The sequence below is a fragment of the Psychrobacter nivimaris genome (genome assembly GCF_043419765.1).
Taxonomy (GTDB): domain Bacteria; phylum Pseudomonadota; class Gammaproteobacteria; order Pseudomonadales; family Moraxellaceae; genus Psychrobacter.
Genome location: NZ_JBHOFX010000001.1, coordinates 440,715 through 498,385 on the forward strand (window position 1 = coordinate 440,715; position 57,671 = coordinate 498,385).

Consider the following 57,671-nt stretch of genomic DNA (forward strand, 5'->3'; position numbering starts at 1 on the left):
GCTTTAACTATAGGATAGGTGCACCATAAAATAAACAAATTCGATGTGGATAAAATTCTATCGGACAGATTGGCAGTAAGTGCTTCCCAATGTGAGGTTACCAAAAACATAGCAGGTACAATAACCGCCAACCAGCAAACGAAAAAGGTCCAAGTATAAATACGCAAGGCGGTCGCAGTTTGACGACTGAACCATTGATCTGGATACCATAGAGGTATTTTGATACTTATTGGATTTAAAAAAGATTGTTTAAATGCCTGAAATTTTTGTTTACGATATCGCTTCACAATTTCAGTAGAGTCTGCTGACATCTGGGTTTGTAGCATGTCATTGCTATATAACTGCCCTAGTAAACCCACTAGATCATTCTGACTGATGACTTCTGAGCTATCATTATAAAATCGCTGATTTTGCTGCAATTGTTGCTGCTCCAGACAGCTCTCTTCCCAGATAGCCTCTAGGTCCTTTCGGCCATTCATGAGCTTAATGATCATCCACGCTTCAGGAGTTAGTCTCAAAAACTTTTGAGTGGCTTGGTCATGTAAAAATATCCATGACCTACCTCGAAGGCGTCTAGGAAAGACATCTACGGCTTCTCTTAGTTTTGGTTTTACGTGTTTGACCAGATGCCAATGTTCTGAAAATAAGGTTTGCATAAGTAAGCGGCTATCCTACCAGATTGACCAAGCTTTCAGTCGTATCCAATCTATTAATGACTTAGTCCAGCTGCTAACCAAATTGGTTTCACCCACTATAACTTTACCAACCCCTTGCATGCCTGGATTGATCTGGATAGGCGTCTTATTCAATCTTGCTTCGACTACAAAACCATTTTCTCCATCTTTAACTTCTGCAACTGCTGTCAATCTAGTAACAGTAAATTCATAAGTCTGCTCAGGTAAGCTGGTCAGTTTCATTTTCCCTGTTTGCCCTACCTTTAACTCACTCATATCTTTATCTGGTATATGCATAATTACCCGATAACTTGAGACATCTGCCACCTGAAAAAGCTCTGAACCGACTTCTACTGGTGTACCTACTTTTTGTTGCCAGTCTCCACTCACTACCACGCCTGAAATAGGAGATTTTATATTGGTTCGCGCGATTTTTTCATTAACCAAATCAAGCTTTGACTGGACTTGCTGTTTTTGGTTCACAGCAAGTCCACTAGCAGCCGCATCTAGCGCTGCCATAGATTGTCGAAACTGACCTTCAGCCTGCTCTAGCTGACTAGCCAGCTCCGCTGTTTCTATCTTGAGGTCCTTGTCTTCAAGCTTTGCTAATGTCTGACCGACTCTTACTGTATCACCAGGGCGAGCTAACACCTCAGTAATGTAGCCTTGTTGAGGCGTTGTAATGGTATAACGCTGTTCACCTTCTAAATATAATGGTGCATTGATAATTTTTTCAACAGGAATCAACGTTACTGCTAGTATCGATAGGATTAGTATAAAACCTAAAAACTTATACGCCAAATAGCCTTTTCCGACGAGCCTCTCCAAAAAACCCGAGGATGTCCGATAACTATGCGCGACTAAATTTTGCTCAGACTGTTGCCATCGTCTAAAGACCGGTTCGATAAAATCAGCATTGGCTTGTAACATCGTTTTTAGGTTGTCATTCAAGGGGTCAGCATAATCGCTTTGCTGTACCACCAATACTGCCGATACATGACCACGGTAGTGCATCGGATATGCCCACCATCGTTTATTTTGTTGTACCTGACACTCGGTAATAGCAATGGAAGCAAGTTCAAGTGCAGCTTGCATCATTGGCGATCCTTTTACTGCCCAAGATACGTTAGCAGATACCCACCATTTAGGACTATAATTCTTTACTTTAAATAGGCTAAAACCTAAGCCATCACCTCCTAAATCAGTTGCCCACTGTTTGGTAAGGTTCACCCACTCTTGAGCCGCTGACTGAGCATCTGACTGAGACAATACATCACTCGTTATTTCAAGTAACCGCTTAGCACGCTCTCCTTCACCAAATTGACTGCGTATAAAGCCAAAGAATAACCATCCTAAGCTTAGCTGTAGTGTATCTAACATATGATCGTTAAATGGTGGTGCCACCACACAACCTATACACGCTATTCCTTCTGATGATTGTGTTACCAAACAGCTTATTAATACTAACTCATCTATACGTTGTACTTTGAGAGGTTGATCATTACTAATAATCTCAATGTGAGATTTCCACGCTTGCCGTAGTGTTGAATTTAGATCATCCAACGTACTTTCTACTTTCGTATCACTGCTACTCTCTTCCTCCAAAGGTACTTTGGATTCATTCAATGATGCTAATAATGCTGATGTTCTTTTAGGACGTTGAGAGAATATTGATGCACTCATTGTCGACACATCAATGAAATCCAAACTGCCTGCTTGCGGTAGTTTATGAGTCGCTACCGCTACAATATCTAGTCCTGAGACTTGAGTACGTTTGAGCCAATTTGATAAGAGATCTGGTAAAGGTACGGCTGATTCTTGATTACTATTCATTTATTTTCTCAAGCTCGCTACTATTTTCTACAGTTTGGCGCAATATGTCATCCATTTGAGTCAATTGATCCACTGTCAGTGTACCTGCCAATTGATTCAGCTTAATATAGTTACGCCAGCTGTTAGACCATGCTACTAGTCGATCTCTATTGACTTCATATATCTTTGATTGGGCATCCAATACATCGGCATTAATACGCATACCAACTTGATAACCCAGCATGTTTGCTAGCAATGCTGTCTCTGCTGATTCACTGGCTTTGTTTAGCCCTTGGTATTCAGCAATAGACGCTAATATTTGGTAAAAAGTTTGTTGCATCTCTATATTCAAACGCTCTCGAGATGCGCGTATAGTCTCAAAACGCTGATTTTGAGTTGCTAGCACTTTAGTCGTTTGGGCATTGCTAGTGTTCGTGTTGAATAAGCCAAACTGAACCTGCACGCCTGCGCTCCAGTCCCACTTACTATTGGTGTAATCCTCTTGCCCTTCACTAGACCAAGAACCTAAGTTACGGTTGTTTTCCACAACCAACTGCACTTTTGGATAATGCTTATATTGCAATTTATTTTTTTCGAGTGTAGCGATTTGATAATCAATAACAGACTGTTTTAATAGGCTATTTTGACTACCCATAGCAGCAAGCCATAAGGTAAGATCTTCTTCGGCGACATCTGGTAGCGCCTGAATACTTGATGCATAAGTGCTGGGTTCAATTTTAGCCCCGCTCAAGGTTGTAAGCTCTGCTTGTTTTGCTTGCATTTGCCATTTCAATGCGGATAGTTGCGCAGCAATGCGATCATGCTTGGCCTCGGCTTCACGTACATCAGTAATAGACACTGTCCCTACTTCAAAGCTTAACTGTGCTTGTTTTCTTTGCTCATTGACAGCAACTTGCTGACCTTCCAAAAGAACTATCTCAGATTGTGTGGCCAAAATATCTAAAAATAGTGAGACTATACGATTGGTCAGCTCATCGTACGTTTGGTCAATAGCAAAATCAGTTGACTTTGCACTCAGATTTGCCTGATCTATACTGATGTTCAAGATGGGATCGTATAGGTTTTGGGAGATACTAAATCCAACTTTTCCAGCATCATTGATGCGTCTATTGGAGACTCTGGTATCAGAAAAGCTACCAGACCCTCTACCATAAGATTTGTCAATATTGGCAGAAACAGAGGGCAACCACTCACTTTTAGCGATGCCTACTTCCGCTCCTGCCACTTCTTGCGCAGCTCTTTGCACTGCCAGCTCAGGGTTACGCTTAATCGCTGCTTGTTGAAGCTGTGCTAGCGTGGGTGAAGATTGACCAACCGAAGCATATACTGGCGCGATCATGCTAAAAGCCACTATGAACAATATGGACTTTACATGTGATTTTCTAAAATTCATAAGTATTTGCACAGTTTTAATTAAAATCGATATTTTAAAATATATCAACGATTAGTATCTTGATTAAGCTTTCAGTGATCACCAAAATAAAAGATCAGCCGACCGCTATCAAAACCCCAGAGCTTTATTAGCCGATGCACTCAATATGGCATCCACATCTAGCGTCTCTAAATAAGTAATGAGCTTGTCAATTTCCTGCTCAAAAGTCGCTTGCGAATTCACCATCTCTTGAAATTTTATTTTATTGTAATTTAGATTTCGTTCTGATAGTTCTTGCTCATTTCTTTCCCAAGACTCTTTTTTATTCAAGTATATAGCGGTTCTATGGTCAATATAAGCTTGGCGATAATATGGTACTAGCTCGTCATAGTTAGGCTGCTTGGTTAACTTTGCCATTACTAACAGCGTATCTGGTTTAGGAATATAGTTTACATATTGGCACTCATACCCTTGCTTATAAAGGCTTAGCTCTTTACTGTCTTTGTTGGTGACCAACATCTCATATAACATCGGTAAGCTACCACACACCTTATAAAAATACAGAAACATATCTACGCAGCGATGTATTTCATTTTCATACTCTAGTAAGGTATAAACGATTGTCTCGTGTTCATCTTTATAGAAGGCTTTAGGTGTTGTACGTAATTTAAAGTTGACGAAGTCCCTTAGAGTACTGCTATCCTCATTGTCAGAACCCTGCGCTTTGTCCTTATTTATGGGATTAAAGTCATTGATAAAGATATATAGAAAATTAAGAAACTCAACTCTCACTATTCCTTCCTCTATCTTGTAAAGATGGTCTATCTCTGGAAACATAGCTAGTGTTAGCTGGATTCTACCGCAGTCCACAGCAAAAACGGTTGGCTCCGGTTTTTTTATCTTAGTAAGACCCGCTTCTTTTAGGCGGGTACGTACTATTTGGTTGATGAGTTTTTTTAGGGGAGCGCTGGTGCTGGGCAACGTGTCTCTGTTCTCGTTCTCTTGTTTGAGTGTGACAAGCTGTTGTGCCCATGCCGCTAAGGTCTCCTTAGCATAATCTATCCAGATCTCAGGGGTATTCTCGGTTAATACCGTACCATCAGGTAAAAACACCACTTCGATCTCTTGATGCAATACTACAAGATTATGCACTTGCGCTGCTTTGATAATAACCGCAGAAAACTCAATGGCAAGCTCCTCAGGAGCATGATCAATGCTTAAGACAGGGTCAGTAAAGCCGACCATCCAGTCTGTCATGTCACTATACATATTAAGGATTTCATCATCATAGTAGGCTTTGGCTTCTTTTATAAACTGCTCTACTGCTTCGGCAACTGCCAAAAAGGCGGGATTACGGCTTCTTGGAGCCTTGTGTGATACCTGCGTTTCCATGTCCTGTGCGTCACTATAGCTGGCCGGTTTGCCGTCTTTAATGTCCCACAAAAATAATCCGCTGAAGCTCATGTGTTGCCCTTTATCTATCAATTTTATTTTACGTATCGTACTATTTGACAGCTTTGTTGTCTGAGAAAACAAACCCAAAGCTGCCGTAGAATCTTTTCAGTTTTTGTTACTACCCTTGTTTAAACTAACCACCTTGTGTGCGCCTTTGACTCCATATTTGCCAACCAGTTATCCGTGGCATCGAAGTCATCAAAACGTATAGGTTGACCGGCTACAATAGTAATATCCATTTTGCTTGACCGCTTATTAGATACTGGCGCACTAGCATGAGGAGATGCCTGCTTTTTCCTTACGTTAAGTACTGGGTTATCTATTTGCATATCGACCACAGCCTCATGTTGTACGCTTGATGGGGACAGCGTACTTGTGATGTACGCGTTATTTACAATAGCAGGCTCACCTTGTAGTACCGTGACCTTAATATCATAGGTACTCATGGCGTCACTACCATTACTAATTTCACGACTTTTTGCAATCAGTGTCAGCGCTAGATCACCGCAGTAGCGTTCTGATGTTTGTAGTGTCAGCTTACTCAAGTCCATACCCGTCAAGTCCATAGTGATAGGATTACGGTATGGATTAGTAATGCTATACGTACCATCACTGATCGTCACGCCATACGGCACAACGACTTGTAATGAATACGCTTCACTACCATCTTTATCACTACTACTGATATCTATAAGCGGTAATGGTGTTGATATACCTGCCAGAGCATATAAGTGAGCACCTTGATCATCGATGCGCGCTGTCAACGTCTCTACTACTGATAGATTGTCTATCATAGCCATGCGACCTTTTGAGGACTGGTCATTAATGGCTACACCATCTAGTAGTATTTGTATTGACGTATTATTACCAGTACCAATGAAGTCATAGCTTAAGTTTGTCCAGTTTAGATTGTTAGCACTAACCCCTTGATGGCTACCCAACAACTTACCATTGGCATATATCTCAATACGGCTCAACTTATCACTCTTTAGTTCTAACATAGCTGAGTAGTCAAAGCTGATAGTATAGAGCACGTCTTTGATAGTAGTTATGTTTTTATCAATACCCAACAGCTGGCTTGATTTGTATCTACCATCGAGAGTGACACCGTCGTGTAGCATGAGCCAGTGGTTTCCAGAAGGCGACGCTGTCAGCTTAGTTTTTTTGCCGTTAGCGGTAGTGACATAGTCTTCTTTGCTAAAGAATTCAAAACCAACGAGCTTACCCCATTTAGCACTAGTTGCATTCCATACACTGCCACCCGTATTACCACTGTTAAACCAATACAACGTGTCACTGTCTTTGTTCCAATTCGTCACGTTTTCAAAATCGGTATGAACCACTTGGCGAGTCGGAATATCACGCTCCACCAGCTCAATGATTGGTTTGTCTGCTACCGCATCTACTGATATTGGTAACGTTAGTGTTTGCGAGGCTGAAACTCCGGTACTCAGCTCCGTACTGGTAGCAACCACAGTAGCAGCAATGTCACCGCTGAACCCAGATGGCGGAGTGAGCTGTAAGTTATCCAATTGCCATGCAGTGATATCAATAGGTGATTCTTCTGTCACTGACCAGCTATGGTTGCCATCGCCCAAGTGAGTGCCGATAGGCAAACCTGCTAACGTCAATGTCAGCGCCTCTGAACCATCCGTATCCATCAGAGCCGCTTGAATACTGCTTAGGGCAATAGGCTGATCTTCTTTATAAGTGTTCACTGCCTCATCTAGCCTAACATTGTCTATCATCGCGCCTCTACCGTGCGGGTGATTGACATCACTGTCTATGACAATACGTAGCATCTCGGCACGACCAGATCCAACAAAATCCACCTCAACAGTATGCCAATCTAATGCGTCTCTAGCACTCGTGGCACTATATTGCTTAAGCAGTGTCGTACCCAGATAGACACTTATCCCTGTGTAGCGCTCATCAAATCCGTTGCGACCTGCATAGTCAAAGCTAAGCTGATACTCAGCGCCCTCTACCGTTTGGATCTCACGCTCTAAGCCTAACGTTTGGCTACTGTGTTTGGTCGCGTCATTTAGCTCTAGCCAACTGGTATTACTTACTCCAGTTGCATCGCCATTGTCGCTCGCACTCACACGATGTCCGACATTCCATTTGTCAACCATGACATCGCCGTTATGCCATATCTCAAAGCCATCATTACCATAAGGCAACTTGCCTTGCTTAAATAGCTCTTTCCACTGCTGCCAGTATCTAGGGTTTTGCTTAATCAACTGCCAACCATCTAGCATGTCTTGTACCAATAAGGTGGAGCTGGTATTGTTATTAGCAATTCCCTCAAAGTCGGTGGCAAATACATTCGATGTCGACGGTTTCGGTGTGGCACTTAGTATAGGCGCATCCGTAAGCGCATCAATATCAATAGTTACCGTTCCCATTTGACTGTCTAACTGACCGTCATTCACAACGAAGCCTATAGCCGTATAGTGCTGCTGCTGATCACCGTAACCCGCTGCGGTGTAGCCTGCACCACCTGACTGATTATGTAATGGAACAAAGCGCAGTATTCCTGCATCGATGTCACGCTGGTCGAATATAGCGCCTGCTAATACTGCTGTCCAGCTTCCATCAGCCAATCGCTGCTGAATCGCACCTAAGTGTGGTAGCTCAACAATGCGTAACGTCAGACGGTCACCCTCTACATCGCTCATGGCAAAGTCTGACCAGTCAAATAGATAACTCGTGTCTTCAATACCAGTTACTAAGCTATCACTCGCTACTGGCGAATCATTCACTGGCGTAATGGCTAGTTCAATAACTTGCTCTGCTGATTGTAGCTCACCATCAGTCACGTAATAGCTGATACTGTCCGCGCCATGATAGTTCTCATGACCACGATAAATATAGCTGCCATCAGCCTGTTTAACTAAGGTGCCATGTTCGGGCTGCTTGGTAATGACAGTAGTTAAGTTATCACCATCCACATCACTGGCTGATAGTAGAGGATTAATAATTAATGCAGTATCTTCTGCTACCGTCAATGCTTGTCCGGTGAGTACTGGTGCGTCATTGACAGGCGTAATCGTTAGCTCAATCATACGCTCGGCAGATTGTAATTCACCATCGGTGACGTAGTAGCGGATACTGTCTGTGCCATGATAGTTCTCATCAGCACGGTAGATATAGCTGCCATCTGCTTGTGCACTGACACTGCCATGACTTGGCTGCGTGGTGATGACGACCGTTAGGGCGTTACCATCCACGTCGCTTGCTGTGAGTAGTGGGTTGATCACTAAGTTGGTGTCTTCAGCGATGGTCAACTGTTGACCGGTCAGCTCTGGCGCGTCATTCACAGGCGTAATCGTTAAATCAATTACCCGCTCGGCAGATTGTAGCTCGCCGTCAGTGACGTAGTAGCTAATACTGTCTGTGCCATGATAGTTCTCATCAGCACGGTAGATATAACTGCCATCAGTCTGCTGACTGAGGCTGCCATGACTTGGCTGTGCGGTGATGATGACCGTTAGGGCGTTACCATCCACGTCGCTTGCTGTGAGCAGTGGGTTGATTACTAAGTTGGTGTCTTCAGCGATGGTCAGCTGCTGACCGGTCAGCTCTGGTGCATCATTGACTGGGGTGATCGTTAGCTCAATCATACGCTCGGCTGATTGCAACTCACCGTCAGTCACATAGTAGCTCAGGCTATCACTACCATGGTAATTAGCGTTCGCTTGATAGAGATAAGTACCATCTGCTTGTTGAACTAAGCTACCATTCTTAGGTTGAGCTGTAATGACAGTCATTAAGTTATCGCTATCGATATCACTAGCTGTCGCTAGAGGATTAATGATTAGTGCAGTATCTTCTGCTACCGTCAATGCTTGTCCGGTGAGTACTGGTGCGTCATTGACAGGCGTAATCGTTAGCTCAATCATACGCTCGGCAGATTGCAACTCGCCATCAGTGACGTAGTAGCGAATGCTGTCTGTACCATGATAGTTTTCATCAGCACGGTAGACATAGCTACCGTCATCTTGTTTATTAAGCGTACCATGGCTTGGTTGAGTGGTGATGACGACCGTTAGGGCGTTACCATCCACGTCGCTTGCTGTGAGTAGTGGGTTGATCACTAGATCGGTGTCTTCAGCGATGGTCAACTGTTGACCGGTCAGCTCTGGCGCGTCATTCACAGGCGTAATTGTTAAATCAATTACCCGCTCGGCAGATTTCAATTCACCGTCAGTGACGTAGTAGCGAATGCTGTCTGTACCATGATAGTTCTCATCAGCACGGTAGACATAGCTACCGTCTGCTTGGGCACTTAGACTGCCATGACTTGGCTGGGTGGTGATGACGACCGTTAGGGCGTTACCATCCACGTCGCTTACTGTGAGTAGTGGGTTGATCACTAAGTTGGTGTCTTCAGCGATGGTCAACTGTTGACCGGTCAGCTCTGGCGCGTCATTCACAGGCGTAATCGTTAAATCAATTACCCGCTCGGCAGATTGTAGCTCGCCGTCAGTGACGTAGTAGCTCAAGCTATCAAAACCATTATAATTAACATTGGCTTGATAGATATAAGTACCATCTGCTTGTTGAGTTAAAATGCCGTGTACTGGTTTATTAGTTATGACGACAGTTAGATCATCGCCATCAATGTCACTAGCTGTCGCTAAAGGATTAATAATTAGTGCAGTATCTTCTGCGATAGTCAGCTGTTGACCTGTTAGCTCTGGCGCGTCATTCACAGGTGTGATCGTTAGCTCAATCATACGCTCGGCTGATTGCAACTCACCGTCAGTAACGTAGTAGCTAATACTGTCTGTGCCATGATAGTTCTCATCAGCACGGTAGATATAACTGCCATCAGTCTGCTGACTGAGGCTGCCATGACTTGGCTGTGCGGTGATGATGACCGTTAGGGCGTTACCATCCACGTCGCTTGCTGTGAGCAGTGGGTTGATTACTAAGTTGGTGTCTTCAGCGATGGTCAGCTGCTGACCGGTCAGCTCTGGTGCATCATTGACTGGGGTGATGGTAATACGAATGGTCGCGGTGTTACTAATAGCTTCACCATCGTTTAGGACATAGCTAAAGCTGTCTTCACCATGATAGTCGTCGTTTGGCGTGTAAGTGATACTACCATCATCATTAATAGCAATAACACCATGCTGAGCATTAGTGACGATCTGAGTAGCCAATACCGCACTATCAATATCATCATCATTGCTCTGAACGCTAATCGTCACTGCTCTATCTTCATCAGTCATCGCGCTATCATCCTGCGTCACTGGCACATCGTTGACTGCTGATATCATCAAGGTAGCTGTCGCCTCATTAGAGCTGACTTTGTCATCGGCTAAGGTATAGCTAAAGCTATCCATACCAAAGTAATCAGGCACCGGCGTATAGACAAGCTCAAGCACACCATCGGCATTAACTTGCTGTGCTAAAGACCCATGTACTGGCGACTGGGTAATACTGATCGTCAGCGCATCGCCATCTTCGTCTCTACCTAACGTACTCAATGGAATAATAACCGTGCCATCCTCTAGCAAAGTTAGAGTGCTATCGGTGGCTACTGGTGGCTTGTTCGATGGCAATACAGTCAATAGTACCTGTACTGGCTCTGATATGTCTGCACCATCAGTAATGGCATAACTAAAGCTGCCAGCGCCTTCATATTCTTCATCAAACAGCCATACATAGCTGCCATCCGCTTGGCGCGTCAATGATCCATTTTCAGGTTGCTGAGTGATCACGACACTGAGCGCATCACCTTCTACATCTGTACCAGTCGCATTAAGTGATAGCGTGACCGCCTTACCAGCAACAACATCCTGTCCATCAATCAAGCCTTGTAGTACGTCCATATCAATGACAGGCGCGTCATTAACAGGATCAATCGTTAGCTCAACGCTCGCGATATTACTGACGTTGCCTTCACTATCGGTAAATTGATAACTAAAGCTGTCCGTACCGAAGTAGTTGGCATCTGGTGTATAGCTAAAGCTACCATCATCTGCTAGTGTCACGCTGCCATGCTGTGGCTGAGTAACCACTGATACTGTCTGAACGCCACTACTTAACAAGATATCATTGGCAAGGACACTGTCCGTCAATACCGTATCTTCTTCTAATACATAACTATCATTAGAGGCAATAGGATCGCTGCTTAATTTGATATCTCGGATCGTGATTTTGCTATCAGCATCTCCAAAACCAAGCAAATCAAAGCTCAGTAATACGTCCGTGCTAGCGCCATGAGTTACTTGGTCTTGATACCAGTTGGTAAGGTCGATGTAATAAGTAGAGGTACCATCCGCATTTAAGACTTTTTGTACACCACCTGCAACCTGCTCGCTGCCGTCAGCTTGAACGTTAAGTAAGCTATCGGTACGAGTTAGATCAGTAATTTTCGTTACTGCCTCGCCTGTTTTGGCGCTCAATAGTGCGGCTTCAAATGCATCGCCAGCTTGCTTAGTCGCCTTATTAAGATCACTGTCGGCTATAGTAAAGCTAAGTAGACGGTTGTCTGCATTTAGGCTAAAGGCTTGGCGCAGGCTAGTGTTAACATTATCAGACTCAACTAACGTGGCACTATGATTAACATTGTTAAAACGAATGTCACCTGAGAGGAGCCAGTTTTCGCCAGCATTGGCAAAATTGCTGTTGCTTAACTGCTCTAAGGTCGTTGGTGCTTGCCATGCTTTGGCTTGTAATACTCGCTCACCAGTGCGGGCTACTTGATCACTAGCATTACGCTGTAACCACAAGGCATCAAGCTCGCTTGGTAAACGGCGCTTGCCTGGGTCTAGTAGCTGAGTCATAACGTCGTCATCTAGCTTAGGCTCCATACCGAGGGCATGACCCATCTCGTGAATGAGCACGGTAAGTAAGTCAAGCTTACCTGCGGCTTCGCTACCCGCCACAGCATCCAATCCATGACTACTACCCTGCAAGAACTCTTCATTAAGATCAGGCGTACTGTCTACAAACCAGCCCCATCCTGCACCTGACGCATCAAGGGTGATTTGAGCCGCTTCTGTGATGGCAGCGACATTGGTATCAAGGTCTGCAATGTTAAACCGCAAACTATCAAGAACTTGCTGCGATGCCCCAGCCTGTAGCCAATAATCTTTCGCTACTGGTAATAGCTTAGTGATATCAGTTTGGTTGAGCGCTGTAGTTGAAGACCCCTCTAAGTCTACTAACTGATAGTTAAACGTATCAAAAACTCCTTTAATCTTACCCGACAAGATAGCATTCTGAACATCCTCAAGCATTTTTTGTCCACTAACTAATACATTTCCTTTATCATCCAACCAATCTTTAGGAGGTTTTATGCCACCAAAATCAGGCTGAATAATTTTATCTCTAAGAGCTGTATCGAATACTTCAACTGAATTTTTTGTATGAAATGAATATATAACTGAATCAATAGTATCTACGTTTCTACTCATAGCTAACACATCACGATACATCCCTTCTACTAGGTTAGTTGATGTCAATGAAACTGGGTAAGGCTTAACCTTAGGATCATCTAAATCAACAACAAACTTTCTGTCTTCGTTAGCCCATGTATACCTTTTTCTATCAATTACTTGAACTTTACCATTATCTAATTTTTTAATTCCTTCGTACATTCTATGATTTTTAACGTTTGCATAAGGAGATCGAGGGTGATCAAACACTACTCCATATTCAATATGACTATTCGATCTACCAAGATCATTATCAAATCTAGCTCCCCACACACCTCTTTCAAAAGATCCTGCTGAAGAATTTCGATATGTATCAGGTACAGCAAAAATTCCGCCTTTTTCGGGAGATTTACCAAACATTTCATCAATATTGTTATTAGTAGGTGTCCAGTTAACATAATCAGGTAAAGTATCTACTCTTGAAACATTTGTAGTTCTTGGTAGTATGTTTTTCGGTAATGGAGATTGATTACGTACTAAGTTAGGTAAATACTCATAAAAACAATTATCATTATGAACCCAAATTGCTTGCTCACCAATAAAATAAGTATGAAAACCTTCAACTTCTAAGTTGTAAACAGGTACCTTAATAGGTTTACGGTTTCCTGCCCATGATCTATTTTCATAGTTATTGAAAACTTCTTTTGAGTATTTCAAATCAAATTTGGTAGCTTTAGCATCTGAGATATAATAGTCGGATACGAATTTGTCAGAGTGAACTTTATATCCTTGATTATTGAAATTCACCATAAAATCGACTTCGCTCTCGTCGCTATAAATGGGATAAGTAATGCCTATACCTTTGGTATAACTGTCCCAAACTACATCGACTTCTAAAACTCTTAAATTATCTTCGTTTTCTATACTAGATAGCAATGTACCTATTTCAATCTTAGAGGCAGGAATCCAATCATTTAATGTCTGATCCCAAATTGGATGGTTAGGAGTCATGAATTCAAAATACCTTAGAGCATCTGGATCGCCGTACTCACTATCCTTTTGACAGCTTAATCTTATAATTTCGTCTTCACCTGAACAAAATGATCTAATCACGCGTTTGTATTCAGTTGGCGCATTATTACTGCCCCACTCAGGACGTGACAGCACCATATCACCTACTTTAATATCTTGGATCGGCACTAAGCCTTTATCAGTGTGAACTAAAGTTCCCGCTGGAAAACATTGTACATGCTTCGTTTCTAGCTTAAGTGCTTTAGGGTCGATAGCATCATCTATAAGTTTGTTGTATAGAGCATCTCCACTATAGCCAAGCTTAGCGAGCTCCTGTTCTTTGGATTTTAAACTCCATATCGGTCTATTTTTCTCTAACTGAGTAAATACTCGTTTATCAGCAATTGAAGCTCTTGCAGAGTTTACAAATGCATTACGAATATTAATCACGGCTATCGCTAAATCTTCTTTAGCCATGTTCGGATTGGTTTTAAGTATTTTATTCTTGATCGCTTCGATTTCTTTTGCTTGTTTTTCTATCCACTCTGTAGCGCCTTTAGAGGTAACGCTTCCAAACTTAGGTATCTCAATATACTCACCCGAGATTGCTGACTGAAATCTACCACCATCACCCAGTATCATACTTCTACCTGTGGTATCGGCTTTGGTATATAAATACTTAGCATCGACATCTGCTCGAATAGTCGGTTGTACTATTTTATAGTTAAGAGGATTACCCTCTGTCGGTGCTTTAGAGATGACTTTGGCACCAGAACCCAGTCTCGTTAACAAATGCAGTCCAGAACCAATCAGCATATCTAATGACACACTTTGAGCGAACCCTAGTTGATTGCCACCTGTTTTGCCATCTGAGATATTGTATATAAGCGACTGAGCAAATTGATCAGTAGCCGTAAATGCTAGAGACTCAGCCAACAATGCCCTGTAGCCAGCACCGTAACGTGCTTCAGCGAGAATACCAGCCTGACCGCCTATCGCTAGACTTCCTACAGTACCAAACGCATCAATAAATCCAGCTTGCACGAATTGCGAGTAGTCGATTTTGCCAGATTCAAAATCGTTAATGCGATCGCCCTGCCTGCCTACAAACCCTAGCGTTGCAAAGTCCCACGTATTGTATATCCCCGACTTTAGATAATACGTAAATGGATTGAAAGTACCCTCTGCGATTTGCTTAGCGACCTCCTCTTTAGAGATACCAAATCCAAGTGTATCACCAGAAGTATAGACATTATCTGTAGCGCCTTTACCATAATAAGGGTCAGTTACTAATTTGAAATACTCAGACGCTCCAGTTGCTTGTAAATGTGCTACTTGAGTGTTGGAGGCGTACCTTCCTATACCAAGTATCCAACCAAAATAATCGGTCTTATCGCTATCGCCTATACGAGTTCCTTCTATTTTTTGTGGTGCAACAGATTGTTCCTGAACATACTTTCCACTTGCTCCACGTATCACATCGAATGGTAAGCCCGTATTGCCGTCACGAGACAAGTAGCTAGCCTCTGCAATTTCAATGAGTTTAGCAGCATCCCATATAAATAGATTCTTGTTAAAGAAGGTTCCCCCTATTTCACCATTATCGTTATAAAAATGGTTATCCGTCCATACATTGCCGTATAGCATGCCATCTGCACCAATTTCTAAATCCCATACCATACCCGGTACTAGGAAACTACCTGGTGGTACTGCAATAGGCGTAGTAGAACCTAGAAAGACTGGTCCTTCTTTTTTATTGAATGGGTCTTTAACGATACCTAGTTTGCCGCCAAACTGCTTACCAGCACCGAAACCATCATCAAAATTCCAAAATGGTGCATCATTTACTCTAAAATCGTCGCCAACGATAGCGTATTCGTTGCTTACTCCTTTTTCATCCGTATACGTGATGACAACCACTCCAGAAGCGGATTGAATTCTTTGAATATACTGTCTTTGTAAAAAGGTTTTCTCTTCAAGTAATGATTGATTTTTGACTATTGCATCACCTTTTAATTTACCCTTGTCATCAGTGTTCAATGTGATAGTCGTCAAGCCGTTATATTTGTCCTTTTTGCTAGACAAAATGAACTCACCATTACCAGACCCTGAAGCAATGTATTGAGGTAGCTTACCTCTTGGCACACTACTTTCTGATAAGTCATCACCAGTAAGCTCCACAGCTTTACCAGAGTAATCACCTTTATTGTCTATATCGTTGAGATCTATAACATAGACATTACCTCCAAGCATGTTGAAACCTGAACCATATCGATTTGTAGAATTTGGAGAGGTTAATGCAAGATAACTACCATTATTAATGGCCATATCCCAATAACCGTTAGGAGGTGTGACACCTAAGTCTATGACTTGTTTTTCAGTCATAAAATCATAATCTAATTGATCAATGTTAATACGCATTAAACGACCAGCTGTACCTGAATGATAACCACCAGTAGAAACATATAACCAATCATTATCCACAACTAGTGAGGTCAAACCACTTTCAAAATTATCGGTTTGTATTTCATGAATAATTTCTAGTGTTTGAGTGTCTAACACTAAGATTTTATCTTTATTGTTTACAGCGTTAGGAGAGAGAATAAATGCTAATGTGCCATCATTAGTATAAACAATTTGATCAGAAACTATGCCTCTCATATATACGGCTTTCTTATCTAATTTATCGCCTAACTGGTATTCTTTAATAGTTTTGACAAGTTTAGTTGATGTTGTTACTCCTTGTTCATTCTTTTCATGATTGTATATGTGTATGGCATTATTCGTCGTGACAATGACTTCCTCTGCACCTAGTTTCCATGCTTGAACAGGATTGCTATCTATAGGTAAACCAATTAACTCATTACCGCCATCAGAGGATGCCTTAACTATGCGTTCTATGTATACAGAATGCATGGATAGTGAAACCCCTTGAGGCAGATCTATGGTGAGCGTTTGCTCATCTGAAGTAGATTTTGCAGTAACTTTAAATCCTTGCCAGATTAGCCCTCTATCTGGATCTATATCGTTACCAGTTGGATTTTCAATCTGGTTACCACGAGGCACTAGCCAAACTTTTACATCAAAGTTTTCAGCAGACTGCTCGTTTGGAATGACATCTTTTGCAGTAACACTAAGCTTCCTATCCTCTGAAAGATATTTCAACTTAGTAATTACTGGTGTGAATGACTGAGAAGAAGGAATATCAGGGAATGTGATTTCTGAATCTACGATATCAAATGCGTTAGATGGTAATACGCGTTTATAAGCCCCAGTAATTGTATAAGAAACAACTGTTGAAGACGTTGCCATCGAAGCAAAGATTCCAATCGCTGAAATACCTGCCATTGCTCCAGAAAGTCCTCCGCCTGCAAAGCGCATTGCAATACCTGCGGCAGCTCCTGCATGCCATATGGCAGAGTTAATATCAACTCCCTTAACTTCTACTTCACCAGTATCATACTGTTCTTGACTCTGACGATAACTAGTCATGTAAGTACCAGAGAAACCACTGCCTTTGTATGGCGGGCTTGCCGTCCGTGCCATACCATCAGCATCAATAAAGCCGTTATCGACTAGCCACCAAGTATCATGCTCAGTACCATCTACGTCACGGATAGTACCTTTTTTCCAGAACATGACTTCAGTACCAGCAACTAGCTCTTCAAGCTCCCCTGTTTCCGCATTGATAGCTTGTTTAGGTACTTTAATTGCTAACTGTAATGGTAGATCAGATTTATCGTCGCCAATATTTATCTCAAAAGCTGTCAGCGAGGTGATCACATCTGGAGCAGGAAGTGGCATCCCCACATCATCTAACGCCACCTCATTGATAGATACCTCAGTACCATCAGCAAGTGACCCAGGTGCTATCATCAACTGATTGCCATTGGTATCTTGCACTACTGTACCATCGCCTTGCGTGATGGTGGCCGTACCAGTGATTGGCTCTTTTATCTTGAGTAGCAGATCATACTGTCTACTGTTGTTGATGACGGATACTTTAGCAGTACCAGTCTGCTTCGCATGTATCATACCGTCAGCGGTAATGGTCGCTATACTGTCATCACTGATATAATAAGTTGTACCCTTATCAGCAGCATCAATACGATTGCCATCGATATCCGTTACTTTTAGCTGCCTTTGTCCTTGCAATGGCAGTGTGACTGCTAATGGATAGACATCGACTTCGATATCGTCATAGCTATTTGGTATATAACCATCTAAGCTCACACTAAAGGCATTGACCCCTTCGATGCCGCGAGCGATGACCTTAACCACCGCTTGCCCTGCGCCCACTGCCTGCACATTACCTAACACATCAACAGAAATCACACTGTCATCACTAGACACAAAACGTACATAATCAGCAGGTAAGTAAACACCTGATTCATCTTCAAAGTCACCAGTGAGCTGTAGCCTATCGCCACTGCCTATACCTAGGCCTGTTATACGCTCAATATTGATCATAACTAAACGGGCATCACTGATATTAACCGTCAGCTCTATCGGTTGACTGGTACTAAAGCCATCATCAGCCTGTAGTGCTATTGTCGCCTTGCCTGTATAACCTGTCTCAGGTGTAAATACCAAAGTATTACCATCTGCAAGCAGCTTACCAGCCCCATGAGTACCACCTATCACTTGCCAGAAAACAGCATCGCCTTCTAGGTCTTGAGCGATATCATTAAGACTTGCCTGCGTACCCAAATCGACATGAGTACGATCAAATGCTTGGCGTTCCTCTTCACTAAGCACACCCACGGGCGCGCGATTGGCTTTAAAACCGTAATTGGCAAACAATATCTGCCGATCACTGGCATCAATATTACCATCACCATTGAAGTCTGCTGTAGCATTTGTTGCTGCAAAAGCGGCATCCCACCGTGCAGAGTCGAGACTGTCAACATTACCATCTTGGTTTATATCACCAGCAAGTTGGATACTTACTTTAGTAGTACCTTGCCCTGTCACTTCTAACTGCTTAAAGCCTGCTTGAGTTATCCGAATTAAAGACGTAGTAACCCCGTTAGTACCCGTTTTGCTACTTAATAATTGCGTTCCTGAACCAATGCTACTGATGGTACTACCTGTCGTATGAGTTACCGCAATGATAATACTGCCTGTCGCGCCTGCAACCTTTTGTGTGCTGGTAAGCTCAGACTCACGGATACCATAGCTCAGTGCGACTGCCTCATTGGTGAGATCACCGGTCCAAGTGTTAGTCGTGTCATCACTCCAGTCGATAGCCGCACCAAGATAGGCTGAAGCATCTGCGCCAAGCAGTTGCCCGTCATCGGTATAGCCATAGCGATCTCCTGCGTCACCTGTCATCAATGGACGAGCAATGATTAGGTTACCTTGCGCGTCATAACGGTAGACGATACTGGTTAGATCGTCTTGTGCATTCATACCAACGACACGCTCAATTCTACCTTCAGTATCGCGGATGAACTGCACGCGAGATTGATGACTGCTATCACCGACCAGTGCAATGCCACTATTTGTCACTAACCATTGGCTACCATCGGCAAAACGAATTTGCTCGATACTGCCTGTTTGGCTGACTTGATAGCTGTCCCCTTTTGTATTAGTCAATACAAAACTGGTGGGTATCCATGCCAGCCCAGTATCTGCATTGTATAAGCGATCGCCTTGCGTCGCTAACGTCACGCTACTTTGGCTATCGAGTGTACCAACTCGTAAACCCCAACCTTCACTCTCGTTAAATACTGGCTGATACTGTCCATCTGTCTGCTCGTCAAGCTGGAGCGTAAAGCGCAGGTTGCTAACGACACTGGCATCCAAGCCTGCTGCTGTATTGTCTATGACATTTGGTAGTTGCATCCATAATCTTGTACCGTCCCGCCAAGGCGCGGTCGCACCTAAGGCGTCCCTGTCTGCTTGATCATGAGTAAGATGAGTATCTAGTAGTGGTAGCGTCCAGTTGCCAAAGTCTTGAGTACCAGATTGGCGAATATCGGTATTCTCTAAGCTACGCAGTAAAGAAATAGTATGATTACCAAGCTGATAGATAGCATCCGAATGGGTAGTCGCTGCTACTTTATCTTGGCTATCGATCAACACGTTCGCAAGCTTAGTGCTCACGCGACCTGCCAGATCCCATGCGGTTAGTCGTAGCTGATAGACACCATTGACAAACTGAGCAGGGTCTAATGTCTTAAGCTCAATAGCATCGTTAAGATTCTCTGCGCGGTAATTTTGCTCTGATAATGTGAGCCAGTTCAAGCTTTGAGTGGCTTGACCGACACGCATTGGTGCAATTTCAAGTGTATACCCCATCATTTGCGCATCTTGTAAGATGGCAGCGATGGCAGTTGTGTTGTTGATAGTAATAGGCTGCGTAGAAGTATTTGCTGTACTTAGCACCTCAGACCACGTCAATGCCGGAGCGGTACTATCAGAAGAGTCTTTGACTCGAACCTGACTAATACTATTATGGCTAAAGCCATCAATATCGGTAGCCGTTACTTTTATCTCTATAAGGCCATGCATACTTGGCTTTAGTTTGAGACGACCAACGTTATCTAGCGTGACGTCTTGCCATACCTCAGGATTACTACCACCCAGTGCCTGCCCGCGCATCTGTACTTGGATGTCAGCTATCGCAGCATAGCTGTCTGCACGTACCGTTGCTGTGACTAATTGCCCTGGCATAATAGGCGTGCTTGGTGTTAGGTTAACTGTGATATCAGGACGGATGCTGGTCTTATCAGCCACCACTCTCAAGGTAAAAATGTAGGAAGCCGTATTGTGTCCATCATTTACCGTCGCGGTTACTTGATAATCGCCCACTTGTCCAGGGCCTGGTATCCATTCGATGACACCGCCCTGCTGATTGTAAGAGGCACCTTCAGGTAAGTTTGCAAAGCTGACCGTTAGATTGTTTGTTTGTGCCTCGCCATCGGCATCATAAATACTAATGCCTTGGCTTTGATTACTATCTTCACGGATGATGGGCAAACTAAACTCACTTCCCACTACTAACGCATGGTTACTGGCATTGATAGTCGGTGTTTTATTGACATCTAAGACGCGTACTTGTACCGTTTTTAGAACACGTATTTGTCCATCAGTCGCTGCAAAGGTGAACTCATAAGCCTCATCAGCTTGTACTGCATTATCAACCGTTTGCAGCGATGGCGTCCATTCAAAATAACCTGTGGTTGCATTAAACAGCACGCCATCAGGGGTATTATCATCATAGACAAGGCTATAACGGATTGCGTCATTATCGCCATCTTGCGCTAAGAGGTTAAAACTTAATGTCTGACCTTCATAGATCAGTTGCATCGGCATAGACAATAGCACTGGCGACTGGTTGGTATTGGCAACCTTGATGGATATCTTTTGGCTCGCAACTGCCGTACCATCTGATGCTGTGACCACCAGATCATATACTCCTGCATTTGTTTGTGCGGCAAACTTGCCTGGCAACCAAGAAAGCAGCAGTTTGCTTTGCCCATTACTCATAGGCTGCGTTGTCACGGTCATGCCTTTGGGCAGTCCTGACACATTCCAATGAGCTGCATCCAAATCATTATCTCGAGCAAATAGCTCAATGCCAAAGACTTGTCCTTCATGAGCCTCAATGCTGATAGTATCGGTATTTGCCGTAACTTGGCCTAGTAAATGCGCTTCTCCTGTTAAGACAGCGTCAAGTATTTCTGGAGACTGGTTCTCAGACTTAACGATAATGGTAATGTCTTTTGTAGCGACATTTGGTACCGGCGTGGTTCCTTCTGGTAAGGTATAGCCGGCATTCTCAGGTGGTAACCCACTATCAGATACTGCAAAGGTTAAGTTATATTTACCGATTTGTGCAGGTGTCGGTGTCCATACCAATCTCGCCTTACCATATTGCGCTTCTTGAATGATTCTAGCGCCTGCAGGCAGGCTGTCTTTCATAAAGCTTAAGGCATCTTGATCTAAATCAGTCACCTCTATAGGGATAGATAGCTGCTGACCAGCTACTGCTACCACTTGTGAGGGTATATTAATGACTGGAGCTTCTGTCAGACTGGTCACAGTAACCACAAAAGAGGTATTGGTAATCATTGCTTGATTGGCATCGCCATCGCCATCATCTTGAGCAGTGAGCTGAATAGTATAGCTACCACGATCGCCTGTCGTAGGCGCAAAACGAATGACTCCTGATACTATGCGACCTTCTGTTAAAAGTGTCTCACCTGTTTGCTCATAAGTTGCAAAATCTGGCAAGCCATTTAACATCAAGGACAACGCATTACCTTCAACATCTAGCACACTGACGGGTACTTCAAGAATACTGTCTTTTGGTACGGTAATGCTATCAAGCTCACTGAATATCGGTGCTCGATTGGCATTATTTACAATAACAGGAACAGTCATCGTACTAACAGCGGGTATGCCAGTACCATCACCATCATCAGTGGCAGTTACAGTAATGTAGTAAGTACCCGCTTGTTCGTAGTTTGGTCTCCAACTAATCTCTAAAGTCTCCTCATCGAAGACCGCACCTTCTGGTAACCCTTCAACCTGATAAGTGACTGTGGAGGCTATATCAGAACCATCTTCACTGATGGCATCTGCGCCCTCACGCAGACGGATCTTGGGTGTGAAGTTTGGATTGTCAGGATCAAAGGCAAACGTACTGATACGTAATGGCTGTCCCTCAATGATCTGCCACGACTGTACAGGCTCAAATATAGGTGCAGCGTTAGCATTAGCAACATCTAAGCTAAGTGTTTGTGTTGCAACCGTAGTGACGGCGCGCGCGCCATCTGCAGGATGATAAGTCGCAATCAGACGAATAGGAACCTCGGTCAAGCCAGCTTGAGTAAAACCAGGTGTCCAGCTGAGCCATCCTGTTTTGCCATCTAACTTGGCACCTGCTGGTAATACGCTAGCGTAATACTCAAGCTCTACACGCGTACCGTCTGCTTGATTGAGCCCACCTGGCATACTGCCTGCAAGCTGAATACCAAAGGCTTCACCTTCACGCAGTTGCTGTGTCTCAATCATCTCAAATACAGGTTTGGCGTAGCCCTGTACCACTTCAATATTAAAATCGTAATACTGAGTGTGTTTTCCATCAGTGGCAATAACCCTAATATTGTCATAGATCCCAGCTTGATCATAACTTGGTAACCAGCTTAATGTTTGAGTAGCGGCATCATACTGTGCGCCATTCGGCAAGTTTTTAAACGCTACCGTAACAGCATCACCGTCAGCATCCACTATATTGATTGGTAACTGTAACGACTGACCTTCTGTCAATCGGAGGTTACGGACTTGGCCAATCACGGGGGCATGATTACCGCCTTCTACGCTAATATTGAAGCGTTTTAAAGCAACACCCCCTCGGCTGTCAACAACGCGCACTAGAATACTAGTGTCTGCCAAATCTGGGGCAGTTGGTGTCCAATACAAAGTAACTTGGTTTTGATAGTTACCATCGTCATCTTCTACTACCTGCTCTTGCATAGTAATAGACATGCCTTTTGGTGCATCTACCAATGACCAAGAAAATACTTGACCATCCTTATCAAGACCAGCAAGGCTAGCTTGCCAAGCTACTCCTGCTTTAGCACTTAGCAGCTCATCTGTATCTGATAGTTGAGTGGTGTCTACGTCTGCATCATCTACCACAACTGCTTTTATGCTAGGAGGTAAATTGTCGTAAGGTAGGGCATAAACATGATGAGACAGCTGAGCTTTAACCAACTCACCTGCTGCTTGTGTCGTCGTAAAGTCAGACGTAGGTCTGATCGTAACTGTGATATTTTTTAGAGTTTCACCTTGTGAAAGTCGACCACCCATGTCAGCTAGTGCTTGGGTGGCATCTATCACCCATAGTCCTTGCTGGGCACCCCCAAGTTTGTCTGCATCGCTAATAGAATCAGCGAAGTACTGACCTGGATCTAGCAGTAGCATTAGTGCATTTTTGATGTCATCAACACCAGTATTGGTAATACTCACATCATAACTCACCGAACCTGTGAGTCGATCTGCTCGAGTATTTGTAAACTGAATATCGACCCGATTGCTAAAGTCACTTACAGCGGTAAATCCAACCACATAGACACCATCCAGCCGAATCTGAGCACGGCTCAGTACATTAGACGATACTTCTAAACGCCACTGATCAGGGGTAAGATTAGGAACGGTCAAAATGACTGATTGCGATGCCGCATCCCACATCACTTGCTCAGGTAGCAAAGACTGCTTACTACCATCGCTTACAGACACTAGTCTATAATTATTAGGATTGATAACACTACCAACGTCCTGTATATCCTGACCTGATTGTCCTAGCCACATGCCTTGATCAAACGTAACCGTGATCTGATTTAATGGTAGTGGCAATAGAGCACCATCATCGATAGATGACCGTACAACCTTTGGCGCTTTGATTGGCGCTATTTCATCAATAAAATTTGTCTGCGCTAGCAGGATTCTGCCATCACTTGTAGTCATTACTGCTTCAGAACGTGTACCGCCTTTTGCAATTTCAGTGACCTCTCGAGTTTTTAGATGCACCATCCATAGCGAAGCACTGTGAGCCACCTCTGCACTTTGCTCTAACTGACTACCAGCAATAAGCAAGCCTGCAAGCGCGGTGTCTGCCTGTCCAAAAGCAATATTGTCAATTTGACCTGTAAGTGTGTATTCGATCTCTGCTCGACCTTTGTAGCGACCTGACATTGGGAAGCTAACGATATCTGTTGTACCATGAGCGGCAGAGATAATTTCTTTACCTGTCCAAACAACGCCCCATAAGCGACCATCAGGTCCAAAAGCTAGGTCTCTGACTTGGTTATTCGAGAAGTGTGACCACGCTTTTTTGCTGTCCGTTTCTGTAGTATCCAGCACCTCAATACCGTTGCCGCTACTCACGTAAAGCTTATTTGTTGTAGGATCAACTGCTATAGCATGAGTTAATGGCTCATTCGATGGCAAACTATAATTTTCAATTATATCGCCTGTATTAACATCAACTAACCACAACTCACTACCTGTCATGACCCAGAGCTGACCTAACTTATCTATAGCCATATCTAAGATAGGGGCAGCAACGCTAAATAAAGGCAAAGTACTGTAACCACCATCCTTACCATCAAAACGATACACCTCGTTGCGCAGCTCGCCTGCACTGACTAACAACTGACCATTGGTCAGCTGCACCATTGCCGTAGCGCCGATATCAGCACTACTAGATGAGTAGCCTGACGCAAAACCTCTCAAAGCAAAGGGTGCCAATACTGACTGTAAGTCACTGGTCTGAGTAATTTCGCCTACTGGTGCTTGATTGGCAACATATCCTGGCATTCCCTTTTTAACAACCTCATATAAGGCGTTGTCTTGGTAGGCCCGGTCGTGTTTTGCTTGCGGCATCTGCTTGGTTTGTTCAAGCTGCTGTTGAATCCCTAGCTGCTCTAACAGGCTTGCTGTGCTGCCATCGTCAGGTAGTACCGCATTACTGATTGAAGCCGTTTCAGTATTACCTGCCAAATCAGTCGCCATTGTCAAGAACTCATAGCTACTGCCTACTTCTCCAGTAAATATAGCACTGCCTTCACTACCGACAGCTTGCTTTTTCCATATTCTAAAATCACCGCCGTCTTTTGCTACATATACGGTCACGTGCTTAACACCAGCACCTTCGTCAGTTGCTTGCCAGTTCACTTGGTAAGTTGGCAAATCAGTACTACTAATACTTTTTGCGCTAATCGCACTGATAGGCGCTAGCTTATCCAACTTATAGCTCAGTGACTCACTATCAAAAGGTTCTATCCCATTGAAAAATATTCTAGCGCTAGCTGTTATATCATCATCGTGTTCTGATTCCACACTATTAGTGACGGTATAACTCACATAGCCTTTGTCATTGATTGATAACAGCTCTCTAACGTCATCTGTGATAACCAGTCCAGTCTCTGGATCGATCGCTTGCAGCAACCATGTTGCTACGCTACTCTCTGCATCAATGCCTGCACTAACCCTAAGGATGAATCCTTTTGTTGCTGTAAAGTCAAAATCACCTTGGAAACTTGCTTTATCTCCAGGCACACGAATATTAATATCACCAATTTTTATATCTTTTATTCTGATACGATAAGGATCTAGGCTGTCATCTAATTCAGAGACAATTCTAATTTCATTAACGACTTGTTCTGTTTGATTGTCGAAGTTGATGGTGAAAGGCAATGCAATATCAGCTGGCAAGTAGCTCACACCCTCTGCATTCGATAACGCTTTAGGACCTTTGACAGATAAAACACTTTGGTCATTTTGTTCAGAGATTTGTGATAAGTACTGGGTCAAGTTTAATGCTTGCGGCCCAATCGGTCTAAAATCCTCGTCTAACATACCAATATGACGCAAATATTCAAGCTCTGCTCTACCACCCGCATAGACATTGAAGTTTAAGAAATGTGTATCGGTACTAGCACCTAAATCAAATTGCTCAAAGTCAGGAGATGATGGTACGGGCACAAAAACGCCCTCACCTTCAGGATTTTCTCGAAACTCAGAATAATCATAATCAATTACTTTGGCATCAGGGTCGCCTGACCATTTGGCTGTATCACCATACCACTGCTGAACCTTGGCAAAGAAACTTACCAAGTCGGCTTGAGATACAAACTCATCGCCCGCTTTTCCAACTAAAATCCCTGTTGCTAAGGTTGCATTTAAACTAACCACTTTAACGTCTTCACGGATTGGTGGGGCGTCGTCAATGGGACGCAATAGACCAGCATCTTCTAGCGCTGCCAGCCAGCTTTTTTCCCACTGATCTTTTTCAGAGGCTAATAACTGTAAAGTTTCACTAGCTTCGATATCAATCAATATCGCTTGTCTTATTTTGTCAGCATGTTTTATTTGATCGGCAATGAACTCTTCGCGCGTAATCGGCGTCGCGCTACCGAAAATATTAAACCTAAATGGTAGTGATAAACTCTCTTCTGTGGTCATGTGTTCTTTGGGTTCTTGACTCAAAAACTTCGCAGTTAAGCCTTTGCTTATTTTATCGAGATCTTGAACACCACTATCTAGTAGACCTTGCTCTTTCCAATCTGGTCTAATCATATACATTTGATTGCGAAAGCCTTCAAAATCATAGGCCAGCCATTCGTTCAGTCCAGGATACGTTTTGATATTGAAGGTGCTACCTACGAATCCACCAGCCCCTACATCAAAAGCATATCCAGGAGCGAGGTTCAAACCATTAGTGTTTAAAGCACTGTCCAAAACAGCCCATGGTACATCTCTGCGCATGCTACCATCAGCTGGGGTTTCACCATACTGTTGGTTATTGGCAATATCAACATATCGACCATCTGGCTGTCCCCCAATATTAGAGGAGAATATGATGTAAGGTATAGGCAAACCTTCAAACAAGTTGTCACTATAACCCATCTCACTTGTCCCAACATCAAAGCGCACGTAAGGTGTGTCTACGTTGGTTAAGCTCTGTAAAGAGACGCTATAGTCATTCTTACCACCTGGCTCAATATCACGACTTCCGCCGATACCGATAGTGACGTCAGGCTCAATGAAGCGCTCAACCAAATAGCGATACGCTTCAGTGACGCTCTCGCCATTAGTGTTGATCACCTTAATGTCATACAGTCCGTAAGGTACTTGCCGTAAGTCAAATATGGCACGGATATGGGTAGCATCAATGACTTGCCAGCGTTCTGGCTCAACTTCGAACACCCCTGGTCGTACAAGCTTCACTAAGGCACCAGCGGCAAACTGACTGCCTTTGATATCTACTGTCACCCAACGATGGTCATCAGTACCGCGGCCACCTTGATCCGGTGTGACTTCAGTAATAGACAATGGCATTGCTTCTGCTAGTAAGCTAACTTTAGGCTGCTCACCAGAGACGGCACGAGACTTGACCAAGATATAGTAATCACCTGCCTTAGAAGTGGGTATCATAACTTGTTGATTGGCTGACATTGCATCGGTATATGCCGCATCATAGTTATAACCACTTGGGATGTCGCCATAACGGACATAGACCTCATTGACCGCTTTATCATTATCAGATTTCAGTAAAACTCGTAGTGTCTCGCCATCTGATACATTTACTTTATATAACTTAGTATCATCACCATTTAGTGACAGCAATTCCTTAACACCTAACTCAATCTCTGGAACTGTCACCGCAACACTGGCTGCCGATGCATTGAAGTTGTTCGCTTCTCCGGGCGCAAATACCAGTCCATCGCCGGTATAACGAATACTGCCTTCGTACACTTCATTGTAAGCATCAGGACGAACAATCACTCGCCAATTACTGTCTTTTACAGGTGGCATCGTGATTTTTACCAAATCACCTTTAGCGTTTTTATAACTTTTTAAGGTAGCTGTATAGCTTTCTTTAGCGGTTAGACCATTCGTATGGTATACATGACCCAATAAAATATCATCTTTATCCCAAGCATTATCAGAGGACAGATAAATAGCATCCGCCCAGCTTCCATAGGCTCGATTATCAGACTGATTTTCTACTGAGTAAGTCACCTCAATCTCGTCACCAACTGCTACTGACGCCGGTACTGTCGTATCAGTCACTACTAAATCTGACGCATCAGGAATGGTAATTAATATAGGCTGTAACGCCGCACTATCATTATTGCCTTCGTTGTCAAACTCAACGACACGACCTGTATCAGCTACATTATGGCCTGCATCAGTTAATACAAAGACGTAATAAGCCCCATCATAGTCTATCGGCGCTTTAAGACTTAGACTGGCATCATAAGTACTATCTTTATCTAGACCACCCTTGTGACTGACGTAACCTAAATAAGTATCTTTTTGCGTGTCTAAGAAACGGTCTTTGGAGAGATAAATACGATCATTCCAACCATACTGATTGTCAGGTACAGCGCCGCCTTTATTGATAACTTGATAATCTACTGAGAACTGCTGGCCTGCAATAACATTGGTTGGTGTGGCGACAGAGGTAACTTGCAAATCTGGTGGTGCAACAAAAGTAATCGGTAGATCAATGGCGGTAACATTATTACCCTCATCGCCGAACTCCTGAACAAAGCCCGTATTTCGGCTGCCATCGATAGTTTGTAGTCCTTGTCTAATGCTGCTCGTTGCATCTCCACCTTTATAAAACTCAGTATCAGCCTTTACAATTAACTTAAAATCGCCACCGATATTGGTCGGTAGTCTAAAGGTTGCTGAATTGGTATAACGCTCACCAGGCTTCAAATACCAGATATTACCATCGGCATCTCTATTGACGACTGAAGTTATTTTGGTTCGCGTATCTGTTTCAATTTTTTCGCCTCTATCGACTAGTGGGTGGTCAGATTTATCAAGATCATCGTCATTGGATAAATAAATACCATCTAACCAAAAGCCACTGCGAGTCTCTCGTGTACCTTGATTAATTACGGTCCATTTAACAGTGATTTCCTCACCAGCTTTAGGATTAGGCTTCGATACCTCTATCTTTTCTATAGCGAGATCAGGTTCACGATATTCAATATTAAGTGTGGCACGCTTAATGTTGTTATTATTTAGATCACCTTCAAATACTGATCCTGTTGTCGCATCTGGGTTATATTTCTTACCACCATATAATGAAAGTGCTTCTATGTTTGTGCTACCCATTGGTTTTTCTATTTGAGCACTTACTGCCGATGTCCTATACCCTATTCTGCCATCAGTGATAACGAATATATAATATTCACCATCAGCACCTACCGGTAGTGATGCTTTTACGTTAGCAGTATAACTTGCCCCATTCTTGAGACCAGCCATGTTTTTATGAGTATAAGTGGTTAAAACCTCATATTCACCCTGTATCATCTCAGGGTATTTACTGATAACCACAATATCTTGCCAATCTTTACTATCACTCCAAACATCAGCGCCATGGTTGGTAACTGTCCAAGATATATCAGTAAGCTCACCTGAAAAATTATCGGGTTGAGTGATAATTTTAGTGACTTGTAAATCTGAAGGCTGACTATTGACCTCAGTATCTGTCAATAGCTCGTTATTCGCTTTCGTAAGTTCTTGAATTGAATCTTTATAGCTTGCAGACGTATTGGTTCTCACAATAAGATACTTAGCATCTATTGATGGTGCCAATGTCACTGTTTGTGAGTTGGTATACTTCTCTAGATTACCCAGCCCTCGGCTTTGCTTATAGCTACCCAGTAACCACTTTTCTTTAGCAGTAGTTAAGTCTGTGCTATCGGATAACCATACCTCATCGACCCAATTGTTAATTTGGTCAGCCATTTTTTCTTCGAACGCATCGGCAATATTTTGTACCGTATAGTTAAAGCTAAACTCACTACCTGCCTTGACCTGTTGATCAGCGGTCACTTCTATGACCTTTAGGTCAGGAGGCGTATATCCTAATACGTCTATTTTTCTAGACGAATAGTTATTGTTATCCAGCTCCGCTGGGTCATTTGGGTTGACGTTTGAGGCTAATGTATCTTCTAAAATAACATCGTACGTATCACTCCATACGGTGATATACCAAGTACCTGATAGAGTGCCCTCAGGGATAGTCGCACGAATATCACCTAAATAATCTTCACCAACTTTCAGATTACCTGTATGAATAACTTTACCCAGTAAAATATCGCCACGGACAGAACGCGGGCGTGTTGGGTCTTTTGTTAGCCAAACTGTGTCTGTCCAACTATCTGTTTTAGCCTCTATTCCTTGCGTGGGCGCAGAGCCTTTATTACTAACTTTATAGCGCACATCAATCGTTGAACCGTGTGCAACTTGATCTGGGGCGACTACTTCTTCGGTCACCAAGTCAGAAAAAGGTACCGCATTGACATGTAGCTTTTTAACAAGATGATTATTAACTTCATTAGGATACTCATCTAGTTTGTAAGTATCATCAGCAACTACAATGACATAAACATCACCGCGATAATGAATGGGTATATCAATATCTGTTGATGCAGAAGTATAGCTTTCTGTTGGTGCCAATGCAGACGGGTTACTGATACGACCGATCAAAGTATCGTCAGCACTTAATTTACCGTCCAATGATAAATAAACCGCATCTTGCCATTGCTTATTGGTCGATTTTGAACCTAAGTTACTTACGGTAAATTTAACAGCAGTTCTAGTACCTGCTGTTACCTCTTCTGGAACCACAGCATCTGTAACGCGTAAATCAGGGCGAGCGTATAAGCTTACCGCTAAAGCATCCTCTGACACTTTTTTATTATTTTGACTAAAGTCACCATGCTCGTAGATACTGTTATTTTTATTGGTAACAACCTCTAACCGCCAAACCCCTTGCATTTTTTGCGGTAGTCTAATTTGTTCCTGACGAGTATATGTTTTTCCAATTTCTAAGGGCTCTACATAGTTATATTGACCTAGTGATATGATGTTGGTTTCATCTGATGTAGATATAAGCCTTACTTCGTCTACCCATTGTCCTTGTGCAATAGCATTGCCTTGGTTTTTTACTTGCCATGACAGCTCAATTAAATCACCCTCTTTCGCTTCTGCAGGAAGAGAGATATTGCTAACAACCAAATCCGCTGACGGTGACAAGCTAATTGGTATGGAGACGGATGTAGTATTGTTCTTATAATGAGTAAACTCGAATACACCACCAGTCTTAATATGTAATGTATAGTCACCCTCTAACCCATTAGGAAGGACAACCTGAATCGTACTATTATATGTGTCACCAGCACTCAAGACGCCCAAGTGACTTAGGTATCCTAGATTCCATATTTTGCCACTACCATCAGGGTTCTCAGAAAGCCATACCTTATCTGTCCACTGATTTTTATCAGTGATACCAATTCCTTGATTACTCACTTGCCAAGAGACATCAATGGTATTGCCGCTGGTTGCAGTACTAGGTATCGACACTGAATCAACCACTAAATCAGCATATTTAGTCGGCATGACATCTACAGCATCACTGCTCATCATGACATTGTTATTGTCTAAATCATTTTCCCAAACTGAACCAGCACTATCAGTTTGTACAAATATACGCCCATGACGCGTAAAGTCAGGACCAAACTGATAGCTGATACTGTCGCTATAACTTTCACCAACTGCTAACTCACCATGGTGCTCTTTAGTGGCTAAGATAATATCATCACTATCACCTAGTACATCATTGGCAGAATAGATGATACTGTCTGTCCAGCTTAACGTTTTACCACTACCAATACCTTGGTTGGTTACAGTCCAATCCACTTGGATGGTTGCAGGAGCAGCAATAGTCTGCTTTGGCGCTTGTACCGAAGTGACCGCAAGATCAGCATAATCATTTATGGCAATTTGTTGTAACTTTTGCGCGCTATTATTACCCTCACTACCATTTTCGGTGTTACGGTTAGTCGCATCGGTTACAACGATGAAGTACCATGAGCCTTCTAAACTGACAGGAATGTCGTAATTGATACTACTAAGGACTTTATCACCAGCTGCAATCGAGCTGTGAATGGTTTCTTTTAATAAAATATCGTCACGATCAATACTATCGTTTTTTGACAGATAAATACGGTCAACGACATTTTCTGCTATAGCTTCACCTGCATTGACTGTCTCCCAATCTATCTGGATAGGCTCCCCACCTTGAAGTTTACCTATCGTACTAATTTGACCTACAGTCAAGTCTGGTGACACGACACTCATGGTAGTGGTTGCGGTATTGTCATTCTCTTCTGACTCTACAATATAACCAGAATAATCAACTTCTAATCTAACCGTCCAGTCACCATTTACTAGTTGCGGAACTCTAATTGAAGCAGTCTTTGCGGTAGTGCTATTGGGCATCAAAACGATTGCGTCTAGCGGTAATGTGATAGTAGCGGTTTGACTTGGATCATTGGTATTGGTAAATACCATTCTATGGTAAGTGTTGGCATTGATAATATCTGTGCCAGTGTTTGACAGATCGAAGGTAACTTCAATTGGTTGCCCAACTTGCACCTTGTCATCGATTGATAAATTATTAACGGTTAAGTTTGGTATTGGCTCTTCACCAACGAATATAGCACCTGTAGAGATCGCTATATTATTCCCTGTCTTATTCGGCTCGTAGGTATTACCAGAGGCGTCTGTTTTGATGATAACGTAGTAATCACCCAGTAAATTTTTGGGCACTTGAATCTTCATAGAGGATTCATAAGTTGCATCAATAGCTAAGGTGCCCGTATGAGATTTGGAGGCAATCTTTATCGCATCTCCATTGAGGACTGCTGTTTTAGAGAGGTAAATGTCATCAACCCAGTAGTTAGCACTGGTTGAAATCGTGCCCTGATTTAGCACACTCCATGATATCTCCAAATCGCGCCCAGCCTTCGCCGCTTCTGGGAGAGAAACAATTGAAGGTATTAAATCTACATACGTTTGTAAGATATCAAAATCTGCAGAATTTTTCTGATTGTTGCTAACAGTCTCGGGCTCTAGCTGACTTTGGTTGACATCTGTTATTACAATAAGGTGATACTGCCCTGCAAGGTTACGAGGTATATCAATTGACTGCTGAACAGTATAGGACTCACCTATTTTTAGTGGCTCAGTTCTGGCTACTTGCGCTAGTACCGTACCATACTGCGCATTACTTCCATTTTTTATCAGAACAACCCGATCCACCCAGCCATTGCCTTGAGTATCTGACTCTCCATTATTTGTAACAGTCCAACTGACTTGGGCAGCATAACCAGACTTGACGGAACTGGGGGTTGTGACGGTAGACACAGATAAATCAGCATATTTTTTCTCAGATACAGACAAGTCTTTGCTTAAGGTATTGTTGTCTTCCCCACTACTATCTGAGTTAACTTCGAATATCAGTCCGTATCCTGACAAATTGGAATCTGCTGTGACTGATAATACAAAGTCACCACTACCTTTGAGTCCTTCAGGTAATTTAAAGCTGTACTGACGTTGTCTACTCTCATTAGGTAGCAAATTTTCGCTATCATCAAAGGACACCGACGTATCTAGTATCTTTTCTCCTACCGACCCATCTGCATTCTTTTTATAAAGTGTTACTCTATCCTGATAGCTAATAGGAACTGGCATATTTCCTTGGTTGGTTTCAGACCAACCCAAGGTCACCGTGTCACCTGCCTGCAACTCATCATTGTCAATGACTAGGTCACCAATCACAATATCTGGCCCTGCCGACACCACAATTTGAGAGGTATTATCTGCTTTATTAACTGATTGGTCGCCTTCTTCTATTTGTAGATAGGCATCTGTCATAACACTAATGGCAAACTGACCGAGACCATCAATACCTGCAGGCCATATGAAGCTCGCTTGACTATTTTGCACCTCACCTGGTGCAATGAGGGCATCGCTAACGACAACATCGACGGTCGCCACCACTTTATTGGTGGTGGTATTGACAATACTTAGTTTTTCTATCCAGTTTCCTAAAGCAGGCACTGTACCGGTATTTCTAGTACCCCAATTCACTGTGATGGTCTGGCCAGACTGCCAACTATCAGCAGGTGTTAATTGAATGTCGGTCACTACTAAATTGGGGTACTCAGCCAATTTCGACTCAAAGGTAGCCTTGATGATATTATTTTCTTCATCACTGCCAGTTTCAGCTTGCGTGTTGGTCATATCGGTCTCGACAATGACTTCAAACTGACCTGTGCCTGCTGCGCCCTCTGGCAATCGGATCTTCGTTTGACGTTGTCTAGACTCGGTAGCAAGAATAGATCCTTGCGTAACCTCATCGTAAGTCACTAGCTTTTGCGCAATGATATTACCCGTTGCAATTTCTTTAATGATAATACGCTCGGCGAAGTTACCTAGCGTAGGCTTAGTGCCTTGGTTTGTGGTTGTCCAGCCAATCAGGACATCACTACTAGAAGTGATGTCACTATTTGGTATTGCTGAAGACACTTGCACATTATCTACTACAAGATCCATCTCACGTGATATTGTTTCCAGCTCAATAGGTCTTGGTTGATAAGTATCGTTGACGAACGTAATAAAGCGATAGGGCAAGTCGATATTCTTATTACCATATTGCTCAATGACGACGGTGTAGTCACCATCAACAGTCGCTACAAACTCATTATCACCTAACGTTTGAACTGACTGATGACGGCCATAAGGATCAATCACACTAATGCGTGCGTTGTAGTTATAAGTCCAACCCTCATGATGATAGCCATATTGTCGTTCGAGAAGATTCTGGAAGTCCATATAGATGCGCTGCCCAGCTTCAACATTCAGTTTGAACTGCTCAGCACTACCGTCTTTATTGAGGCGACCTTGTACCAGTTGACCTGACTCAAGCGTCTGTGACGGCTCTAAATGTAGTAGTTTAAATTTATAATCCTGATTAGATTCATAGTCTGTCTTGACAATCAGTTTATAGTCGCCTTTTACTACAAGATAGCTCTCGCTACGTTCATATACCTGACGATTTGATATAGCATCTTGACCAGTATGAATATCTACCAGTCGCCAATTAACGTTACTATTTGAGTCGATCCCATCAAAATATATACGGCTTGCATCTGTAATGGTTAGCTGATATTCATGCTGCTGAATAGCAGGGGTTAGCTTGCCCGAAACAACCTGATTAAGCTCAACATCGTTATTTACAGGCGGTTGGACTTTATCTATTTGAAAGTCGACCCAACTACCACCATTGGTATAACTACGACTATCAAAGATCAGATAATAATGCCCATCAGACATGATTTTCGCAGGATAAGAGTCTTCATATCCTCTCCCTGATAGGATTTGTTGACCTTGTTCGTTATATAAGGTCCAATCTCCTCTTGCATAGGAACTCGTCGAGTTATTGCCTAGCGTATTGAAATAAATCTCGTCTCCTACTGCTGCATCAAACACGAAGCTGACTACTTCATTATTAGGTCGTGATGATACACGATTGGCTTCAGCCAAATTGATAGCACTAGCTTGAGCATCAAGATTTTTCCATTCAAAATTTGTAGAAGATTCTGATGATCTTTGCCATAGTGTCAGCTGATAAGACCCTTTAGTCATATACACAGGCGTATCGTAATCAGTGATGATTAATTTACCCGTATCATCAGTAATCAATACTCGCTGATAACTATTGTTGTAAGTTATTGAATCATTAGATAAGTTATCTAAATACCATAAACCATCATTATCCACATCCAGACTGAACGTTTTAACTTCACTTTGCTTAATACTACCTTGCCAGTTATTGATTGGCGTTTCATAAGCAGCAGTCGTAAAACCAGATACTGGATTGTTTACTTGTATTGAAGCCTGACGTTCAATCGTTAACTTCACAGAACCTGTAGAGCCCGAGTCCACACTACCATCATCTACAATTTGAGGGTTGTAATTACGGTTAGAATAACCGCTAACGCCTAGATAGTAGACACCTGTAGTTGTAATTTTATAATTAATACTGTTGGTAGTTGACGTTATCTTCTTACCACTTTCATCGAATAAATTTATCCATTCACTAAAGCTACTATCAGTATTTATATATAGCGTTTCACCGGCCGCAGCCATAAAGCGATACATATCGACATCTTTCTTCGCTTGTTCACCATCTCCAATGACAGAAATAAATTGCCTGCTCTCGTGCGGCGTAGTCACTACCTCAGTAGCTGTTACTAGCGTGTCGCCAGCATCCTTTTCTGCACTACTAGTTGATTGGCGATTGAACACTAACTCAATTGTATCATCGCTATTCAAGTCTGACCCTACTGATACTTTTAGGTAATAAACTCCATTAGCTATTGCAAGATGGGTCAGACCACCTTCTGTCGCACTAGCAATGATAGTGTCCTCTTTATCTACTATGCCAAATTCAGCTTGTGCTGATGCAGCAGCAATAGAGACGACATCATCTGCCGCTAACATAAAACGGTAATACGTCGGGCTTTCTATGGTAGATGATCGTGTTAACTTATAAGGTTGGTTAGATTTTAGTGGTACATCAATGGCAGACTCCAAAGTACTACCTTGAGCAGATAAAATGTCTGAGAGTGTGTTGGTAGCAGCAGTAAAGCTATAGCGATGTTCACCATTAACATTACTAGATATCTTAAGTACGTAATCGCCTTGCTTTAAAAAAGTGATGTCACTATTAATACCGTTAAGACTATTCTTCGTACGTATTTCACTACCGTTTGGATTTAAGAGGTGCAATGTGATGTTGGTATTGGAGGAAGTAATATCTGATAGGTTCAAATAGCCATCTTCAGTCATATGGAATGAATAGCTGTCTTGATCCTGCGAAGTATTGAACGCTCCGTTAGTTAGTGTATCGAGCTGAAGCGCTTTGCTCTGGCGCAGTACGTGATTTTTATTGACCGTAAACGTTACTGGTGTATCAGTAGGTGCATAGAACTTATTAACGATAAGATAGGCGTCGCCTGATATACTTGGGGTAAAGGTTTGCGTCTGATAATCGTAAGCATCAGAGGCTAACATTCTTCCTTGCTCATCAACAATTTTATAACGTAGCTGATTGCTGGAAATACCACCCAAATTCACTTGATATTGTTGCCCAGCTTGTACGTCTAATTTGTATATAGCCTCACGTTCGTTGGCTGCAATTTCTCCTGTCAAGCTGTCATTATTAATAGTCAGACTCTTTGCCTGATCAGCAACATCAATAATCTCAAACTCATAGTTCGGCGTGGTCATATCTGATGCAGTGACTTCTACAACATACTGGCCAGGTTGCAAGTAATAATGATTGATATATCTGCTATCTAAGTTAATCCAGCTACTTTCAACATCACCATAAGGGCCAAGCAAACGCGCAGAATAACTTCCTGAAAGCGCATTAATAGCAATATTTTTTGCAGTATCTACGTTAATGACATAACGATGTACATCACCACCTTGCTGTATTTTCCCAACGATCTTTTCATTGGTTGATAGCGTCGTCTCAATGGTATCGTATTCACGTACGAAGAGACTGCGATTGCTTAGTCGATCATAACTAGATGAGCTTGCATAAGAGATGACATAGTATTCGGTGGTTTTGGGTAATACTGCTTTAACCGTGTCGCTGCTTGTATTGACTAGAGTGTTGCCATCACTATCTACTACCAATAGTGAATTACTATACCCTAAATCCTCAAAAATGACGGTTTGACCTTGTTTGCCTTGGAATTTCTTAATAATCGGCGTACGGTAGTTGATGTTAGCTGCAGTAGACTTTTGATTGAAAGTCAACTCATCAAGATCGGCAGTGTTGGCGAGCGTAAAACCATAAGCGTAATCCTTATAGTAATCTCTTGTCTTACTAACTTGTATGGTATAGCTACCAGCTTCTAATATGCGAGTAGCATTACTGGAAAAATCGACGATTTGGCCGCGACTATCCAATAGTCTAATATCTGTATAGCTTTGCTGATACTTAGAGAATATATATTGACCCGACTCAGCAAGAGTAAACCTATGGTTAACAACATTTGCAGCAATAAAGTCTTTAGCTTCAAAAGCGGTTCCAATTTCATAAGCTACAGTTGAGATCTCACCTTTGCTGAGAGTAATATCTGTGGCTGTACTATAGCTGTATTCCGTATCTATTTCTAAATAATACTCACCAGTGTGCCTGGCAGTAAACAATATGGATTTCTGTTCAGAATAATAAGGTCGAAAAGTGTTAGTAGAAACAGTGTCGTTATTAAACCGTAAGGTCGTTCTGACATCATCATAGTAGTTAAAACTACCATTGAAAGTGATCTGATAGCGCTCTCCTGCGACCAAGTCCATCTTGATAGTCTTTGGCTTAGAAGCATCGTCAAAAACAATACTCAAAGGTTCTGCATCAGCTTCTGTCAGCTGACCTGCCACAATGGGACTAATCAAGTCAGCAGTGAAAGAAAGGGCTGTTGGTATAGCATAGTCTCTCTCTGCAGAGACACGTAACTGGTAACGACCTGACTCTAAACGAATAGTCTGCTTGTCATAATCATTAAATGTACGAATATGATTGCCATAGATATCATACAGTTCAATATCTAGTTCTGAGTTTGGTGTAATGACCAAACGGGTGCTATCAATTTCGCTTATTTCAAAACTGTAGTAATATGTCTGATTGTTACTGTTTAAACCAAGGAACTCAGATGATTTTTCTGTGCCTAATACCAAAGGTTGAAGCACACTTCTAGGTTTTTGAGCGATTTCAAAATTTAGTGATGTTGCTGCATTTGTATTATTACTGTACGCGATATAATATTCACCGCTATAAGGTGCTTTGAGTGAATAATATGCAGCTTGTTGAGCATTGATGCTGGTTACATAGTCACCATGATTGTTATAAACTATGAATGTACTGTTATAACTTGCGTCCTCAAATAGATGCAGGTAATTGTCCTTCTCACTATCCAATACTACTTTAAGCAATAAGCTATCTTGCTCTTTTGTTAGATTGGCTGCGAAAGGTACATCTATAGCAAGCTGGCTAGCTGAGCGGCCATCAATTATCTCGAACACTGCTGGCTCTCCAGCACTATAGCTAAACGCTAGCTTGTAGTTACCTGCGGGCAACCATAAGCTTCGATTGAAATCATATAAGTTCCCACTGTATAACTCTTCACCACGCTCTCCTAATAACGTCACACGCTGGTTGTAGCCGCCTTCGTCTATGGTAATCATGACAAAGTCAGCTTGTGACAGAGTAAAGCTATATTCCTTGGTAGGTGCAGTCCATTGGGCTTGCTCGTTGACCACCACCATGGTAGGTTGTACAGCGTGTACAGACGTATCTGGTTTTATTTCAAAGGTAGCTTGTGCTGGTGAGGCATTTTCAGTATCAATTTTAATATATAGCTTAGTTGGTAGTCTTTCTAACACAAAGAGATCATCAGCGGCTACTTCATGTAACCACACACGTCCACTTTGATCGTAAACAGTAATGTTAAAACCAGTGTCGTCTTGAGCATTTAAACTGAAATTTATAGGCAAGTTACTGGTGTTATCATATACGAACCATTGTGCAGCTTGACTTTCAGACAATACAATGTCTTGTGGCTCATTGTTTACAATAGGTGTTGCTAGTGTATCTACTGACACAGCTACAAACTGCAATGTAGCTGCACTTTGGTTATCGATGATTAAAGTGTATTGCCCTTTTTGTAAATACACGGCTTCAGAATATTGCTTATTGTCTTCAAATTCAGATTCTACCTCAACAATCTGAGGGAGAATTTGTGGTACTTCATCAGTTGATGTTTCCCATGTTTCTAAATAGATAGGCCCCTCAATAGGTCCTCTAACGGGGCCACCATTAAACATAGGGTAGCTAGATAATACTAAAGACCCATCTTCACTACCACCCTGAAAAAGATCAAACTCGAAACCAGTCTCCGCTAACAAATCAATCTGCCAAAATCCATCATCTTCAATAGTGAAACTCAGCTTACTAAACTGCTCAGCTTGCATATCAATAGAATGTGCATTACCCGTATTTTCGATATCTAGCGTGCCTAGATCATAGCTCTTTTGCGGATAGGCGATGATCTCCAATGTTAAAGGCAAAACAGCGTTTGTAGAAGACTCGTTTTGAGAAGGGACTTCATTCAGCTCAGAAGTACTCTCTAAAACCACACCTTCTGGAAATGCCTCAACGAACCTATCACCATCTATATTTTTTTGCAAAGATAAGGTGTATGTACCTGCTTCAGTGAGAAAAACATCACCAAAAGTATTGAATCGGGAATTGTCATATACCAATTGTGCATTTTGATCATATATTTGATAGGTGTAACCATCTGCACCTTCAAGCTCATTGAGTGTGACTGCTTGATCTTGAGTAACCTCAAAGGTATATAGCCCTATATTCTGACTATCAGGGATGGTTAGGTTATTAGTTTCACCAACTGCTAAAGCCTCAGCATCTGCCGAACTTAGGAAACGAACGGTGTTTGTGTTTGCCAATTCAGAATAACTATAGTAGTCTAGAAGTAATGAATACTCTTGATTGGCAAAGACAAACCTAGGATCAGTCCAACTCTTAAGTTCTTGCGGCAACATACTTGGAGACTCATTCACCCCCCAACCTTCAAACAGGACAAATAAGTTACTATTTGATTCTCTATCGTTACTCACTGAATCAATGAACAACAAGCCTTGTTGCTCTGGGTTAAATCTAGCAACTACTGGTTGATTGCTTTCTAAAACTAAGTCTTCTGTAAGATCAATCTCGTTTAGATTTTTTGAATTTTCAGGAAAGAAGTGCTCAATATTTAAGACAGCATTATCCCAATCTTTTATACTCTCTTCTGACTTAATGTAAAAATAACCATTAGCGTTACTCAGTCTTATATTTTGCGTACCATCAGTTATCACATTGTCCGGCCAAGTCGTTGCCTCACGTGAAACATCCTCGAAATAATATTCGTATACCCCTATTGGCGCGTCCGTAGCTTTAAAAAAATAGTAGTCTTTAGAAACATCAATACTTATAGACTCATCAACAAGGACATCACTAGCAAGGATCTCATTTAAAAATGTTAGGCTAAAACCATCAAGGATTAAGTCATTATCTGAAGGTAATACGCTATCACTTTCAATGCTGCTCACAGCATATACTTCAAACTCATTACCGGGTCTTTGTGAAGGTACTGTATATTCTATTTCGTTTATAACAATACTATATTCACCTGGCACAAGATCTATAATCTTGCCATCGACGCCTGTATAGATAACTTGACCATCTTTAATCAGCATCCATTCCCTATCTAGGCTTGAACTCATATCTATGACCCAATGAGCCTGACTATCAACTGAGAAATCTATTTTTGCAGAATCACCATAAGAGCTAAAAGCATGAGATATTTGTGTTGGCTCAGATATCTCTAATATGCCAATTGAGACATCATGTATCAGTGGAGGTAATGTAGATATAGGTAACGTCTGGATAGTAAAATCGAAGTTTTGAACGCTACTATCAACATCAAACTCTAGGTAGTAGACTCCTTTTGGTGCACTGTCAGCTAAAGCCAATGTGTCTGTTGCAAAATCAGATTCATTATAAATATACTCATTGAACACTTCACCTGTAGGTCCAAAGAGAGTGACTCTAGAGCCATTGTTGTTAAAAAGATTGGTGTCAAGGATGATTGATCCAGCTTCTTTTAACTCAAATTGGTATTTGCTCTGGAGATTATTAAAATCCACATCACTGAAGCTAACCGTTTGCTCATTATTAATCTCAATAGGCGTTGCTAGTATAGAGTCAGCACCTAGTGTCACCTTGTTCAGAATCATATCAGCTTTAGTACTGATAATATCATCCACGTTCACTCGTTCAACAATAAGGTATAAAGGACCTCGGGCCTGATTTGAGTCAAAAGACAGTTTGCTGTATAAAGCCTCTTCCTCACTGAAATAATCGTAACTAATTAGTTTTTCTTGACCAAAAGCATCAATAACAGTGAACCTAAATGACTCAGCAACGTAATCCTGAATATCAAGATTGAACTGATCATATGGTGTAGATGAGATAGAATATGACTTGCTTTCTCCCTGTTGAATACTATTTATGTCTATAATATCATTCGGTTTTAAGGTAGTAGTTACTGCTGCTTCCAAGGTTTGGATGAAAACCTTAGCATTTACTGTATCATTTGATAGGCTAGTGTTATCAACGATCAATTGATAATCATCCGGCTTTAGGTAATGTATTTGGCTAAGTTTATTACTGAAATCCTCAAAATTTATACTTTCGAACACAGTCCCAGCTATTGCACCTTTCAAGCTAAATCTTAGCGCACTACTGCCTTCTGTTACGTAAGTAGTAAGAGCAACAGGATTTTCTACTGCAAAGCGATATTTAAGCTGCTCTCCTGCATTGGTAAGTTCTGGGTTTAAGTTGAAGCCCTCTCCAATAAAAACACCTAAGTCATTGATGGTAGACTTTTTCTGAGAAATATTAATTTCTTGGTTTGTGGTTATTTCTGAATTGCTATCAATCCATACATAATAGTCACCCTCTATTAAATCAATATCAGCTGAAGTACCTGTGAGTTCCCCTTTAAGTACTAAGTGATAGTTAGTATCCAAAACAAGATAGCTATAATCTATGACATTTGAGGTCGCAGCATCAACACTTAGCACTACTTTTTTACTTTCATTCGCTGTGAAAGCAAATACTTGAGCTTTGAGTGAGTCTTCAGGCGTATACGATATAGTGAGAGGAACGTCTTGTCCTGCGGTCAAAACATCCAACGCTCTGATATTAAAATCTATGGCACCAGAAAACCTATCTTTATTTGTTATTTTTAGCTTGTAGCGCCCTTCATCTAGCATGTCAAAATATTGCGTGGAAGAACTTAATACTTGTGTGTTATTGAAAGTATCAATGATTATCCAGTCAACGCTATTTTCGTCAAATGTGTTTAAGAAATCTATACCAACTAACTGCTTAGAATTCACAGAAAAATCGTATTCATGTACTGAGCCTGGAATAACAGTTAGGCTGTTTTTTTCATTAACTTTTATGGAAGAAACATCTTCAGTATGCTGATGAAGTGTAAAATTATATGTTGCACTTTCTATAGAAGTTCTGCTTTCAACTGATAACCAATAATTGCCATTTCTTACGACTGCTATGCCTGAAACATCATTAATCAATGAAGACCCTGAAACAATTTTATTGCCTTGATCATCAAATAAAGACCATATCCCTTGATCCAGTTCAGTATTTGATTGGAAGTACAAACTATCGCCTTTCGTGACAGGAATACGATATAGCTGTGCTTGAGTAGAAGATGTCAGCTCTCCCGAAATAGGTACGTTTGTTTCTAATAATAGAGCAGATTCTTCTCCAAGGATTCTAAACTTGTAATCAGAAACTTGACTGCTATTTGCATCAACAGTCAACTCGTACTTGCCAACACTCAATTCTGCAAACTTATCTTTGTTAGTATTTATGTCTTTAGATGTAAAAGAATGGTTATTATCTAAGTTATTTAGGGACCAGTTAACATTGTCGCCTGAACTTCCATCAAATAGGAAACGACTGGTTTCAGTTATTACTAGTTCATATACGTCTCTCTCCCCTGGCTGTTCAATACTTCCTTCAATCTCATGAATACCAGGCATTAAATCCGCTGATAAAAGTATCTTAGGTTCTAATTGTTCAATCTGCCAAAGGTTTGTTTTATAGTTGTTTGAATGAGAAGACATATGATCGACCTATATTTATAATTGTTACAGTAATGTATTATATTAGAAACTTAATGTAAGACTATACTTTAATTCAAAGAACTTTTGTACAACAAGACCAGTTTTTCCACGAAATTTGTTGACTTAGGCGGTCAAAATGTAGAGTTACTAAGGTCAACTCTATGTGCATAATGTCAAGATCTGGAGATTAATCTCAAACTGAGGAATGATCTGATAAGCAGAATCTTTAGATAAGATTGCTAATAACATAAAAAAAAACACAAAAGGAATCAGCCCTTTGTGCTTATATATCTCTAAAAAACTCATCTAACAATATTAATTTATAGTCCTAAATACCAAACTACCAAACGATTTTTAGTATCAAACTCACCACCTCGAAGCTCATTCAACTCATCTCTTGTGGTTTCAAAGATGGGTTGTAGCTCTAAAAAGTTAGCATTTTTAAAGCACAGCACATCTTATATATAGTCGCTTTTTGGTTGCATCATATTAAATTAAATCTACCTCTAATATGACTCAATCAGTATCACTAACACCTCTCCCAAAAATTTCAAGACGCCAGAAGACTCATAAGCTTTTGCATCAGTAGAAGAACTTTTTATTTTTCTGATAATTCTAACTTCAACCCCTGCACCATTCTGGTTCGTTGAGCTATGACTCCTGCCGTCAAATCCGTACATATAAAATTGAGAGCTATCAATCAGTCAAACCATCTACGATGAGCAAAAAATGCAAAACATAACTCATCAAAGCAGAAGATAATTTTGCCTTACCCTTTTTCTGTAGCGGACTAATAAGTGCTAATGAATAACCGTTGTAAGTGTCTAAATAAATTAGGTCACCTTCGAATTCAGGCATGTCCTTTTCAAACTCTTCTATTTTTTTGAGCTTAGCTGATTTATCAACAACAGAGCGATATACATTTTTATTCTTCTCAGCGAGATAAAGCTCTGACTTAAGGCAGCTGATATTAACACGCCAATGCTTACTTGGTAGTATCTGACACATAGTACTTAAGTATTTATAAAAATTCTTTTTTTGCTTAAAAGTAAAACGAATTTCACTTTTAGAGCTATTAACCTTCTCATAAAATACTTGAAGCATCTCTTTCACCTTACGCCGACCCTCCTTATCCTCATATAATTTTTCAAGATTATCAAAGCATAAGTTCACTAAGGCTTGCTCTTCATGGTAATGCAGCGGTGTTGGCGCTAGTAAAATATGGTCAGAGCGTTGTTTACGTTTTTTAGAGACCAGTTTATGGTTTAGGTTACCCTCAGTATCTTTGACCAGGCTCAATGCTCGCTCATAAATCATCAACGCATCATCGTACCTAAAGTTTAAAATACTGGCCTCTCCTAACGTTTGACCGTCTTCAATGTCCCATAGAAGCTTTTCTATCATTTCACGGCTATATCTACCAAACACTGCTGAATAATGCTTTTTATCCTTATCGACAATGCTGCTGCTAGTTGACTGAGGCGCTTTTACTTTATCAGTAAACATTAACCTTTTACACTCAATCTTACGATTCACATATTGTCTAATGTTACTGAGACTGACAGCGTCATCTCTACTCTCCAAGGCGTATTTATTGTGCTGCTTTAAGTCCATACGACTGGTGCCAATCAACTTATTAACAACATCCAAAGGCAGGGTCAATTTGGCCTGTTGCAATTGATGACTTGCGATGATATCAGCGGTATGGATATATGAGCTAAAGGTTGTTGATAAATCGGCATGACCGGCAAACTCCATTAGTGCGTCCCAGTAATTTGTCGAGACACTGCGCACCCTACCTAAAAAATGAGTTTTAATATCATAGATTTTTACTTCATCATAATCTGTGAACTGCATGACAAGCATTGGGCTACATCTAAGTATAAGCGCCATATTTGATATCGCATTATGACGAAAGCTGTGCGGAGTAATGTCGTGATAAGCAGTATTTTCTAGTATACGTTTTAGTGGCTGCTCAATACTATAACGAGACATAACAGAGGACTGATACGCTAAAGTAAATAAGTAACGAGAAGACTGTCGCTTTTTTAAGTGAAAGAACCTTTTAAAATCTTCTAGCTCTTCTGACAAAAGTAATACTGATAAATATATTCGCCGTGTGCCGTCATCTGATTTCAAGTCTCGATGCGCGTTAGGGCGAACAATAACGTTATATTCAGTAAAGCTTTGATTGTCATATTCGATATCTGTAACTTGTAGTCCCAAAATCTCACTGATACGCATGCCAGTACGGTATAACAGTATTATTACAATACTAAGCGCTTGTTTATAGTACTCACTCAGCACTTGTTGCTCAGCGATACAATCAAGAATAGTATGATAAACTTTCTGAGGAACTAGGTAGCTCGACACTATTTGTGCATCACCGCCTCCTACGATGTCAATTTCAGGCGCTTGAGTATGCTTTTTTAAAGAACCATGCAGTGAGCAAATAACTGTTTTTGTATATCCTAATTTATTTGGGTTCTTTTCTACAATAATTTCGTTATATATATAGTGATAGTCATGTTTTGACCATTGCAAAAAGTCAGCAGTGCGTGTCCCCGCAATAAATCCATTCCCGATCTCGGACAAATACCGCTTTAAAGTATTAATTTTTCTTCCATTAATACACAGATCCAACATCCATCTAACCAGTCGTTGTTGATTAGGATATAGGTTTTGGGTTAGTAGACTTACTAGCTGTGGTTGAACCTGTTTTTTAGCGTTATTAAGTATCGTGCGTATCTCTTTAACTGCATCAGACCTGAACCGTTCGACTTTGACAGCATCAAGTGCGTTATCACCATTGTTACTAGTACTAGGCCCGATCATTAATTTACTAACATGCTCATCAGACAGAACCACCTTGGGTGTTTTAATGCTCTGAAAATACCTCAGTAGTTGCGATGTTGATATTGATGTTTGCTTTTGCTGGCCTGTTAGCACCTGAACCAATTGAACGTCTAAATACACTTCTGGTAGCGTTTGCCAATAGATTGCAGTATGCCGTAAGTAGCTAGATCTATGGATGGACTTAACCGTGAATTTCTCTCCAATAAATTCCCCTAGTCTTTTTATCACTTGATGGTATTTAGGAAACTGGTTTTGCGCTTGATGCTGGCGTTGTAGTTTGAGCAGCCATAAGCGACTGATATCATCTATGATGATCAGGCGTGTGTGATACACCTTATCTAAATCATTTTCTGTAGTAACAAGCTCATTGCCATAGTTGGATGATAGTAGTCTGATCGGCATGACAAGCATCTCATCAGACATCTGATAAATAGGCTTTTTTTGTTCTAGATAGTCATAAATCTCTTGAAGTATCTTCTCATCGTTATATCCTGCAAAACTAATGAGTGAGAATAAAAACCAGCTGACGCTCTCAAGTAATGAAAAGGTATTTCTCTGCTGCCACTTATCAAATGCTTGTGCAACAACATTCTGGGCTTTAGTCAGATATAAAAACTCATCAAAATCATTGATGTTTTTCGGGCGCTGTGGACGTACAGCAATGATTGGCTTTGGTAATAACGACAGGTGTCTTTTTTTACGTGATTCATTAATGTTATCAAAAAAACGCATGCGTTCGAACAATGCAAATGGTAGTAGATGTACTGGCAAATTTTCCTCAATCTCTTTGTAGATTGATTCGTATAAATCGTAAATTTTCTCATCCGTTATCGCATCTGAGTACTGGTTTTCTTCAACAAAAACATCCCACGCGTTTTGACACAGCTCTTTAGTGTGCTGTAATGCCTGCTTGCGCTGATCCTGCGATTTTGCTGACCGTCTTAGATGACCGTATAGAATATCTTGCTGTGTCTTTGTCATAAAGCAACCTGCTGTAGCTTAAGTTTCACTGCCAGCTGGTGATAAGTATTTTTAGCAGCTAATATGTGCCCTATCGACAGTGCTGAGTTTCTTCTACACGCTTCTTGTCCTATCATTTCATGACCAAAGATCGCTAAGATGACTGCTTCATCTAACCCATATTCATGTAAAAACCTTTGCCCAACGTGTCGTGTCCAGTCTATTTTAAAGCGAAATTTCTCACCCAATTCTTGACTAACAATAGCTGGCCGCAAGGAATGAAAGCTCCCTTTTTTATCTATAAAATTTAATAGTGGGCGCTCAGACGCCAGAATTTTATTAACTTCAATACTGAAGTTAGGATTTAAGCGTCCATAACGTTTAGTAAAGTTTCCCAAGTAACGTAAGAAATTTTGAATACCTTCTGTTAAAAATGAGCAAATAGGTACCCTTCGCTGACTATTACCTGTTACCCTTTCCTCTTTATCAGAAATCCAAGCGATACCTGCTTGCAGGTTTATTTGTTTTAAATAACCTGGTGCGCCTTCCACTGCTCTTACTGAGGTTAGTAAAAGGGACACATGCCATAACCATAAGTTGTAAAAATTGAATTTTTCTCTATAATTTGTGGTGGTTACTACCTTTTGATAAAGATAATTAATGAATAGACTTACTATCGGATAGTCAGGGCTGTTTTGACTACCAATAGCATCATCACTAAGGACTACCTTGGATAAATATTCAACGACGCTGGATTTATTTTTGTGGCAGCGGTCTGTTAGAATTTGAATCGCATTGTGATAGACCTCTTTCACTTTCTTAATATCGTGCGAGCTATACCAAGTATCAGCTCTTTTTCTGCTGTTACGTGAGGTAATGATAATAGCTAGTTGAGTACTACCAACTTCATAAATGATAATGGTGTACAGCGACTTTTCAATTCTAACCAAACTAATAACTGGCAGCTCTAAAGTTACTCGTAGATCAGCAATGATCTCATTAATCAAGGCTGAATCCGGATAACCTTTATAGGTTAAAAAGATGCCCAATGCCTCAGGTATTGGTAGCTTGAACTGTGTCAATCGGTTAGCAATAACTGACTCTATTCCTGTCGTTCTAATGCGTAGTGGCGTGATATCTAGATTAATGATAAATTCGTACTTTGCTTTACGAGCACTAATATCAATGATTTCTTTATAATTATTATTAATATCATTAGCCAATCTAGCGACTGAATGACCCGTGTATAGAGAAAGCAGCAAATAAGCTATAGCTCGTTTTTTGTCCCTATCAGCTTCACTGTCATTATAGTCATCGAACCACTGCCACAATTTAAATGCTATATTTTTAATAGCAGTTAACGGTAACTGACGGATATTGCTACTCACAAACCTCTCATTTTTATTTGCATGCGCAAATTTCGCTCGCGTTCTTCGATAAATCTGATTACTTGAGAACTTCTCGGTCTCTTTTAGAGTTTTTTGCTCGATATAATTGAAATCAGGAATTGGATCATCTAATCGCTCACGATTAATATCATTACCACTCTCTGTTTTCTCAAAGCTTGTGATTGATACTAGCTCATCTGTATCATCATCTACATCCGTTTGCGTCACATACTCAATTTTTGGCTCATCAATTTTGCTCTGTTTAGTCTGTTTTCTGCCTAAGGAAGTGCGCGTTATGCTATCCCTATTGTTGAATGCGAAGTCAATAGTTCGATAAATTTTGATAAATGACTTGAGAGTAGGAGTATTATTGCTTTCTAGTTCGACTCGATAACTTTCAAACCTTTCATAGGTAGCCTGTAACGTATCAGCTTGTAGTGTCAAATAGCAATGCTTCCAAATACCGTAATTACCACTTGCTGGATTCATCCATTTTCTAGCTTCAGCCGTTGTCTCGCCAATACGTCTAGGTAAGTCATTTTGAGCAAAATAGATTAGTAAATGGCTCAATTTAGCGACCCATAACCATTCTTTACTTGGGTTACTAACATTAAATTCTGGTAGATGATAAGTACTAGCAATAAATGCTCGAGTAAAATTTTCGGGCTTAGTCAACTTACCTTTGTATGAGTCGTATATTTTTTTTAAACATGCTGAAGTCAAAAACTCTAATTGTTCAACCTCAATGGTGATGTCCATAAATTCATTTGAGACTAAATTGGCGACTGTTAAAAAGAAATTACTAAGATCATCGGTATAAACATCGTCAGTGGCTGGTATTAACTTTTTCACATTACTCACTGTCAGCATAGCGCACCTCATCAATTAATTCGGAGAATGAAGGGATTTCACTAGCGTACTGGTTATGCATGAGATTCACCTGATAATCATATTGATAACGCTCGATATTTTTAATATCTAAAATACGTTGTATAGTCAGAGAATTATCAAATAGCGCTCTTTGCACCTGAATAGGCATACTGTTTTTTATAGCATTGAAAATATTTGGATTAATAGGATCTAAGTTTATAAACTCGTTCATAAGACAAGACCAAGCGCGCCGCTCTATTTCGGCATTGGATAGAATTACTCTTCTAATAGATATCTCAGAGCTGTTCGTCAGAATACTTACCTCTCTAAATCCATCAAAAAACCTATACTGATCAGACTCATCGACGACTTCCAACAACAGCGTGTTACTTGAGACGAACTCATTAGTCTCAGCCTCAATTAACTCACAGAATATTTGGTACGGTTTGATGGCACATTCGTGCACTATCAATTCATCCAATGCGTTAATACTCTTGACGCTTCGTCTCATTGTCTTATTAGCTAGCTTTGCCATGATCATGTCCATATGTCAGTTGCATGTACCGTACAAAATCAATTATCGCCGATAGGGTAGATATGCTATAATTAATATTTGGTTGGTGTCATATTACCACAATACAACAGTGTCCATAAATATATATTATCCAAAAAATAACCTATATATAATAAATTTTATCTAATAATAAAAAACCCCAATCTCTTTAAAGTAAAAGGCTTAGGGTTAATATATGTTACAGTGGTTTTGGTCGGCGTCCTTGCCAAGGTTGGGGTTTCCCGCTCCAAATATGGCTTGAAAAAGCACTAAAAGCCTCACTCCTTAAATAGGAAGTGAGGCTTTTTTTTGTTTGTTTTTTGAGGGCTACTCCACTTAAGCTTATGTGTTACGACACTTACTCACAGACTCATTCGCTTATCTTTCAACTCTTCACAAAACCCGGTGTAAAGCTTATAAGTAATTAAATAACTTCTTCCTTTTGACAAACAGTAAAACATATCTTTTTTTAAGTAATATGCCATATCAGAATCATTCACATCTAAAAGATATAATTTATTAGACTGCTTAAAGTCAGTAATCCAGCTATTTGCAACTTTACTGTAATGAGACAGTTTTATCGAAATTTTTTCTAAACAATACAACGATGCCATGAATAAAAAGTTTTTAATATCACACCAAATGAGCTCGTTTAAAACTGGATTGCCTATTTCGTCAACTTCCTCACGGTAAATGATACCTGTGGACTGTTAGATACATAAAAGGCCTGATTTATTTTGACTGTCAGGGTTGCCATTCCCTCTATCAAATAGTCCCGCAGTAATGGCAGGTACAGCAAGCCCTGCCGTACCTGTAATAGCTGCAATAGCTTTCAAATTCTTAGGTAAGTTCCTTTTGCTCATCAATAATCTCAGTCCGACCCGCCTGAGTCAACACACGCGTATCAATACCCGTATCGACAGCCAGTCCACCTGTTTGCACATCTTTAATAGTTGTTTCAGTATTCAAGGCGTCACGGTTGACGCCTGCTAAGCTGTCCTTACCTGTGAGTGCGTCCCCTGTGACAATAGCGCCTTGGCCAACAGTGGCTTTGGTGAGAAACATAAAAAAAGCTACGATGCATGAAGTATCGTAGCTTTCTGATCTAATTGCGCTTAACTTTTATGTGTACGGCTCATCCCACACTACAATCAGTAATGTTAATGAGCGATTATCCAGCCATTTTTTAAAGCAACGCTTTGTGTATCTTGACGTAAGCTTTCAATGCCTGCTTCGTTTAATCCCTTTTCAAGTAATAAATCCAAACTACGCATGAGCATCTCGTAGATAAGCTGTTGCTGACGCTTGGCATCTCCATTGACAAACTCAGGATAGTCAATTTGTAGTTTAAAATCCATTTTTTTAGTCTTGGATGAGTATTTTATGACTTCACAATATCGCTCTTGATCTACTTTGTCTTTCATTAAAATTGCTATGCAGCGCCATTTATCTAAGTCAATATCATAGTCTTTATCGTTGATTTTTACGTTTATTTCATCTTCTACGAAGTTTCTTGCGGTTCTCATCTCATGACCAATATCACCACTATATTCCGAACTTATCCATAATTTCATGTTACCTACCTTTAAGCTCAGGGAGTGACAAAGTCATAAACTGCGTCATGCCATACTCAAAATCACGCTCTAACTTATCTTCATCTATGACTTCACCAAGTTCTATAGCTTTTTGTTTTAATAAATCAAAACAGGATCTGACCCCTTCGGCAATGTATGAGCGTAACTCTACATCGGTTTTATTCTGCCAGCGCTCTTGTGGAATGGTGAAATCAATAGTGTAAACATTCCTACTTGCTGACTTTTGTAGAAATTCTGCTCCTTCAGACTCAAAGTTTTGATGTTTACCACTAACTCTAAAAACAATGGATAGGAAGAGCAATGTTTTAAAATAATCACTTTCGTCCTGTTTCTGATAAAATATTTTGTTTAACAAAAGATGATAAGAACCTATTATTTTGTCAGCTTGAGTACTGCCACTTTGAGCACCAAATTGAATCATATACATTGTTATACTCCTTAATCGTCAGTATTGTTTTTTATATGTGGTGGTATATAGTTGGGGTCGTATTTAGGGTGAGAGGGATCGCGTTTGCCCGCCCATGACTCCTTATTATCTGGTCCTGGATGGCGTTCGGTTATATTACGCTCTATCTGGACAGCTTTATTTCGCGGACGCTCGCCGATTACTCTAATTCTTCCACCGTCAATTTCAGCATCTGTGTATCTAGTATTGGCATTTTGTGAAATGCCTGTTTTTAGGTAATTTCCCTCGGCATCATACTTTTGGTAAATTTCGGTAGGCTGGTTTCCTAAAGTATTACCATGCTCATTAGGCGAGTTGGTTGTCCGTTGAACCCCATTATCATCAATCACATAGTAACCACCACTGTCTCTTTTATAGATTTCATTACCACTATCATCAAACTTGCCCGTGTTGGTTACGTTACCCCCCTCCTGAGCCTGTGATACTACTACCGGAGTTATTAGTATATGCCCCTTCTTTCGCATCACCGATAGCGCCTCTTGGACCATTACCCATTCTTGGAGTCGAGAGTTCGAATCTTTTTTCCCACTACAAATACTTACAAAGCCTAAAAGTCAGCACCATGACCAAAACGTGACCATTTCGTGCCCAATCTTCAAAACTGAAGTCTCTTTTCAACTGTGAGAGTTATAGTACTATTAGAGTTGACTATCACTACAGTGCACTCTGATTAACGACTGACTGAGCCATTCATAAACTTTATAGATGTTGAGCCCATACAGGTTGCGCAATATTTATATCGTTAGTATCATTTCAGTTTTGAAATGACTCAATTATAACTAGGGAAAACCTTATGGCAAAATTAGAATCAAATATCGAATTAGAAGCCGCGGCATTTCGTCGCTTACTAGCTCATTTAGACGAACGTAAAGATGTACAAAATATTGAGCTAATGAACCTTGCCGACTTTTGTCGTAACTGTTTATCCAAATGGTATAAAGCGGCTGGTGAAGAGCGTGGTATTGAGATTGAATACGAGGATGCGCGCGAGCTTGTTTATGGTATGCCTTATGCTGAGTGGAAAGAGAAATATCAACAGAAAGCAACGCCAGAGCAGTTAGCGCGTTTTAACGAGATTGAAGCTGCTAAGAATAAAACGGATTAAAACTGATAGTGATGGCTCAAATAAAATAAGCCATCACTAGGGCATGTCCTAAATAATCATATCAAAAAATCCAACATTGCCGCTAATCTAGCGGCTTTCTATAGATTTGAGTATGCTACTAAACCCTATAGTTCCTTGTTTCTGCATTTGACGGTCAAATAGGCGACCGACTAATGGCAATGGTACAATCAATCGACCCTCAGATACCCAAGTGACGTGTGTGGTGCCATCGCCCAAGTCTTTTAAGTCAATGATACCTTTATCATGCTGCATTTTGATGGGTTTAGATTTTTCGATTTGGTATTGCATATGAGTAGGACGCTCAAACGCTGTAATCCGCTCCCAGAACTTAACAGGTCCCGTTTGAATGCTACGTAAAGCCCCGACGCCATTGCGCTCTTCGTTACCTTCGGCTACTAACTTAGCAACCCCCACCGCTTTAAATGAGCTATAACTGGCATGGTCACTCAGTGCTTCAAATACCTCATCAATCGGTTTTTTGACAATGCGCTCTACTTTTATTTTAAACATAATATTATCTCATTAAGATTAAAGTTATTTAGCTTACTGCCATTTTAAAAATAAATATAGCCGTCACATTGTGAAAAATTATTACCGTGAAGAGCCTCGTCCCTTTGAAGGACGCCTGCCATTGGTAGCAGGTTTGCCACTGCCTCCAGACTTACCATTACCCCCTGACGGCTTACCACGACCAGTAGAACGTCCATCCCTACCTTTAGAACCTGCTGGTTTTCTAGCATCATCTTTGGCGTATTTGTTACGCCCCTTCGCTACACCTGCCGATTTTGTAGATGGTTTTGACTTTGACGAAGCATCCGTACGAGGTTTTTTTCGTGGCGTATTGCGAGATTTCTTGTTTGAGTGATTGTCTTGCGAAGAAGAATCTTCTACAGATTTAAGCAACACAGACAGCTCTTTTGGGGTTAAGTCTCGCCAGTCACCAACAGGAAGCCCCTTAAGACTCACATTCATAATCCGCGTACGTTCAAGCTTGACGACTTCGTAGCCAAAGTGCTCACACATACGGCGAATTTGACGGTTTAAACCTTGTACGAGCGTGATGTTAAAGACATTAGGCGCTACTTTAGTCACTGGGCATTTTTTGGTCATCTTGCCAAGCATCGGCACACCGCCCGCCAAACCTTCGATAACATTATCTGTTAACGGCTTGTTTACTGTAACTAGATACTCTTTCTCGTGATTATTGCCAGCACGTAATACCTTATTGACCAAATCACCATTATTAGTCAAAAAGATCAAACCTTGAGAATCTTTGTCCAAACGGCCAATCGGAAAAATACGCAAACTATGTCGCACAAAATCGACAATATTATTTTTCTCAGAGCTTTCTGTGGTGCTCACAATGCCCACTGGCTTATTTAATGCAATAAAAATAAAATCATCAGGCTCCCGTGGCTCAATAGGCTGCCCGTTGACTTTTACTGCATCACCAGCAACCACTTGATCACCTACCGACGCACGTTTGCCATTGATGTATACATTACCTTGTTCAATAAAGCGGTCAGCGTCTCGCCTAGAGCAAATACCACTTTCGCTGATGTATTTATTTAAACGAGTCGAGGAAGCGTTGAACATAAAGCACCGTTTTACCTGATAAGAAGCGTTTTTTGCTAAAAAAAAAGCCTAAATTGAATGGATCAACAATAACGAAATAGCTTACATTATATAGGAAATCGACTGACCCTTTGAGGGGAGATGGGTAAAAACCTAGAAATGTATCGCGTCATGTAATTTTGGATGATGACGAAAGAACTTATTTATGAGGTTGTGAGTTTAAAAAGCCTCACCATTCATCATACGAGCAGTGAGGCTTTTTTCTAGTTTTTCAGCTATATAGTTTTTCAAATCTGTTCTTTTGCTGATTACTCTACTAACTTATCTTCCACACTACTCAGCATCATCCAACAGTTTATTAAGCTCGTCCACCATTGGATCGTCAATGATACTGCCTTCCACATAGCTGATTATCTCATCTACAGTCGTCAGATCCATTTCACGAATACCTAAACTGGCTAGTTGCGCATTAATAGTTTCTAAGCTGTCGTTATCTTCAGCGTCATCTAGCAAATCCTCTTCAAACCTACCTCTGACAAACCAGTACATTTTTTCTAGTACGGTTTCTTTTTTAGTCAAAGTAGAATAACCATCGCCATAAATGAATAGGTTGAAATGATAAGGTATTTCTACATCATTAATGAAGAAAGTACGTTGGCACTCTAATGTATAGGCTTGAATCTCTTCACTCTCAGTGCTTTCATCACTTTTATTCTCTTCATCATATTCAATCGCTTCTTCTATCAACTCACCTAATATTTGATAGTCGCCGACTTTGATTTTATGATTGTAAATGATAGCAGAGTCTGCGATTGCATCAAAAATAATGGCACTGACATCTAAGGTATGGTTGTCGATATCATAGAATGCTTTTAACGCTGGCAAAAACTCGGTCAGCTCTTCTTCTGGCACTTGAATGAGAAACTGCTGCTCGTATATTTTAATCATATCTTCAGGAGCATAAGTATTAGCAGTATTGGTCTCGTTTCTACCTGTTGGCTGCAAAGGTAAAAAATTATACGGGTTATGTTTGGTCATTCAGAACTGCCTTTTTGCTTAAGTTAAATTTATTAAATGTCTGTGTTGCTCAATCTCTAAGAGCCTTTGAACGTGCTACTATTTTTTTAGTACCGTAAGACTTTAGGATTTATAGGCGTATTGTCTCTTATTCAGGCAATTTTAGATAGACAGTTATAAATATACAAGTTCAATCACTCTGGTTTAGACAGGCAGTCAGAATAATACAGGCTAAAAAGACGATGCTAGCCAGCAGCGGCTTGGTATCGCCTTCAAGGGTTACGTACATGTTTTCACTTTTCTCTAAGACTACTTACATACTAATTATTAATTTACTTGCTGCCACCCTGACGTCGCATGATGCTCATCTTGATGTGCAAATAAAGGGTGAGCTCTAGCTTCATGTAAACTCAGCACAGGGGTCACACAGACATCCGTTGCTGCAAATACACGTTGCCAATGCTCAAGCGTTTCACTGGCGAATTTTTTCGCAATTGTGTTGGTCGCGGCTTCACTCTCAGGTCTATTGGGCATGATACCAAGCTGCCAGTGTATTTCTTTAAGCGACGGTAGTTCCAATACCTCACATAGCCCTTGCCAAAACTTCAGCTCTAAGGAACCAACTGCCATATGCCGCTTATCAGCGGTTTGGTACAGTCGGTAACATGGTAATACACCACCCAAAAAATCATGCTGCGGCAGTAGAGTATCGTTTAAGCCATTTCCTGAAAGGCTATTAATCAGTTTGCCTGTGACCTTTGGCATAATCATATGGTTGTACAAACTGTGCGTCATGCTAATAGCAATGTGTCGTCCCCTGCCCGTACGCTGCGCGGCAAATACGGCAGCCAACAATGCTATCACTGCTGTATCACTACCACCTGCCAAATCCGCAAACTGAATATTGGGCATGGCCTGCTCACCCTGCGCTGTTCTTAGTTGATCTAGTACACCGCTCATAGCCATAAAATTGATATCATGACCGGCCTTATTGGCCCAGTCATGATTCACTTGAGAACCATCTGTTGAGTAAGTACCTTCTAAGTAAATACCTTCTTTTGCGTAATTGCCTGCTACACCATAGCCAGTGATTGACACTATGACTAGCTTTGGATTGATGGCATGCAAGGTCTTAGCATCTAGCCCCATTTCTGCCAAGACACCTGGGCGAAAGCTATCTAGCATCACATCAGCTTCTTTAAGATGTGCTTTTATAGCTTCAATGGCTTCGGAATCATGAAAGTCATATTTTTCGGTCGTCTTACCGTGGTTTAGAGCTGCGAATAATTCACCAAATACCCGAGCAGGATCTCCTTGTTTGGGCTCGATTTTAAGGACGTCCGCGCCCA

18 protein-coding genes (2 of these 18 cut by a window edge) are annotated in these 57,671 nt (G+C 41.2%); 1 reads left to right on the forward strand and 17 read right to left on the reverse strand.

The window, feature by feature from the left end; genetic code table 11:
* From ACHEVO_RS01630 to ACHEVO_RS01690, 13 genes are all read right to left on the reverse strand, one after another.
* Positions 1–656: the 5' end (the start) of a hypothetical protein gene (locus ACHEVO_RS01630; RefSeq protein ID WP_394123661.1), read on the reverse strand. It extends 1,540 nt beyond the left edge of the window; only the first 656 of its 2,196 coding nucleotides appear in the window; it begins with the start codon at positions 654–656; its stop codon lies off the left edge, out of view.
* A 15-nt stretch (positions 657–671) separates the two neighbouring features.
* Positions 672–2,507 carry an efflux RND transporter periplasmic adaptor subunit gene (locus ACHEVO_RS01635; protein ID WP_394123662.1) on the reverse strand — a complete coding sequence of 612 codons (1,836 nt, stop codon included), beginning with the start codon at positions 2,505–2,507 and terminating at the stop codon, positions 672–674.
* Positions 2,500–3,846 carry a TolC family protein gene (locus ACHEVO_RS01640; RefSeq protein ID WP_394123663.1) on the reverse strand — a complete coding sequence of 449 codons (1,347 nt, stop codon included), beginning with the start codon at positions 3,844–3,846 and terminating at the stop codon, positions 2,500–2,502. Before ACHEVO_RS01640 ends, ACHEVO_RS01635 begins: the two co-directional genes overlap by 8 nt.
* Positions 3,847–4,008: 162 nt before the next feature.
* A complete protein-coding gene (locus tag ACHEVO_RS01645; RefSeq protein ID WP_394123664.1) occupies positions 4,009–5,343 on the reverse strand; it encodes a hypothetical protein in 1,335 nt (444 codons plus the stop codon).
* A gap of 119 nt (positions 5,344–5,462) precedes the next feature.
* Positions 5,463–43,916, reverse strand: coding sequence for a tandem-95 repeat protein (locus ACHEVO_RS01650; RefSeq protein ID WP_394123665.1), 38,454 nt, complete (start codon positions 43,914–43,916; stop codon positions 5,463–5,465).
* A gap of 696 nt (positions 43,917–44,612) precedes the next feature.
* Entirely contained in the window at positions 44,613–47,753 is a 3,141-nt protein-coding gene (locus tag ACHEVO_RS01655; RefSeq protein ID WP_394123666.1) for a site-specific integrase, read from the reverse strand.
* Entirely contained in the window at positions 47,750–49,990 is a 2,241-nt protein-coding gene (locus ACHEVO_RS01660; protein WP_394123667.1) for a hypothetical protein, read from the reverse strand. Before ACHEVO_RS01660 ends, ACHEVO_RS01655 begins: the two co-directional genes overlap by 4 nt.
* A complete protein-coding gene (locus ACHEVO_RS01665; protein WP_394123668.1) occupies positions 49,974–50,525 on the reverse strand; it encodes a hypothetical protein in 552 nt (183 codons plus the stop codon). Before ACHEVO_RS01665 ends, ACHEVO_RS01660 begins: the two co-directional genes overlap by 17 nt.
* Positions 50,526–51,253: 728 nt before the next feature.
* Entirely contained in the window at positions 51,254–51,406 is a 153-nt protein-coding gene (locus ACHEVO_RS01670; RefSeq protein ID WP_394123669.1) for a hypothetical protein, read from the reverse strand.
* Complete coding sequence (locus tag ACHEVO_RS01675) at positions 51,384–51,608, reverse strand: hypothetical protein (protein ID WP_341609462.1); 225 nt, start codon at positions 51,606–51,608, stop codon at positions 51,384–51,386. The genes ACHEVO_RS01670 and ACHEVO_RS01675 overlap by 23 nt, the downstream gene beginning before the upstream one ends.
* Before the next feature lie 95 nt (positions 51,609–51,703).
* Entirely contained in the window at positions 51,704–52,117 is a 414-nt protein-coding gene (locus ACHEVO_RS01680; RefSeq protein ID WP_394123670.1) for an Imm44 family immunity protein, read from the reverse strand.
* A 1-nt stretch (position 52,118) separates the two neighbouring features.
* Positions 52,119–52,565, reverse strand: a complete 447-nt coding sequence (locus ACHEVO_RS01685) for a hypothetical protein (protein WP_341609464.1) — start codon at positions 52,563–52,565, stop codon at positions 52,119–52,121.
* 11 nt (positions 52,566–52,576) lie between these two features.
* On the reverse strand, positions 52,577–53,071 hold the full coding sequence (locus ACHEVO_RS01690) for a hypothetical protein (RefSeq protein WP_394123671.1): 495 nt from the start codon (positions 53,069–53,071) through the stop codon (positions 52,577–52,579).
* Between the two features lie 326 nt (positions 53,072–53,397).
* Between ACHEVO_RS01690 and ACHEVO_RS01695 the strand changes: the two genes are divergently transcribed.
* On the forward strand, positions 53,398–53,709 hold the full coding sequence (locus ACHEVO_RS01695; RefSeq protein ID WP_101205288.1) for a DUF1244 domain-containing protein: 312 nt from the start codon (positions 53,398–53,400) through the stop codon (positions 53,707–53,709).
* 87 nt (positions 53,710–53,796) lie between these two features.
* On the opposite strand, the gene ACHEVO_RS01700 is transcribed toward ACHEVO_RS01695, so the two are convergent.
* The 4 genes from ACHEVO_RS01700 to ACHEVO_RS01715 form a co-directional block, all read right to left on the reverse strand.
* A complete protein-coding gene (locus ACHEVO_RS01700) occupies positions 53,797–54,240 on the reverse strand; it encodes an SRPBCC family protein (RefSeq protein WP_394123672.1) in 444 nt (147 codons plus the stop codon).
* An 81-nt stretch (positions 54,241–54,321) separates the two neighbouring features.
* Positions 54,322–55,326 (reverse strand): 23S rRNA pseudouridine(2604) synthase RluF, encoded by a 1,005-nt coding sequence (gene rluF / locus ACHEVO_RS01705; protein ID WP_394123673.1) that lies wholly within the window; start codon positions 55,324–55,326, stop codon positions 54,322–54,324.
* Between the two features lie 312 nt (positions 55,327–55,638).
* Positions 55,639–56,343: a hypothetical protein gene (locus ACHEVO_RS01710; RefSeq protein WP_394123674.1), complete on the reverse strand. Its 705-nt coding sequence runs from the start codon at positions 56,341–56,343 to the stop codon at positions 55,639–55,641.
* A gap of 306 nt (positions 56,344–56,649) precedes the next feature.
* On the reverse strand, positions 56,650–57,671 hold the 3' portion of the coding sequence (locus tag ACHEVO_RS01715) for a CaiB/BaiF CoA transferase family protein (RefSeq protein ID WP_394123675.1). The gene runs 118 nt beyond the window's last position; only the last 1,022 of its 1,140 coding nucleotides appear in the window; its start codon lies off the right edge, out of view; it ends in the stop codon at positions 56,650–56,652.

Bases quoted from the DNA above. Each gene is read 5' to 3' on its own strand.
- ACHEVO_RS01635 (WP_394123662.1), bottom strand. From the start codon at position 2,507: ATGAATAGTAATCAAGAATCAGCCGTACCTTTACCAGATCTCTTATCA.
- ACHEVO_RS01640 (WP_394123663.1), bottom strand. From the start codon at position 3,846: ATGATCGCGCCAGTATATGCTTCGGTTGGTCAATCTTCACCCACGCTA.
- ACHEVO_RS01645 (WP_394123664.1), bottom strand. From the start codon at position 5,343: ATGAGCTTCAGCGGATTATTTTTGTGGGACATTAAAGACGGCAAACCG.
- ACHEVO_RS01650 (WP_394123665.1), bottom strand. From the start codon at position 43,916: ATGTCTTCTCATTCAAACAACTATAAAACAAACCTTTGGCAGATTGAA.
- ACHEVO_RS01655 (WP_394123666.1), bottom strand. From the start codon at position 47,753: ATGACAAAGACACAGCAAGATATTCTATACGGTCATCTAAGACGGTCA.
- ACHEVO_RS01660 (WP_394123667.1), bottom strand. From the start codon at position 49,990: ATGCTGACAGTGAGTAATGTGAAAAAGTTAATACCAGCCACTGACGAT.
- ACHEVO_RS01665 (WP_394123668.1), bottom strand. From the start codon at position 50,525: ATGGCAAAGCTAGCTAATAAGACAATGAGACGAAGCGTCAAGAGTATT.
- ACHEVO_RS01670 (WP_394123669.1), bottom strand. From the start codon at position 51,406: ATGAGCAAAAGGAACTTACCTAAGAATTTGAAAGCTATTGCAGCTATT.
- ACHEVO_RS01675 (WP_341609462.1), bottom strand. From the start codon at position 51,608: ATGTTTCTCACCAAAGCCACTGTTGGCCAAGGCGCTATTGTCACAGGG.
- ACHEVO_RS01680 (WP_394123670.1), bottom strand. From the start codon at position 52,117: ATGAAATTATGGATAAGTTCGGAATATAGTGGTGATATTGGTCATGAG.
- ACHEVO_RS01685 (WP_341609464.1), bottom strand. From the start codon at position 52,565: ATGTATATGATTCAATTTGGTGCTCAAAGTGGCAGTACTCAAGCTGAC.
- ACHEVO_RS01695 (WP_101205288.1), top strand. From the start codon at position 53,398: ATGGCAAAATTAGAATCAAATATCGAATTAGAAGCCGCGGCATTTCGT.
- ACHEVO_RS01700 (WP_394123672.1), bottom strand. From the start codon at position 54,240: ATGTTTAAAATAAAAGTAGAGCGCATTGTCAAAAAACCGATTGATGAG.
- rluF (WP_394123673.1), bottom strand. From the start codon at position 55,326: ATGTTCAACGCTTCCTCGACTCGTTTAAATAAATACATCAGCGAAAGT.
- ACHEVO_RS01710 (WP_394123674.1), bottom strand. From the start codon at position 56,343: ATGACCAAACATAACCCGTATAATTTTTTACCTTTGCAGCCAACAGGT.